46 protein-coding genes and 2 pseudogenes (1 of these 48 running past the window's edge) are annotated in these 57671 nt (G+C 45.5%); 25 read left to right on the plus strand and 23 right to left on the minus strand.

The window, feature by feature from the left end; translation table 11 throughout:
- Nucleotides 1-924 (minus strand): hypothetical protein (locus tag VB118_06180; GenBank protein ID MEA4832186.1); only part of this gene is annotated, 924 nt, incomplete at its 3' end.
- A 256-nt stretch (nt 925-1180) separates the two neighbouring features.
- Between VB118_06180 and VB118_06185 the strand changes: the two genes are divergently transcribed.
- From VB118_06185 to VB118_06200, 4 genes are all read left to right on the plus strand, one after another.
- Nucleotides 1181-1870 (plus strand): alpha/beta hydrolase, encoded by a 690-nt coding sequence (locus VB118_06185; protein MEA4832187.1) that lies wholly within the window; start codon nt 1181-1183, stop codon nt 1868-1870.
- A 61-nt stretch (nt 1871-1931) separates the two neighbouring features.
- Complete coding sequence (locus VB118_06190; GenBank protein MEA4832188.1) at nt 1932-4181, plus strand: heavy metal translocating P-type ATPase; 2250 nt, start codon at nt 1932-1934, stop codon at nt 4179-4181.
- Nucleotides 4182-4365: 184 nt separating this feature from the next.
- Nucleotides 4366-5679 (plus strand): hypothetical protein, encoded by a 1314-nt coding sequence (locus tag VB118_06195; GenBank protein ID MEA4832189.1) that lies wholly within the window; start codon nt 4366-4368, stop codon nt 5677-5679.
- 173 nt (nt 5680-5852) lie between these two features.
- A complete protein-coding gene (locus VB118_06200) occupies nt 5853-7127 on the plus strand; it encodes an adenylosuccinate synthase (GenBank protein MEA4832190.1) in 1275 nt (424 codons plus the stop codon).
- Nucleotides 7128-7325: 198 nt separating this feature from the next.
- Here VB118_06200 and VB118_06205 read toward each other — a convergent pair whose 3' ends face one another.
- Nucleotides 7326-7871: a DUF4364 family protein gene (locus VB118_06205; GenBank protein MEA4832191.1), complete on the minus strand. Its 546-nt coding sequence runs from the start codon at nt 7869-7871 to the stop codon at nt 7326-7328.
- 323 nt (nt 7872-8194) lie between these two features.
- Here VB118_06205 and VB118_06210 point away from each other — a divergent pair, with 323 nt between their 5' ends.
- The gene (locus VB118_06210) at nt 8195-8899 is read left to right on the plus strand and encodes a hypothetical protein (protein MEA4832192.1); all 705 of its coding nucleotides are present in this window, start codon (nt 8195-8197) and stop codon (nt 8897-8899) included.
- Between the two features lie 207 nt (nt 8900-9106).
- Here VB118_06210 and VB118_06215 read toward each other — a convergent pair whose 3' ends face one another.
- The 7 genes and pseudogenes from VB118_06215 to VB118_06245 all read right to left on the minus strand — a co-directional run bounded on the left by VB118_06215 (nt 9107) and on the right by VB118_06245 (nt 14954).
- A complete protein-coding gene (locus VB118_06215; protein MEA4832193.1) occupies nt 9107-9850 on the minus strand; it encodes a polymer-forming cytoskeletal protein in 744 nt (247 codons plus the stop codon).
- Between the two features lie 192 nt (nt 9851-10042).
- Nucleotides 10043-10312, minus strand: a pseudogene (locus VB118_06220) (DUF4004 family protein).
- A gap of 227 nt (nt 10313-10539) precedes the next feature.
- Nucleotides 10540-11943, minus strand: a complete 1404-nt coding sequence (locus VB118_06225) for an MBOAT family O-acyltransferase (protein MEA4832194.1) — start codon at nt 11941-11943, stop codon at nt 10540-10542.
- Nucleotides 11944-12009: 66 nt separating this feature from the next.
- The gene (locus VB118_06230; GenBank protein ID MEA4832195.1) at nt 12010-13143 is read right to left on the minus strand and encodes a DHHW family protein; all 1134 of its coding nucleotides are present in this window, start codon (nt 13141-13143) and stop codon (nt 12010-12012) included.
- Nucleotides 13136-13771, minus strand: coding sequence for a hypothetical protein (locus tag VB118_06235; protein MEA4832196.1), 636 nt, complete (start codon nt 13769-13771; stop codon nt 13136-13138). Before VB118_06235 ends, VB118_06230 begins: the two co-directional genes overlap by 8 nt.
- A gap of 18 nt (nt 13772-13789) precedes the next feature.
- A complete protein-coding gene (locus tag VB118_06240; protein MEA4832197.1) occupies nt 13790-14401 on the minus strand; it encodes a hypothetical protein in 612 nt (203 codons plus the stop codon).
- Nucleotides 14388-14954: a sigma-70 family RNA polymerase sigma factor gene (locus tag VB118_06245; GenBank protein ID MEA4832198.1), complete on the minus strand. Its 567-nt coding sequence runs from the start codon at nt 14952-14954 to the stop codon at nt 14388-14390. The genes VB118_06240 and VB118_06245 overlap by 14 nt, the downstream gene beginning before the upstream one ends.
- Before the next feature lie 379 nt (nt 14955-15333).
- Between VB118_06245 and VB118_06250 the strand changes: the two genes are divergently transcribed.
- From VB118_06250 to VB118_06260, 3 genes are read left to right on the plus strand one after another with little or no spacing between them, the layout of a single operon-like run.
- Nucleotides 15334-17640, plus strand: a complete 2307-nt coding sequence (locus tag VB118_06250) for an ABC transporter ATP-binding protein (protein MEA4832199.1) — start codon at nt 15334-15336, stop codon at nt 17638-17640.
- Between the two features lie 35 nt (nt 17641-17675).
- The gene (locus VB118_06255; GenBank protein MEA4832200.1) at nt 17676-18383 is read left to right on the plus strand and encodes a DUF1854 domain-containing protein; all 708 of its coding nucleotides are present in this window, start codon (nt 17676-17678) and stop codon (nt 18381-18383) included.
- A gap of 58 nt (nt 18384-18441) precedes the next feature.
- Nucleotides 18442-20673: an ABC transporter transmembrane domain-containing protein gene (locus tag VB118_06260; protein ID MEA4832201.1), complete on the plus strand. Its 2232-nt coding sequence runs from the start codon at nt 18442-18444 to the stop codon at nt 20671-20673.
- A 90-nt stretch (nt 20674-20763) separates the two neighbouring features.
- On the opposite strand, the gene VB118_06265 is transcribed toward VB118_06260, so the two are convergent.
- Nucleotides 20764-22206 (minus strand): hypothetical protein, encoded by a 1443-nt coding sequence (locus VB118_06265; protein ID MEA4832202.1) that lies wholly within the window; start codon nt 22204-22206, stop codon nt 20764-20766.
- Nucleotides 22199-22747 (minus strand): sigma-70 family RNA polymerase sigma factor, encoded by a 549-nt coding sequence (locus VB118_06270; GenBank protein ID MEA4832203.1) that lies wholly within the window; start codon nt 22745-22747, stop codon nt 22199-22201. The genes VB118_06265 and VB118_06270 overlap by 8 nt, the downstream gene beginning before the upstream one ends.
- A gap of 574 nt (nt 22748-23321) precedes the next feature.
- On the opposite strand from VB118_06270, the gene VB118_06275 reads away from it, so the two are divergent.
- The 3 genes from VB118_06275 to VB118_06285 all read left to right on the plus strand — a co-directional run bounded on the left by VB118_06275 (nt 23322) and on the right by VB118_06285 (nt 27828).
- Nucleotides 23322-24560 carry a hypothetical protein gene (locus VB118_06275; protein MEA4832204.1) on the plus strand — a complete coding sequence of 413 codons (1239 nt, stop codon included), beginning with the start codon at nt 23322-23324 and terminating at the stop codon, nt 24558-24560.
- 193 nt (nt 24561-24753) lie between these two features.
- The gene (locus VB118_06280; GenBank protein MEA4832205.1) at nt 24754-26175 is read left to right on the plus strand and encodes an S-layer homology domain-containing protein; all 1422 of its coding nucleotides are present in this window, start codon (nt 24754-24756) and stop codon (nt 26173-26175) included.
- A gap of 162 nt (nt 26176-26337) precedes the next feature.
- Nucleotides 26338-27828 (plus strand): helix-turn-helix transcriptional regulator, encoded by a 1491-nt coding sequence (locus VB118_06285; protein ID MEA4832206.1) that lies wholly within the window; start codon nt 26338-26340, stop codon nt 27826-27828.
- Nucleotides 27829-27910: 82 nt separating this feature from the next.
- Here VB118_06285 and VB118_06290 read toward each other — a convergent pair whose 3' ends face one another.
- The 11 genes from VB118_06290 to VB118_06340 all read right to left on the minus strand — a co-directional run bounded on the left by VB118_06290 (nt 27911) and on the right by VB118_06340 (nt 37120).
- Nucleotides 27911-28771 (minus strand): CehA/McbA family metallohydrolase, encoded by an 861-nt coding sequence (locus tag VB118_06290; protein MEA4832207.1) that lies wholly within the window; start codon nt 28769-28771, stop codon nt 27911-27913.
- Nucleotides 28772-28863: 92 nt separating this feature from the next.
- Entirely contained in the window at nt 28864-30183 is a 1320-nt protein-coding gene (gene mtaB / locus VB118_06295; protein ID MEA4832208.1) for a tRNA (N(6)-L-threonylcarbamoyladenosine(37)-C(2))-methylthiotransferase MtaB, read from the minus strand.
- Between the two features lie 137 nt (nt 30184-30320).
- Complete coding sequence (locus VB118_06300) at nt 30321-30914, minus strand: hypothetical protein (GenBank protein MEA4832209.1); 594 nt, start codon at nt 30912-30914, stop codon at nt 30321-30323.
- On the minus strand, nt 30898-32277 hold the full coding sequence (gene obgE / locus VB118_06305; protein MEA4832210.1) for a GTPase ObgE: 1380 nt from the start codon (nt 32275-32277) through the stop codon (nt 30898-30900). Before obgE ends, VB118_06300 begins: the two co-directional genes overlap by 17 nt.
- Before the next feature lie 55 nt (nt 32278-32332).
- The gene (rpmA, locus tag VB118_06310) at nt 32333-32611 is read right to left on the minus strand and encodes a 50S ribosomal protein L27 (protein MEA4832211.1); all 279 of its coding nucleotides are present in this window, start codon (nt 32609-32611) and stop codon (nt 32333-32335) included.
- 15 nt (nt 32612-32626) lie between these two features.
- On the minus strand, nt 32627-32953 hold the full coding sequence (locus tag VB118_06315; GenBank protein MEA4832212.1) for a ribosomal-processing cysteine protease Prp: 327 nt from the start codon (nt 32951-32953) through the stop codon (nt 32627-32629).
- A 12-nt stretch (nt 32954-32965) separates the two neighbouring features.
- Nucleotides 32966-33280 (minus strand): 50S ribosomal protein L21, encoded by a 315-nt coding sequence (rplU, locus tag VB118_06320; GenBank protein MEA4832213.1) that lies wholly within the window; start codon nt 33278-33280, stop codon nt 32966-32968.
- A 112-nt stretch (nt 33281-33392) separates the two neighbouring features.
- Entirely contained in the window at nt 33393-34607 is a 1215-nt protein-coding gene (locus VB118_06325; protein MEA4832214.1) for a hypothetical protein, read from the minus strand.
- A gap of 5 nt (nt 34608-34612) precedes the next feature.
- Nucleotides 34613-35338, minus strand: a complete 726-nt coding sequence (locus VB118_06330) for an amino acid ABC transporter ATP-binding protein (GenBank protein ID MEA4832215.1) — start codon at nt 35336-35338, stop codon at nt 34613-34615.
- Nucleotides 35325-36056: an amino acid ABC transporter permease gene (locus tag VB118_06335; GenBank protein MEA4832216.1), complete on the minus strand. Its 732-nt coding sequence runs from the start codon at nt 36054-36056 to the stop codon at nt 35325-35327. Before VB118_06335 ends, VB118_06330 begins: the two co-directional genes overlap by 14 nt.
- 296 nt (nt 36057-36352) lie before the next feature.
- Nucleotides 36353-37120 carry a basic amino acid ABC transporter substrate-binding protein gene (locus tag VB118_06340; GenBank protein ID MEA4832217.1) on the minus strand — a complete coding sequence of 256 codons (768 nt, stop codon included), beginning with the start codon at nt 37118-37120 and terminating at the stop codon, nt 36353-36355.
- Nucleotides 37121-37362: 242 nt separating this feature from the next.
- On the opposite strand from VB118_06340, the gene VB118_06345 reads away from it, so the two are divergent.
- The 4 genes from VB118_06345 to VB118_06360 all read left to right on the plus strand — a co-directional run bounded on the left by VB118_06345 (nt 37363) and on the right by VB118_06360 (nt 42952).
- Nucleotides 37363-38874 (plus strand): hypothetical protein, encoded by a 1512-nt coding sequence (locus tag VB118_06345; protein ID MEA4832218.1) that lies wholly within the window; start codon nt 37363-37365, stop codon nt 38872-38874.
- 206 nt (nt 38875-39080) lie between these two features.
- Nucleotides 39081-40580 carry a hypothetical protein gene (locus tag VB118_06350; protein MEA4832219.1) on the plus strand — a complete coding sequence of 500 codons (1500 nt, stop codon included), beginning with the start codon at nt 39081-39083 and terminating at the stop codon, nt 40578-40580.
- 171 nt (nt 40581-40751) lie between these two features.
- Nucleotides 40752-42023, plus strand: a complete 1272-nt coding sequence (locus VB118_06355) for an MFS transporter (protein ID MEA4832220.1) — start codon at nt 40752-40754, stop codon at nt 42021-42023.
- A gap of 98 nt (nt 42024-42121) precedes the next feature.
- Nucleotides 42122-42952: a glycerophosphodiester phosphodiesterase family protein gene (locus VB118_06360; protein MEA4832221.1), complete on the plus strand. Its 831-nt coding sequence runs from the start codon at nt 42122-42124 to the stop codon at nt 42950-42952.
- Nucleotides 42953-43127: 175 nt separating this feature from the next.
- On the opposite strand, the gene VB118_06365 is transcribed toward VB118_06360, so the two are convergent.
- A complete protein-coding gene (locus tag VB118_06365) occupies nt 43128-44438 on the minus strand; it encodes a TrpB-like pyridoxal phosphate-dependent enzyme (protein ID MEA4832222.1) in 1311 nt (436 codons plus the stop codon).
- Between the two features lie 724 nt (nt 44439-45162).
- On the opposite strand from VB118_06365, the gene VB118_06370 reads away from it, so the two are divergent.
- The 10 genes and pseudogenes from VB118_06370 to VB118_06415 form a co-directional block, all read left to right on the plus strand.
- A complete protein-coding gene (locus VB118_06370; GenBank protein MEA4832223.1) occupies nt 45163-45705 on the plus strand; it encodes a CarD family transcriptional regulator in 543 nt (180 codons plus the stop codon).
- Between the two features lie 507 nt (nt 45706-46212).
- Nucleotides 46213-47736, plus strand: a complete 1524-nt coding sequence (gene dnaA / locus VB118_06375) for a chromosomal replication initiator protein DnaA (protein MEA4832224.1) — start codon at nt 46213-46215, stop codon at nt 47734-47736.
- A 355-nt stretch (nt 47737-48091) separates the two neighbouring features.
- The gene (dnaN, locus tag VB118_06380; protein MEA4832225.1) at nt 48092-49201 is read left to right on the plus strand and encodes a DNA polymerase III subunit beta; all 1110 of its coding nucleotides are present in this window, start codon (nt 48092-48094) and stop codon (nt 49199-49201) included.
- Between the two features lie 41 nt (nt 49202-49242).
- Nucleotides 49243-50421, plus strand: a complete 1179-nt coding sequence (locus tag VB118_06385) for a DNA replication/repair protein RecF (protein ID MEA4832226.1) — start codon at nt 49243-49245, stop codon at nt 50419-50421.
- A gap of 85 nt (nt 50422-50506) precedes the next feature.
- The gene (gene gyrB / locus VB118_06390) at nt 50507-52510 is read left to right on the plus strand and encodes a DNA topoisomerase (ATP-hydrolyzing) subunit B (GenBank protein ID MEA4832227.1); all 2004 of its coding nucleotides are present in this window, start codon (nt 50507-50509) and stop codon (nt 52508-52510) included.
- Nucleotides 52511-52645: 135 nt separating this feature from the next.
- Nucleotides 52646-53578, plus strand: coding sequence for a hexose kinase (locus VB118_06395; GenBank protein ID MEA4832228.1), 933 nt, complete (start codon nt 52646-52648; stop codon nt 53576-53578).
- Between the two features lie 179 nt (nt 53579-53757).
- Nucleotides 53758-56253 (plus strand): annotated as a pseudogene (gene gyrA, locus VB118_06400) (DNA gyrase subunit A).
- 139 nt (nt 56254-56392) lie between these two features.
- Nucleotides 56393-57016, plus strand: coding sequence for a 4'-phosphopantetheinyl transferase superfamily protein (locus VB118_06405; protein MEA4832229.1), 624 nt, complete (start codon nt 56393-56395; stop codon nt 57014-57016).
- Between the two features lie 4 nt (nt 57017-57020).
- Entirely contained in the window at nt 57021-57425 is a 405-nt protein-coding gene (locus VB118_06410; GenBank protein MEA4832230.1) for an RNHCP domain-containing protein, read from the plus strand.
- Nucleotides 57404-57671, plus strand: partial view of a DNA translocase FtsK gene (locus tag VB118_06415; GenBank protein MEA4832231.1) — the 5' end (the start) only. 2339 nt of this gene lie beyond the right edge of the window; 268 of the gene's 2607 nt are visible here — the first part of the coding sequence; it begins with the start codon at nt 57404-57406; its stop codon lies off the right edge, out of view. Before VB118_06410 ends, VB118_06415 begins: the two co-directional genes overlap by 22 nt.

Here is a 57671-nt window from a genome sequence, read left to right on the forward strand (position 1 = left end):
ATAAAGCTTAACCGCACCATCCGTATAATCATAATCCTTGAGAGTCATAAGAGCAGGTTTTTCCGCAGTTATAATATCAAAAATTCTTATGATATCGGAATTATCAGGCATCCTGTAATAAGGAACGGTATCAGCGGAAGAATCAAAGCATGCAATGCCGGAATAAAGAGTCTTTTCTTTAAGAACTTTGGCGGAATACGCGCTTTTCACGGAAAGATATCCGTCGATCGCTCCGCCGGAGGAGATCGCCGAAAAATCCACGCTTTCCCCTTTGCTCAGATGCGAAAAGGATCTTTTAGATGAACTGTAATTTGCGTTGTCCTTGAGCGGTTTTTTCATTTTCACTCCGATATTTTCCGTATTATAAAAATCGGTATCCCGTACCACCCCGGAGTCAAATATTTCATAAATTGAAAAGGTGCGTTCATTATAATTTTCCACAAGAATATATTCAGGCCAAAAAAAGGTGAATTTAAGCCTTATAGCGGAATATTCTTCACAGCCGAAATACGATGCATATGATAATTGACGTGAATATTTACTGTAATCAATTTCAGACAGATAGTACAGGAAGTCCGTGAGGCACGAACATTCTTTAAAATAATCCGTCATTCTTGAAGCTGAGAATATTTCACCGAGATTAATTGTTTCGCCGGTTTCTGTTTTTTTATCTGCCGTTTCTGTTACTGTTTTCTTATCTGTTGTCACTGTCTTTGATAGATTCTCCGTTTCTTCGGAAACATATGGCTCCGAATTAACGCCTGTGCTTGCGGTTAATCCGGAAGAAAGCTCCTCTCTGGGCAGTACTCCACACGATATGGCGGAAAAGACAAATGCAAGAAGCACAGCGAAAAAGCAGATAAGGGCTGTTTTCCTCCGCTGTTTAAAGCCTATGGTTTTAAATTCGGTTTTTGGAGCTATCATTTTTTCTTCCTTTCCGAAAATGTGTATAATATATTGTGATGTACGCCGTCTGGTAACATTATACAGCAAACAAACGCGTAAAAGCATCATTTTTATGTCGGAATTAAATTTTTTATGTGCGATAAAGCGTTTAGCATCCAAAAAAGCACAAATAATATATTAACAACGGAAAAATCAATAACTTGTTATTGATTTACAGCGCTCCAAAGGATAAAATGGAGTTATAAAAATTTAATTTATAACAGGTACCTTGCTGATGGATATAAGATTGAATTACATTGAAAAAGGCATGGGAAATCCGCTCGTGCTGCTGCACGGCAACGGCGAAAACCACGAATACTTTGAAAGCCAGCTTGAATACTTTTCCCCGCGCTTCCGCGTAATAGCGCCGGACACCCGCGGTCACGGCGGCTCCGAACGCGGGAAGGCTTTTTTTACACTGGATCAATTTGCTATTGATTTAAAAGAACTTATGTATTCACTAGGAATTGATAAGGCGGATATCCTCGGCTTCAGCGACGGCGGCAACATTGCCCTATTGTTCGCTTTGAAGTATCCTGCACTGGTTCGTCGCCTTATACTCAACGGGGCGAATTTATTTCCGTCCGGCATGAAGACGCGCGAATATCTGTCCATTATTACGCAATATGCCGTATTATCTGTTTTATCACCGTTTTCCGCAAACGCTTTTCACAAAAAAGAGCTTTACGCGCTTATGGCAAAACAACCGCATATATCTCCGGATTCGCTCCGCAGTCTGAAAATGCCCGTTTTGGTGATCGTCGGGACAGACGATATGATAAAAGAAAGCCACACAAGGCTGATATGCTCGTCTCTGCCCGCAGGGAAGCTTCGAATAATCAAAGGCGATCATTTCATCGCGCAAAAGAAAAGCCCGGAATTCAACAAAGCCGTGGATGAATTCTTAAGCGAATACAAACTTTGAAATAAGCTCATTCTATATCCGGGCAGTACATTGCCGATTATACAGAAAGCATGGTACGTATATGAAAAATAAATTCAATATAGATGGCATGAGCTGCAGCGCCTGCTCCGCTGCCGTAGAAAAAGCCGTTCGTCGCATTGAAGGCGTTAAAGCCGCCGACGTCAACCTCTTATCCAAAAGCATGGTTTGTGTCTATTCGGATAAAGAGACAGAGGAAAAAATAATTTCCGCGGTCGAAAAGGCCGGATTTTCGGCTTCTGCCGCCGACACAGTCAAGCCTGCATCCTCAGAATCAGAAAAAAGCGGCGGATTTACCGATGTGAAAACAAGACTGCTGGTATCGGCTTGTTTTCTTGTGCCGCTCATGTATATTTCAATGGGACATATGCTTGGTCTTCCGCTTACAGAGCTGTTTCACAAGCCTGAAAATTACGTTGCCTTCGCGCTTTCTCAGCTTTTACTCACGCTGCCAATTATTTATGTCAACCGGATATTCTTTTTTCGGGGATTCAAAGCTCTGTTCAGACGGGCCGCCAATATGGACACCCTTGTCGCTGTTGGGTCCTCGGCGGCGCTGATATACGGCATTTATGCGCTTTATATGATAGGCCGCGCGGTCGGGCTCGGAGATGATAAAACGGCAATGGGATATATATCGAATTTATATTTTGAATCCGCCGCAATGATATTGACTCTCGTCACCGTCGGTAAATACCTTGAGGAACGCGCAAAACACAAAACTGGCGACGCGCTCAGAAAGCTCATTGATCTCTCGCCGAAAAAGGCTCATATCCTGCGTGACGGAAAAGAAACAGAAATAGCTTCCGGTGATATCGCAATAGGCGACATAGTTATTATCAGACCGGGAGAATCCGCCCCGGCCGACGGGGTCATTACAGAGGGCACCGCTTCATTCGATCAGTCGGCGCTCACCGGCGAAAGCATTCCCGTCGACAAGAAAGCCGGAGATACGGTCATTTCCGCATCAAAAATTCAGAACGGCTCCGTCAGGATCAGGGCCGAACGCGTCGGATCCGAAACCACTATTTCAAGGATAATTTCCGTGGTCGAAGAAGCGGGCGCCTCAAAAGCTCCCGCCGCGCGTCTGGCAGATAAAATCAGCGGGATTTTCGTCCCTGTAGTCATGACGATTTCCGTGATATCGGGGATCACCTGGATTCTTGCCGGATATGGCGTATCGTTTGCGCTTGAAGCGGCAATATCCGTGCTTGTCGTCTCCTGCCCATGCGCGCTCGGGCTTGCGACACCGGTCGCCGTCACCGTCGCGATGGGTAAATGCGCGTCCCGCGGTATACTCGTTAAATCGGCGGAGGCCCTCGAGCGTATCAAGCATATCGATACGGCAGTGCTCGACAAAACCGGTACTCTGACAAAGGGAAAGCCGTCTGTTACAGATATATACCCGGATTCTGATCCGGGATTTTTACGCAGCGCCGCCTCTCTTGAATCCGGCAGCGAGCATCCGCTCGCGAAAGCGGTCAGAGAGCATTATAAAGGAAAGCTCGGTCTCGTTGAGGATTTCGGCGCAGTATTCGGCAGAGGCGTGACTGCGGTCGTCGACGGCGTCCGCCGTTACGGTGGCAATGCCGATTATATGGCGGAAATTGGCGCAGATGTTGCGCCTCTTCTGCCAAAAGCCGAAGAATTCGCCTCTCAAGGCAAAACTCCGCTGTATTTTTCGCATGAGGAAAACGGCGTTCTTATACCCGACGGAATAATCGCCGTTGCCGACACCGTAAAGGAAACCAGCGAACGCGCAGTTAAAGAAATGAAATCCGCCGGGCTGAAGGTAATTATGCTGACCGGAGACAACGCTGTCACCGCTGAAGCGATAAAAAGCAAGCTTGGTATCGACGAAGCCGTCGCGGGCGTAATGCCGAAGGATAAAAGCGAGGTAATAAAAAAGCTGCGTTCCGAAGGCCGCAGGGTCGCCATGGTCGGAGACGGGATCAACGATGCTCCCGCACTCGCCTGCGCCGATGTCGGAATATCGGTAGGAAACGGATCGGACATCGCGATAGATTCCGCCGATATCGTTCTGATGCGCGGCGATCTCACCGAGGTCAATTTTATGATTTCATACAGCGCAAGAGTCGCGGTAAACATAAAGCAAAACTTGTTCTGGGCATTTTTCTACAACATGCTCGGAATCCCCCTGGCGGCAGGAGCGCTTTTCATTCCCTTCGGATTAATGCTCAATCCTATGATAAGCGCCGCCGCCATGAGCCTCAGCTCGCTGTTTGTCGTCACAAACGCGCTTCGCCTGACAAAGGACAGAAACAAAAGATAAAAAGCGCGCCTTCTCTGAAAGGCCTCTGTCAAAAAATTTCACATAAAATCTACAAAAGCTTATAAAACATATACAGAGCAATTTTTAATGTCTATAATAACAGAAAGCTTTTGCGGAGCTTTTCTCGAAAAGCGACCGTACCCCCTATATGTCATGAAACAAATTGAAAGGATGATATACATAAATGTTTAAGGCTGGATTTTCTGAGCTTGCTTTTACGCCGGAATTCGGGTTGGAAATACCCGGGTATTATACGCCTCGCTGTGCAAACGGCGTTCTGACGGAGCTCTGTGCAAAAGCAGCAGTATTTGAAAGCGGAGACGAGCTTTGCGGGCTTGTCGTGCTCGACATAATCGGCGGATCATATGAAATAACGAAAAAAATTCGCGAACGGGTGTCGAAATACATTCCTGTCGCGCCAGAAAAGCTGATCGTTTTCTCCACGCATACACATACCTCCGTTCCGGTCGACTTCGACCTTTACGAAAGCAGAAAAAACATCGAATGCGTCGACAGGTTTTGTATAAAAGCCGCCGATGCCGTTGTCGCGGCTTATAATTCCCGCCGGGAAGCCGTTTGCGGATACGGAGAGGACTGCGAAGCTTCAATATCGTTCAACCGCCGGTTTTATATGAAGGGCGGCGGGGTCAAAATGAATCCGGGATTTTTAAATCCGGACGCGATCAGTCCGGAGGGAACCGTTGATCCACAGGTCGGCGTGCTCCGCTTTGACTCACCGGAAGGAAAGCCCATCGCGCTGATAACGAATTTTGCCTGCCATCTTGATACGGTCGGAGGCTCATCCTATTGCGCCGATTATCCGGCGGAGCTTTCCGAAACCGTGAAGACGGTTCTCGGACGCGATGTAATAAGCATATTTATAAACGGCTGCTGCGGAAATCTTAATCATTTCGACTTCACGAAGGCTCCGTCATGCAAGCCGGATCACTATAAAAAAATGGGCAGGCTTTTGGGATATAAGGCGCTATCAGCGCGTGAAAAAGCCGTTGTTAAAGCCGATTCGATCGTAAAATGCGTGACTGAATTCATGGATATACCCATGCGCCAGCCTACGCCCGTCGATTTGGAATTTGCCCGTGTGCATGCGAATAATCCATCCTCCGCCGTAAACGACCGGGATATTGCCGAAGATATCCTTTCCCTTTATAAAGAGCCTGTTTTGACCAAGCCCGCCGAACAGCAGGTTATTTCAATCGGAGACACGGCGATATGCTCGCTTCCGGGAGAGGTTTTCACCGAAATAGGACTGGAGATAAAGAAGGAATCGCCGTTTGCGCACACTCTTGTCGGAGAGCTGGGAAGCGCGAATATCGGTTATGTCGCGGCAAAATTTGCGCATGATAATATGAAAAACCTGCCGTATGCCGTTCAGACTATGTCTTATGAAACACGTCTTTCAAAATATACCGGCGCTGTTCCCGAAACAGGAGAGCAATTCGTGAAGACCGCGAAAAAGCTTCTTGATAGATGCAAATAAGTGAAGGAGATATTAGAAAAAAGATATGGTTTTATAGGCTTCAAAAACGATAATACGCTTGATACATAATATATGCTTATCGATATTATAAACTTTATGTATTTTACTTATGTTGTAAATTCCTGTATAGTATGTTGTAGCAAGAAGCTGCAATTAATATTGGAGGAATGATTATGGTAAAAGCAATTGTCGGTGGTAATTGGGGAGATGAAGGCAAAGGCAAAATGACGGATCTGCTTGCCGGAGAGTCCGATATCGTAATAAGATTTCAAGGCGGCGCAAATGCAGGTCATACAATCATTAACGAATATGGCAAGTTTGTACTTCATATTTTACCTTCAGGTGTTTTTAGAAACAACATTGTTAATATTATCGCACCTGGTGTGGCATTAAATCTTGACAGCTTTTTCGGAGAGCTTGATATGCTTTCTAAAAGGGGCGTACCTTCTCCACAACTTATGGTATCGGAACGCACTCAAATTGTAATGCCATATCATATTATGTTCGATAAACTTGAAGAAAACAGGCTTGGTAAAAAGAGCTTTGGCTCCACCCAGTCAGGAATAGCTCCTTTTTATTCCGATAAATACCTAAAAATCGGTTTTCAGATTTCAGACCTTTATAGTGAAAATCTAAAAGAAAAAATTAACCAGGTTACAAGTGTTAAATCGGCGTATGCAAACGCTGTATACGGAGAAAGTGGTTTTCTGAATCCGGAAACAGTTTATAATTATCTTATCAATTATAAAAATAAAATTTCACCTTATGTTGCCGACACAACGCATTATCTGTTTGAGGCAAACAAGCAAAACAAGAAAATACTTCTTGAAGGTCAATTGGGCGCCCTTCGTGACCCGGACAACGGGATATATCCTTTTGTAACATCATCATCTCCATTGGCCGGATACGGAGCTGTGGGAGCAGGACTGCCGCCGTATTCAATCAGCAGTATTGTCACAGTTGTTAAAGCATATTCTTCCTGTGTAGGTGCCGGCGCCTTTGTCAGCGAAATATTTGGCGATGAAGCTAACGAATTGAGAAATCGTGGCGGAGATAACGGCGAATACGGAGCTACTACCGGAAGACCGCGCAGAATGGGTTGGTTTGATACTGTTGCAAGCCGTTACGGCTGTATGCTTCAAGGGACAACCGAAGTAGCTTTGTCATTACTGGATGTTTTAGGCTATCTTGATGAAATTCCGATTTGTGTAGGGTATGACATTGACGGCGATATAACTGAAAAATTCCCTGTAACTGACAAGTTAAATAAAGCAAAACCGATCTATAAATATTTAGAAGGCTGGAAATGTGATATCCGTTCCATAAAATCATATGATAAGCTTCCATTACAAGCAAAAAAATATGTCGAATTCATTGAAGAAAAACTCGGATATCCTATAACTATGATTTCTAATGGTCCAAAGCGCAATGACATTATTTTCAGATGAATCTTTCTGTATGCAAAGGGAGTGCAGTAAAAGTCCGCGGCTCATTGAATAATTCCGTAGGGTATTAGGAGAAACAATCTCTGCATTTTTCTAATCCCATAACATACCGTGAACAACCGTTTTTATCCTTTCTCAAACTTAAAAATTGAGGCTGCAACAAAATTACCTTTTGCTGCAGCCCCGTCGTATTTTATAGACTTAGAAATTTACCAGCTTTGTATCGCCCGTAAGGAGCGCGAGCACGCCGCGGTATATCGATTCTGCCTTTTCGTCGAAGCGATTGCTCATGTTTTCGGCTTCTCCCCTGTTATCGAGATACAGCTTAAGCTCGAAAAGACTGTACCGGTCGTCGTGAATCGCGCACGAAAGCTCATATCCGCCGGAATCGAGCGTCTTCACGGAGGATTCGACGCGGCTGCCCCGGCTGTTGAAGGCGAGAAGGCGCGCGGCGCTTACAAGGAGCTTTTTTTTGGCATCCTCAAGCACGTCGGATTCGACCTCCTCAAGCACGCTTTTTCCGAGTGGGGTTATCGAATACGCTTCGTTGTATTCCTCCCCCTGTGCGTCGACAAGACCGCCGTTTGCCAGTGCGCGCAGGCAATCGCAATAGACAAAATAATTTATCGTTCCGTCCCACAGTATGATTTCGGTAAGTGTTTCGCCCGAAAGCCGGCAATTGAGCCTGTCCAGCAAAAACAATATAAAAATTTTTACTTTTTTTTCATCGCAGATTTTATTTGCCATTTCGAATCACCGCCCGCTTTTTATTATGCTTTGATTATAGCATAACGCACCCGGTTTGACAACAGTGTTTTATTTGTTTACGGTTTTGCTATATGTTATTGCGAAAAGGATGAGCTTCTTGAGGAATCACTCATGCAAGAAAACGGGGTCATAGTTAGCAGTATATTTTTTATTCTCAATATATAATATATTTTATGTATAACTTGACAATACAATATTAATATGATATCATAATTATGACAACAAAGCAGTTATCAATTAAACATTCCGAAAGAGATTGGATATTTCATAATTAAATAAAATAAGAATAAGGAATTATGTTCATGAAATATAACAAGATCGGATTTATCGCAATTATTTTTTGTGTAATGTCGTTATGCGCCTGCGGAAACAAAGAAAAAATCACAAGTAACAATACAGGCGATTGCCAACCCCAAAATTCTTCTGAAGGCCTGAGAGATTACAATACACAAATTTCAACCGAAAGCCAAAGCGATTTTCAAACTCAGAGCTCTACCGAAAATCTCAATGATGGCGGAATTAAATATTTGGATGAAGAATTAGCCGTCATACATAATAATGTTGAATATAATATGAAGTTCAAGGTTCCTGTATATCTTATAAAAATGGCGTCGAACAGATTTTCCGCTCCCAAGGATTGCTTTTTTTACATACATGAAATTTATATCAATGAACCTGTATCCACTTTTGGAAAGGTAATAGATGTTGAGTCAAAGGAGTCAATGGAAGATGTTAAAAAACTTTTATGCACGGTACTTGGTTCAGACCCATATCCGGGTGTTATGTTTGCTAAACCCATTGATACAATTTACGGTAATAAAGCGTTTGAAATATTCACAGCCGCAGATGGCTTATATCGCGTTCTATGCTGCATTCCGATCCCGGACACCGACTGCTTGGCGTGCATAGTTATTTCCAGTACGGATTTACATATAATGGGAAGTGCTATAGAATTTAGTCAAATAGATAAAATAACTTCGTCAGTTATTATCGAGAGAACAAAATAAAATGCAATTTAGGTGAAAACATCAGTTATGAAAGCAATTTTCTATGATATGTGTTAAAGATATGTGAGGAATGACAAGCTGCATTTGTAATTTATAATTAATGTCTGCTAAAAACACTTCTCAAATGGAGCGTTGATTTAGCAGACATTTGTCATTTGATTTCCGAATAAGCTTTTTAACAAGATGAGAGTCGTCCGCATATATTATTTATATTTTCACGGCTTCTCCGACCTGAGAGCCTTCGGAAACGGTATATCCTTCGGAATATTCCACGCGCCCGATCCTACAGTTTTCACATATCGCGACGTTCTTTCCGCGTACGACAGAGGCAGAGGTGTCAGTCAGGGAAATCGAGTCTCCCTCTATTGAGCCTTTAACGTTCAGCGTCGGATAATTCTTATTCCATACGCCGAAAATCCCCCATTTTCCTTCGCCGCGTCTTTTTACCGTGATAGTTCCGCCGCCGATCGATTCGATTTCGCTTTTATTTATCCCTGTTCCGTCAAGCTCAATGGAAACCTGTTCAGCGTTTAAAAGTCCTCCTATATCAGCGCAGCCTCTCAATTCAACCTGTTCTCCCGATATATCTCCTCCGACCTTTATCCCGCCGGAAATTTCCACGCTTGAAGCGGATATGTTTTTATTTATGGTAATTCCACCGGAAGCGGCGATTTTTCCGGCTTTGAGATTTCCTTCGCAAACAAATGAGCCCGAAACATGCAGAGAATTTTCCGCAGTTACGGAGCCGTCTATTTTACATGAACCGGAAACCCTGACGTCGCCGCGACAGAATACGTCGCCCTCAACCTTGCAGGACCCTGACACTTTCATTTCAGAGCATCCGATGCTTCCGGATATTTTTGCCGAGCCGGATACCGATATGGCGTCATATTCGCCGCCGGAAATTTTTCCGCTTCCGGATATTTTGATATCGTTCATAATTATCGCCATGCCTTTCGTTTTAATTGATTATTTATTGCCGTTTGTCTTGCCGTAAAACAGCTCGCTGACGAGCCCGATGATCTCGGTTTCCCTGCTTCCGTCGGACAGCTTTATCGATTTGAGCTTGTTAATATCGTATTTATTTACACCATATGCGCTTTCGATTACAAGCATCGGCGTTTTCATGTCCGAGGGCATATCGAACACAGCCTTCATCTCATCAAGCGACGCGCTTTCTTTCATCCCGATTATCTTTTCTATCCGTTCACATATGAGTTCACGCGGGAAAAACGTCTCCTGTCCGGTAGAAACTGATTTTTTAATAAACCATTCTTCCGGTATAAGCCCCATGCGCTTCCACCTGTAAAGAGCCCCGTATGAAATTCCGAATTCGGACAGCAGATCCTTTTTTGATATCAGCGCGTCCCCGGAACCAGCACCGCCGGGGGATTTTTTGTTTTCGTTATTCAATTTGTCCCTCCGATATCCCGTAACAATGTTACGAACATATAATATCATAACATTGTTACGTTGTCAATAGCGCAAGGCAAAAAAAGCTTCCGCATATTTATAATGCGGAAGCTCGGTTCGCAGATATATTGGATTACGGCATTAAGGTTATATCCTGTTATTTTATATGAAGTATCTTGACAGAGGCTTTTCAAGGAAGCCGCGCATCCCGTTTGCCGTTATGTTCATCAGAATCTGAAATAAAGAAACGGATTATATGATCCGTCGATCAGATATGCAGTGCTTATAATAAGAAGCCCGATACAGGCGGCATATGCCGAATATTTATATGTCGCGTTAAAATATCTGTGCTTCTCGAATTTATTCATTAAATTTTTCAGCAGAGGCACGGACAAAACGACCGCAATGATCAAAACCGTAAGATAGCTGAGCGAATAATAAGAGCTTTCGGTGTTTGTGAATCCTGCGGCTCCTATTCCGACAAGCTCACCAAACCGTTTTGCGATATCGGCAAGCGAATTCGCGCTGAATATCTCAAAGCCCGTTACCGTAATCAAAATAAAATATATATGTGAAAAAAGCTCGGACTTTTCAAGATGTTTTATATACAAAAATTTTTCGGCAGTCAGAAGAACGCCGTAATACAGACCCCAAAGGATAAAATTATACGCCGCTCCGTGCCATAATCCGGTCGCGAACCATACGACCAACAGATTGAAAATGTGCCTCGTGGGATTTACGCGGTTTCCGCCCATCGGAATATATACGTAATCCTTAAACCATGTGCCGAGTGTAATGTGCCAGCGGCGCCAAAATTCAGTCGCGCTTCTTGAAACGAAGGGATAATTAAAATTCTCAGGAAAATTAAATCCGAACATTCTGCCCAGACCTATCGCCATATCCGAATATCCGGAAAAGTCAAAATAAATCTGAAGCGGAACGGCAATGGCGCAGACCCACGCGAACAATACCGTGTGGGTATTCGCTTTGTCATACATTTGAGAAAGTCCCGCAAGCGTATTTGCTATCAGAACTTTTTTACCCAACCCGACACAGAACCGCCGAATGCCTGACGCAAATCCGTCAAGCGTCGTTTTTCTGTCATGAAGCTCACACGCTATGGTTTCATATCGCACGATAGGCCCGGCGATAAGCTGAGGAAACAGAGTGACATATGTTGTAAATGAGATAAAGTTTTTTTCGGCTTTTATATCTCCGCGATACACGTCGATAGTATAGCTCATTGTCTGGAAGGTATAAAAGCTGATCCCTATCGGGAGCGCTATCTTCAAAAGAGGCAGCGCGGTCCCGAATACTCCGTTAAAGCTTGAAATAAACAAATCCGCGTATTTGAAATATCCGAGCAGCGAAAGGTTTACAATAAGAGACAGACATAAGAATATACGTGTTATCGCTTTCCTGTTTCTGAATCTCTCAATGAAAATCGAGCAGCAATAATCGGTAAGCGCGGAGAAGAGCATAATTATAACAAGCTTTTGTTCGCCTATGTAGTAAAAAGCAAGGCTGAAAACCAATAGAATTGAATTTCTGCATCTCCGGGGTGCGATATAATACACAAACAGAACCGCGGGAAGGAAAACGTATAAAAAGCCGATGCTTGAAAAAACCATATTTATGACGATGCCTTTCCATCAAAAGTAAGCTTTGGCGTACCCGGCGCAAAACTTGATTGCTGCTTAATCAGTCTGTAAATTGCTGCTGACATCGATCGCGGAAACGCTGTATGCCATGAGGACATCGCTTCCAGGCTCCAGAGATATCTTTTGGAGAGCGGAAGACATTTTAATATAGCGTATATCGAATATAACCACCCTTTTATAACAGGAAAGAAAAAGCGGGGCAAGGCTGCGTCCGAAAGAATCGCTTAACAGATACAGCGTTTTTCCGCCGGAGCTTTTTGTGTTGTCCAATACCGTAACCGTGCAGGCGCCTCCGAGAAAAACATCATATGCGTCATCGGCGTTTATATATTCATCGTAATACATCCTGCCCGAGAGCAGCTCGCCCGTGGTTTTATCGGCGCGCCGCACCCTGGCGGAATTGATGACATCGGAGGTCATATAAGTGATCGTGTCCGGAGACAGCGGCAGAGCGGACTGACCGTAATAAACGCCGAAGAACGGGGAAAGCGTTTTGCCTTCGGTCAGATTATCACATTTTCCGGCACCCATGGCGCCGAGAAGCCTGTCTGCCGTATTAACGATCCTGTTTTGCCTCCAGTGGGTGTCGGTTCTGTAATAGCTTTCGGCGGACAGGGTGTCAAAAATACCGATATAGGTTCCGCCGCATTCGCTTTTTATCCTGTTCCGCAATGCTTCATAATCGATTGCCGGGCATCCGGATTCGCCGGCAAGATAATACGCCTTGTCCGGTACTATTGTAGTATAAACATTGACCGCGCCCGTCTTGAAATATCTTTCATAAAGCTGATTGATTTTCTTTATAAAAACGGAAACTGATTTTTCAGTCAGAGGGTATGATATCGCCGCCGCATATCCGTTTTCAATAAAGATACCGTTGTTTTCCCTTTGCCCGAACAGGTAGAATTGGCTGACGGCTTTTACGCGCCGGAAGCCGTCGCGCAGAGGAAACTGATCAAGCAGATATTTTTCTTCGTTTTTGAAAAGGCTTCCGTCCGCAACAGAGGCGTATGATATTTTGGGCTTTGTTTTAAGCTCCCGACGTTCGCTTTTTGAAAGAACGTCGGGAGTTTTCATCATGACCGCAATACCGAAGCCGAATATCAGCGACAGGAATAAAGCCGTAAATATAAGCTCCGGCAATATTCCTTTTTTGACTTTGTCATCCATTCAATCCGCCGCCGCTCCAGTCGTTTGTGCGATCGATCCTCGTCGGAGCTATTGCAGATAGCGCTGAAAGAGCCTGATAAACCGCCTCACAGCTTGTGGACGATGATGCCGTGAACACGATATACTGCCCTGCATATCCTCCCACTATGGCCTCGGGCTTAAGGCAGCCGAAGCGGTTAGGCTTAGTATTTTTCACTATTTTTTCAGCAAGCGCGGCGGCATCGGTGCCATCCTTTGCCTTGACAACGACGATCGAATGGGTAAACCAGGAGCCCTCCGGCTTTGATTCAACCGCCTCTTCCACTCCCGCCGTAAATTCCTCCGTCGTAAGCCCGAGAATATCCGTGCAGTTATCGGAGTCGATTGCGTTATGACTGCACTCTATTGATTCAATCCCGTATTCCTTGTCTGTGTCAAGCTCGATTGCCTTTTTTATAATCTGATCCAGGATGTCTCCCGCTTTACCGTTGAATGCTGTCTTTGCTTCACAAGTCACGGTTGCTGTTTCGGAGGTTTTTTGCGTGCTTTTTCCGGTTTCCTCGGGAGCTTTTTTGTTTTGACAGCCGGACAATAATGCTGCCGTGATAAAAAAGGCGAGAACCAATGTAAATGCTATTGTGTTTTTCATTTTTATGTATCTCTTTCTCTATTTTATAATTTCTATTATTTCGCCGATTGTCGAGCATAAATCCGTCTCGTCTTCGGCGGCGATATAGCAATAAGAAAACCCGTTGTGTTTCCATATAGCATAATTATAATTATCCATAGAATAATAATATACCGATATGCCATCTGTGGTTTTTGATCCTGTCAGCTTTGCGCCGAATATCCCGCTGATGTCTCCGGTGCCGTGCGCGGCGCTAAGCTCTGAGCCGTCGCCGTATCTGACACAGCCCTTTTGAGCCTCTCCGTTAAAAGAATATATCAGATATTTATCCGGAGACTTTTCCGTCAATACGGGAAAATCGAATCCGAGGTATTTTTTCATTTCATCGGCTGACGATACTTCGGTAATCGGTGATACCGCCTTAACCGGTTTTTCATGATATAAAGCATTGCGCAAAACAGCGCCGCCAAAAATCATAAGGCACAGGCAGGCGGCCAGCGCGGATATGCCGCGCATATATCGGAGCCGCAGACTTCGCTTTTCAAGAAGAACCGCAACTTTTAGCTTTTCCGCCGAATCAATGGCTAAGGCGTTTTCAACGGCTTTGTCGTCAATGCTTCCGATGGCGTCGATCAGCTTATTCATTTTCAATATGATACCCCCTTTTTTCAAGATATTTTTTTAAGTCATTTCTTATCCGGAACAGCTTTATACCGACATTGCTTTCGCTGATTTCAAACCGTTTTGCAAGGTCCTTGACGCTTTCCGCAAAAAAATACCTCCGTATAAACAAAACCCTCGACTCGATCTTCAGAGAGCTTATATATGCGTTTATATAATCAGAAAGTATCCTGGAATCGGTTTCATCATCAAAAGAATACTTATCCGCGATGTCATTCTCCAATTCCGACAAAAGCACCTTGAAGCCGCTTCCTTTTTGCCTTGTCTGGCTTTGTCTGTATTTATCTATTGATATTTGACGCGCTATTTTACACAAAAACGGTCTGAAATGCTGAGGTCTGTATGGCGGTATGATATTCCACATTTTCATATATGTATCATTTACGCATTCCTCCGCGTCAGAATAATCGTTCAGAACATTGAACGCAATGGAAAGAATCAGTTTGCCGTATTTATCTGATAACTGTCCGAGTCCGTTTTCAGAATGAATATAAAGCAAATCAAGTATTTCGCTGTCTTCCACGCCGGCCTCCTTGGTTTTGAGTACTCATCTATAATAACGAAAAAAAATAGAATTCATTACAATGTTTTAAATTATAGCATTAATTTTTTTGCCGTTCAACTCTTCGCGGCATATAAGCCGTACTGTCCTTTGCCGTTAAAGAAAAAACTAATATGCGATAGAAGTAAATATAATAGCAATTTCAGGCGCGGCCGCGCTCCGGATAAAGCATATATTGAAAAAAATGCTATAATAAATTATCTGTTAAATTATAAACGATAAAAAAAACAAAAAAATTTGAAAAACCTCTTGCGCAAACCGCTCATTATGGTATAGTATATAAAAGTCTTATTTCCCGCGCGCGAATTTTCGCGGGCAGAAAGTATGGAGGCTTAATCATATGCTGCCGCTTGATAAATTTACCGCAGACGCGCAGAGAGCCCTTGTCGAATCGGGCATAGACGCGTCGAAAGTAACGGTTTGTCTGCGTCTCGACCTTGATTCCGAGGGTAATTTCGGTGAGGATTGGTTTTTTCTGTGCGATAAGAAGCTTTATCGCATGGGTATGGCTGTGTATTCGGATTTTCCGGGAAAACCGGGCAAAACAAAAGCGAATACCAAAAAATCATCACCTGAATTCACGCTCCGGGGCAAGGTCGATTTTATTTGTCCGCTCGAGGAGCTTTCCGAGTTCGGCGTAGACAGCTTTGTTTCTTCAAACCGTTTTACCATGAAACGGGGAGACTCGACAATAAACCTGGGCTTTTGCACAAACGCAAAAAAGCAAAAGCTGTTCTGCTTCATCGATATATGCGAACGTATTTCCGGAGGACAGGAAATTTTAGATGACGACAAGATGTTTGAGGCGTTCAATATTTACTGCCCGAAATGCGGCCGTCCGTATAATGACCGGGACAGAAAGCTTTGCCTCAACTGTCTCAACAAGGGTGCGATATATAAACGCCTTTTAAAATATTTTACTCCATATAAGAAGCAGTTTGTTATTATATTCCTGTGTCTTGCCGCCTCCTGTGCCATTTCACTGATAAACCCGTTCCTCGGCGGTTCGTTTTTGTACGGCCGGGTGCTGAATATCAACGAACCCGACAATTTCATCCGCGGGAACGTGTGGCTTGGCGTCGGAATCATCTTTTTTATCGCTGTACTGTCGCTTGTGATACAGATCATCCGTTCGCGTGCCAATGCCGAAATGTCCGGAAATGTCACGCTGAGCATGAAGCTTGATATATTTACGGCAATGCAAAGCCTGTCGCTGTCGTATTTCAACAACAACCAGACCGGACGCCTAATAACCAGAGTCGATTACGACGCCGCCACGGTAAGGGGCTTCTTCACGGACAGCCTGCCGGCTCTCGTCGTGAACGTTGTGACCTTTGTCACCGCCGCGATTGTTATGTTTTCGATAAACTGGAAGCTGTCTCTGATAGTGTTCATTCCGGTTCCTATAATCATTATAATAATAAAGACCATGTTCCCTAAGCTTTGGAGAGGATATACGCTGCGTTGGCGCCGCAAAAGCTCCATGAACGCGATGCTCGGCGACAGCCTTGACGGAATACGAGTCGTGAAGGCGTTCGCCAAGGAAGAAACCGAAACCAACCGCTTCACGAGATACAGCGACAGACTGATGAAGGCGACATTAAAGCTGAACGCCATTCAGCTCTGTATATTCCCGATCATAGGACTTCTGATAACGATGAGCAGCGAGACAATATGGGGCTTCGGCGGCATACTTGTCATGAAGCGCCTCATGGATTACGGAACGTTTATTACATATATCGGATATACCGCGATGATATTTTCGCCGCTCCAGTTTTTCACCGAGGTGTCGGATCAACTTACCAATACCGCAAACTCGGCCCAGCGTATGTTTGAAGTCCTTGATACGATACCGGAAATATCCGAAAAGCCGGGCGCAATAGATTTAAAGGATATGAAGGGCAAGATCGAATTCCGCGATGTATGCTTCTCATACAACGCAAACCGTCCGATACTCAAAAACGTATCCATGACGATTCATCCCGGAGAGGCCGTGGGGCTTGTCGGACATACGGGCGCGGGAAAATCGACGATCGCCAATCTGATCACCCGTCTTTACGACGTTATTTCCGGCGAGATCTATATTGACGACATAAACATAAAGGATCTCACGATATCCTGCATACGCAAAAATATGGCGATAGTGTCACAGGAGATATTTCTGTTCAACGGAACCATCGCCGACAATATCAGATATGCTCGTCCTGATGCTTCCTTTGAGGAGGTCATCGCCGCGTCAAAGGCGGCAAACGCGCACGATTTTATTATAAACCTTCCGAACGGTTACGAAACGCTCGTCGGCACCGGAAACAGATGGCTTTCCGGAGGCGAACGCCAAAGAGTCTCAATTGCCCGCGCGCTTCTTCTGAACCCAAAAATCCTCGTGCTCGACGAGGCGACGGCGGCCATGGACACCGAAACCGAGCGGCAGATACAGGATGCGCTTGCGCGTCTGATTGAAAGCAAAACCACCATAACAATAGCGCACCGTCTTTCAACCCTGAAGGACTGCGATACGCTTTACGCAATCGACGACGGCCGCATCGTCGAATCGGGCACTCACGCAGAACTTATAGCCAAACGCGGAGTATACTTCAAGCTTTATTCGCTGCAGGCGGAAGCTATGAAAAAAGTCATCGCGGAATGACCGTACGGCCGCCGCAATAAGAAAGGATGGTTCTTATGGCAGAGGAAAAGAAAACCGCCGGATGCAATCAAAACGGATCGGCTAAGACGGCGGATAAAAAAGAAGACGCAAAACCTGCGGAAAAAGATCCCGGGGAAGCAAAACCCGAAAACACAAAGCCTGAGGAAACGAAAGCCGCCGCGGATGACGACGAGGAAAACATTGAAGACCTGTTTATCCCGAGACGCGTATCAATACCGCTCACAAAAGAGAATGCGCGTTTTTTCCGCTCCCAAGGCGGATTGATAAGCCTTGATTTTACAAATCACAAGGGAGAAAAAGAGATCGTGGAGCGCGTCGTCGTATACCGCGCGTTTCCGATCACGAATCCGGACGAATTTCTTTCAGTGCGCGAGCCCGATTCAAAAAAAGAAGGCAGAGGGCTTGAAATCGGAATGATACGCCACCTTTCAGACATGAGTGAGGAATCGCGGGAGGTAATTACCGAGGAGCTTACGCGCAGATACTTTTCACCGACAATCACAAAGATCAGGAATGTCAAGGAAAAATTCGGGTATTCCTATTGGGATGCCGACACGACCTCCGGACCGGTGACCTTTATCATGTCGAATCCGTTTCAGAATATAAGGGTTCTCGAGGACGGACGCATTTTCATGCGCGATATGGACGGAAATAACTTTCAGATACCCGATTCCAAATCGCTCGACCCCGCAAGCTATAAAAAAATAGAAGTATATCTGTGATACGGACCGAAATGCAGTCAATTTTACTTGATTGCGTTCGGCATATGAGGGACAAGCAATGAAGCTGATGTATGACATGCCCGAAAAGGACGCGGCTGTATTCGCCAGAGAATCCGCCGGGCAGAAACTCCTTTACTGTGTGCCGTTTAATATATATGAAGAAAAATATATGACCGGATATCTCGCGATTACCCGGGCGTATATTTATAAAATACTGAACGGCAAGCTTATAAGTGTTTATCCGCTTTCCGGCGCATCCGGCTTTGCCACGGAGCAAATGTACGGAAGCTGTGGATTTTATGGCAGGATATCAGGCAGCACGACGCTTATATGCCGGTTTATCGGCGGACGCCATCTGCCGAGGTATCAGGTCATCGCGCGCGCATGTGAAATTCTCGCAGAAGCTCCGTCCGACAATGCGATCACAAATTCATCAGAGGAGCGTTTCTGTCCGAAATGCGGACGACCGTATGTGAACAATACGAAGATATGTCCGTTCTGTCTTAACAAAAAAGAAGTGTATATGAAGCTTTGGGCGCTTACAAAAGGGCTGAGATTCATGATATTCTCTCCGTTTATGTTCTCCTTCGTGACGCTTGCGATAAGCTTTATTTCGCCGTATCTTCAAAGGGTCGCGGTTGATAAGTACTTTCAGCCGCAGAATCCTAATTATATTATGGATGCGGACACGACTCGGGGCTTTATCGGGCTGGTCGCGCTGATAGTCTCAATCGCGTTTTTATCCCGTGCGATAAGCGTATTGCAATCTCGTCTTTTGGCTGTCGCGGCGGGCAAATTCTCCGTCGTCATGAAGACGCTGCTTTACGAAAAAATTTCAAAGCTTTCGCTCGGCTCGATAAATAAAAAATCAACAGGCGACCTAATGGGACGCGTCAGCAACGACACGGACGTAGTGGAAAGCTTTATAATCAATCAGTTTCCGAACATATTCATTCAAATCGTCTCACTTGCCGGCGCCGCCGCGCTGCTTTTGTTCATCAACTGGGTCATGGCTCTGTTCATAATAATTCCGATACCGTTTGTCATGTTCATTGTTACAAAATTCTGGAGTTTCATACAACGGCGTAACATGAAAGCATGGATGGCCGGCTCGCGCCAGAACCGTCTTTTACAGGATATTCTTAACGGAATCCGCGTCGTAAAGTCCTTCGGGCAGGAAAAAAAGGAAATCGAGCATTTTAAAGAAGCGAATGTGGTTTATACAAAGCTTTCAATAGAAAACCAAAAATATTGGGATACGCTTTTTCCGATTTTAAGCTTCATTGTGGGCATCGGACGTTATCTGATCCTTTTCTACGGCAGCTTTATGGTGCTTGGAAATCAAATGCTGTTCGGCGAGCTTCAGCAGTTCAATTCAATGGCGGCGTATGTGTATTCGCCTTTGATCTGGATCACTAATATTCCTCGCACAGTGTCCAACTTTCTTACCTCGGCGGGAAAGATATTTGAAATTCTTGAGGAAAACATAGAAATATCCGATATCGGGCTTCCTCTTGATATCAAAATCGAGGGCGATATATCCATCGATGACGTCACCTTCGGATACGAAAGCTACGACCCTGTGCTTGAGCATATTAACTTTGATATAAGGCGCGGAGAGATGATTGGCATCGTCGGTCATTCCGGCTGTGGAAAGACGACGCTTATCAATCTTATCATGCGTCTGTACGACGTCAACGAAGGCACGATAAAGATCGATTCGGTCAATATTAAGGATATTTCACAGCATGCGCTCCGCAGTCAGATAGGTGTGGTGCTTCAGGAGACGTTCCTTTTTACCGGAACAATCCGTGAAAACATCAAATACGCTTCGCCGTTCGCGACAGACGAGGAAGTTATCGAGGCGGCAAAGATTGCCAACGCGCATGATTTCATCGTCTGTCTGCCTGAGGGTTATAATACGATGGTCGGTGAAAAGGGATACAGCATGTCCGGCGGCGAACGCCAGCGTATAGCGATAGCCCGCGCAATACTCCACGATCCGAGAATACTCATTCTCGACGAAGCGACCGCGTCTCTCGACACGGAAACAGAAAAGCTCATTCAGGACGCTCTCGCGAAGCTCTCCAAAAACCGCACCACGCTTGCGATCGCTCACCGTCTCTCAACGCTGAGAAACGCGGACAGGCTGCTTGTACTCGATAAAGGCCATGTCGCGGAATTCGGAACTCACGAGGAGCTGATCGCCAAAAAAGGAATTTATTACAAGCTGGTAATGGCTCAGCGCCAGATGGCGAAAAGCCTTGCGAAAACGGGCAGGGCGGGATGAAAACAATGCTTCCTTTAAAAAAAGCAGATCACCGGAACAGGGTTTATCTTGTTCCGGTGAGTTATTTGGTGTTCTGTTAAAATATTTAACTCAATTGTTATCTGTTTTATCAAATATCCTTAACTTTGGGAGTCCGTCATCTCCGGTATACCAGATGTTTTCATAATCAAATCCGCTGAAATATTCGGCATTCGGTGTTTCATCCGGAGACACAATATAACAGTTCATGATATTAATTTTAAATTTATTGGTTGACAAAACCTCTTCGTATTCCTCTTTTGTTAAAGCTTCTGATATGGTTTTTGAAAGCCATTCTGATTCATTGGTCATAATATCGGTCAACAAATGATAATACCCCGTATTATCATCAAGCGAGCATGTTTTAAATGCATCTATAAACAAGGACGAGCCCTTGCCCTGTGATTCAGGCCAAATGAAAAAAGCACGGAATTTTGCACACATAAAATCTCCTGATTTTTCTTTGATCTTATTACATATTGATTCAAATACTCCGGCTTCAATAACGGCGGGGATTTTGTTGTTTGCTTCATCGTATAAACCCAAAAAGCTTACATTATCAATGTTTCCATGACATCCAGAGCCTTTGTAATACGATGTGAGAGCCGCATATGAAAAGCCGCAAAGCCCGCCGACCTTTGAATGTATAGTTTCTGATGTCCCTTTGAATTCAAAGCTGACGTCGCTGATGCACGAGTCTATTAAAAAAGCCTTGCCGGTAATTCCCCCGATGTAATAAGAATAACTAGACATTATATTTATAACGGAATTCTTTACTTCACAGCCGGCGATGATAAACGATATACCGGATATGATCCCGGCATAATATGTTTCTGACGAAATAGTAAGCTCGGCTCCATCAATTTTCAGGCGCTTTATAATCGGAAACACCAAAGTGTCTTTATTATATGTTTCCATGTCTTCGCCATTTTCATTGGGTTCAGTTGTTTTTTCCATCATGCTTGATGTTGATGCAGAAGCGAACAGCCCCGCATTTCGGCATGAGCTTCCGTCGATTTTTAAATTGAATATTGTATGACCGTTTCCATCAAAAATTCCTTTAAAACCTTCATCAATTTTTTCACTGTTGCCTATAGGCAAGAATCCGTTCTCGTATCTGCCGCCGGGCGCATATTCGGAATCCGGAATATTTATGTCGTTCATCATTATATAGCTGCCGGATAAATTTTGACGAACTGTCTCGAGGTCATCAAGAGTGTAAATCGCGGTATATCCCTCCGGTATTTCAGTGGTCACAGGCTGATAAAGGAAATTCAGATTAATATAGTTTCTGAATTCTGGTATAACCGCATATGCGGTCAGAGGGAGTAAAATAACAACCGCAAGAGCGGCGGCGATAATCCCGGTGTACCTGCCGAAATTTATTCTGCGTGACTTTTTATGTGCGGAAGCCGGGGAGCTTTCCGTTAAATGTTCCTTTATTGATGTTAATACTTCTTCTTTGTCAAGACCGGATTTTTTTGCCGCTGATTTTAAATCATTGTTACTAATCAATTATACACGCCTTCCTTTCTGATACGCACTCGTCTTTAAGCGGTGCGGAATTTGAATATTTTTTGGAAAGTATTTTTACTGTTCGATAAATACGGTTGCATACGTTTCCGTAAGACATTCCGAGTGTATTTGCAATATCGGCTATCGGAATTTCTGCGGAATAACGCATTATGAATATTCTGTAGGTTATAGCGTCAAGCTTTGAGATGGTTTCCCATATTTCGTCGAGTGTTATACGGTCAAGTGCTGATTCTTCTGCCGATGTGTCCGCGAGAAAGGCAGCAGCCTGTGGGTCAAGCGTCTCGTCATCAAGAGAAATGTTTCTTTTCGAACGGTTTAATTCACCGTATTTATGACCCATTTCATGCTTTGCGCATGTTTTAAGATATGCTGTTGCTTCATTATCCGGAATCATGCCATGCTTTATTATTCTGTCATAAAACGATAGATAACTTGACTGAATTACGTCATGTGCGCCATCCGGGTTTCTTATTCTGGAAATGACATATGCGCATATCTCACGATAAGATTGATCATACACTTTTTCGAAATATTCATTTATGGCTTTTTTATCCGTTTCAATCGCCTCCTTTTTATAAAACTAATTTTCTCCGCGGTTTATTTCGGGTGTATACTCCCTACACTTACTATAAGAGTGATTTGGCTCTTTTTTATCACAGAGAGAAAAATATTTTTGCTTGTAGGAGAGAGAATGGTATGTTATAATTATCAGAAAAGAATCAGTATTCTGTGGTAGGTTCTATCCTTTATTCAAAATAGTATAAAATATTATTCTACTCGGCTGAAATTACATGTTTATATATTACCATTTATGTTTATATATTTCAAATATTATGAATTATTAACTCGGCATTTAAATAATTACCGCAAAACAAGACTTGTTTAATGTCTGCTGAACAATCATAAAACACATACAACAGTAAAGAAATGATAAAAACAATGATTGTTAGAAAACAAGCGGTAATCAATGGATACCGAACTCTTAAATTAATGATTTTACGTTCGGAAACGGCATTATTCAATAAGCATTGTTTAAATGCCGTTTTAATAGCAATGTCGGATGATACATTCCGCTCAGATAAGAAAGGGAAATTATGTTTAAAATCACTTCTGCGGACGCTTCGTTTGAAATTAAAAAGCTGATTGCGCCGTTCGGATTCAAAGGTAAATACGTAGAAAACATATGGTTTGCGAACGTGACGCTCGGCTCCGGCGATATCGGCGCGTTTTCCCGCTCCGTGCAAAGTCCGCTCTGGTCTGACAGCGCGCTTTTCAAGTCCGTGCCTGTCGCGGCCTCAAATGCGATGATGTTCGCCATTACCTGCCGCGGGCTTAAGCTGATAGAAGGAGAGAGCTTTTCGCGTCCGGAAGAGGTTGAGGAATTCTTGCTGCCAAAGCTTCTTGGGTATGCGCGTGATATCTCCGGACTAAGCGACATCAGGACAACCTTCGTGTTAAACGCGCTTGTTGCCATAGATTATGCGGCTTGGGAGCTGTACGCAAAGTTGAATTCTCTTTCCGGATTTGATTCCATCATTCCGGATTACGCAAAAAGCGCTCTTTCATACCGGGCGGAAAAGATGCTGCGCATCCCGCTTGTGACATATGGTCTCAATTCTGAAGATATTTTGTCGCTTATATCCGACGGGAACTATTTTCTAAAGATAAAAATCGGCAACGATCCCGACAAGGACGGCGATCAAAGGAAAATGCTCGAATGGGACAAGGCCCGCCTTTCTCAGATACATTCGCTTGCGCGCGATATCGAGAATCCGTATTCCGAATCAAGAACCGTTCCTTATTACCTTGACGCCAATGGCAGATACGAAACAAAGGAGCTTTTCTCGGAATTTCTGGAGCATGCCGATAAAATTGGCGCGCTAAGTCGCATTATATTTATTGAAGAACCATTTGACGAGAGAAAGGAATATTTCGTCGGTGATCTTCCTGTCCGCATAGCCGCCGATGAAAGCGCCCATTCGCTCGAGGATGTAAAGCGGCTCGCGCAGCGCGGTTATGGTGCGGTCGCGTTAAAGCCGATCGCGAAAACTCAGAGTGAAAGCTTTAAGATTGCGGCGTTCTGTCATGAACATTCGATTCCGGCTTTCTGTGCCGATCTTACCGTGCCGCCTGATATGCTGGAAAACAATAAAAAATTCGCCGCGCGGCTGAAGGCTCTGCCGGGTATGCTCGCCGCCGCGGTCGAATCGAACGGGCATCAGAATTATCCCGACTGGGATAATATGCTTTCGACGCTTCCGCCGGAAGGAGCGGAATACCGCGTGATAAAAAACGGTGTTTATTCTCTTGATTCGGGATTTTTCAAGCTTTGAAAAGCATATATTCAAATTTGCGTTTCCGCCTGCAGACAATACTGAAAAATATGCGCTGTTTTGTGAATAAGCCTTGCATTTTGATCCTGTTTATGTTTTAATTACTATTGACACATTGAAATAATTGCCGCTTGTTACTGCAATAGACCGATATGTGCTTCTAATGCTAAAACAGCCGAAAGGATCCTCTTATATGAAAAAATTATTGTCTGTTATTGCCGTTCTCACGGCTGTATTCATACTATTGCCCGCAATGTCTGTGCTTCCTGTCTCAGTCGCGGCCGCAGATGAGGAAGAAAAGGAAATCATCTTTTCCGATGTCGCCGCAGCCGACTGGTTTTATGACTGCGTCAAAATAATGCGTGATAAAAATGTCATCGGCGGTTATCCCGACGGAACCTTTCTTCCCGAAAACAACGCAGGCCGCGCCGAAGCCCTGAAGCTGATTATGGGTGCCGCCGGATATGATGTCGCCACACAGCCGGAAGAAGGCAACTGGTATGAAATTTTTACAGCGGAAGCCCTGGATAAAGGTCTTATCGATGACGCCTTTGTATCCGATATGGAAGGATATATCACGCGCTTTGAATTTGCTCACCTCATTGTCGCCGCTCTCGGGCTGTCCGTCGACGAGCTTCCGGCATCCGTTTTCATCGATACCGACGACAGCTGCGCCGTCATCCTCAATACCATCGGTGTATTTTTGGGCGAGCCCGCCGGAGAAGGTGACAGCCAAAAAGCGTTTTACGGCGATAGATTTCTTAAACGTTGTGAAATGGCGGCGGTCGTATTGCGGACAATGCGCTATGTCGATAAAATAAACAGTTTACTTCCTACTCCAGACGGATCTGAGCCTCAGTATTCTGCGATCATCACCGAAGACGAATGCCTTGATCTCTTCCGCCGTCTGGCTGTCTCGAACGACGGTCAGGTCATTTACTGCACGGTCGGTGCCGACGCGGTCAACGGGCGCGACGCGACCATGTCCAATATTACGGATATGTTTGAGCTTTGCATGGCGGCATACGAAGAATGCCTGTCAAGCTATAATTATCTGCGGATTTCCACATTGACCAAATCTGGTGGTGTTACATATACCATCACCCTCACAAACAGTGAAGGATATCCTGCCGCCGAGCGCGTTTCAGAGGCGCTTGCGGCCGCGGAAAAGCTCTATATTGAAATCTGGGACACGATGCCAAACACCGCAACGCAAACCGATTTTGCCGCCGCCATTCTCGACCGCATCGTTCTCAGCTGCGAATATGACCTCACCTATTCACAAGCATCAGGCGACGCCTATTCCTGCCTTATCCTAAATAAAGCCATCTGCGGAGGCTATACATCAGCGTATAATATGCTGTTAAAACGCGCCGGCATAAAATGCATAGCCGTGCCCGGCGAAGCAACCAGCGACGGCACAACGGAAGGACATATTTGGTCATTCGCGCAGCTCGACGGCAGCTGGCTTTACATCGACTCCACATGGTGCGATCCCGTGCCGGATGTCGCCGGACGCACAAGCCGCACATACTTCGCTGTCGATTTCGACTCGCTTTCCGAGACGCACAGTACTCAATATACAAAGGACAGACTCATCCAGTGCGCGAGATAAAACTAAAATCAATTTTTAAAAGCACAGCTTCACGCGCAGACGTGTAACTGTGCTTTTTATAATTTTAATCAAATAATCATTAAAAAAGTCGAGAACATATCAATAACCTATGTTATAATATTGATACTTCATGAAGTAAATCTAATCGGGTGCGTAATATCTATGGATTATTATATTATCATATGGTCGGTTGTTGTATTTGTGGAAAACAGAATTCAATCGGGTTTTCTGTATACCGAATTGGAAAAAGCAACAGGATTCTCAATTTCCCATATTCGTTCTGTTTTCAGAAAACTCACAGGTAAATCGCTTTCACGTTATGTGTTGAGCCGAAGAATTTCTCATGCCGCCTTTGATATAATTCATAGCGAGAGTCTTATATTAAACATAGCTTTAAACTATGGTTTTAATAATCCGGATACATTCACTCGCGCTTTTTTTCGATTTACAGGTTTTACACCGCATGAGTTCAGAAAACAAAGGCGAACAGTCGGCAGTATAAAGCTCTGCTCAGGAGTTTACGGAGTATCAGAAAGGACACAAATAATGGATAGCATTAAAAACAAAGCAACCGGAAGTGTTGTTTTATATGGCGTCCCAAAGGTCGGATATGGCATTTACGGATGCACGCCTTTCCCTATTTGTTTAAAAGGTGCGGCAAATTATCTCGGTGAAGATATTGATTATGACTATGCTATGGCTTCCAGCGGCGCGGCATTCCGTCTTGTATGGGATGAAACCTGTTGGAATGGCGGCAATGTCGATGTTCTGAATACATTTAACGATCCTATCATGGTTATTAAACACGGAATCGAAGCTCTCGGACGTAAATTTACGCTCATAGGAAGAGAAAACCGCTTGACACACAGTGATCCCGCAAAATTCTCTTCCATTCAATCAAACGCGACAAAGGCAGATTTTATTGAATTCATTAAAGAACAAATAGACAAAGGCCATCCCTGTATCGGTCTGGGTTTTATCGGACCGCCTGAGGCCTGTTTAATTACCGGATATCGTGACGATGGACAGACTATTCTCGGGTGGAACTTCTTTCAGGACAGCCCTCAATTTGCTTCCCGTGTGAAAATTGATGATTCAGGATATTTTATAACAGATTCCTGGTGGGAGAACGAAGAAACAATAGCCGTGATGTCAATCGGCGATAAAGTTTCCCAACCGATGTCATTAAAGAATATTATACAGAATTCAATCGCCGCACTCTCGGGTCGCAAGCATGGTGATTATGCAAAAGGAATCATGGCATATGACGCGTGGAAAAGAGCAATAACCGATGAAAACCAGTTTCCAAAAGAACCTGTTATGCCGCTGCTTGCCGAACGGCTGATGTGTCAGGGCGACGCAATGGATTGTCTTGCCGACGGGAGGCATAATGCCGGGGTTTTCTTCGAAAAATTGTCAAATAATAATCCCGATCAGCCATTATTCAAGGAAATCGCGGAAAAATTCAAAGCTTTGACGCAAAACGTATACAGCATGTATGAAACTCTCGGGGGTTGGCAAAGAGACGAAAAGCAGATGATTGCGCTGGCAAAAGCAGAAAACCGCCGCAGGATTGCCGAATTTATTGATAAATGCAAGGTTCTCGACGAAGAAGCATTGTCTTTGCTTTTTCAATTAGAAAAATTGCTATAAAGAATCGATAAGGACCCTTTTGAAAAGGGTCCTTAATTTAAAGAGGGCGAACGAAGTTCGCCTCTACATATTTTATGGTATCTTATATTTTTTTCGGGCTTGTCCATGCGAAAAGCCCGCTTTTATCGCAGACCTCCGCGCGCACAAACGAATCCTGCGGCTTTATGACAAATTCCGCCGCCGTAGCTTCGCGCCGTCCGATCCGCGCGGTAGTATCCGCGTTCCAGAACGAGGCGCTGTAAAACTGTATGTATTCTGCGTCTGCGCTTACGCTGTATTTCCCGCCGAAAACCTTTTCCTCCGATATTACCGGACCCTGAGTCGCGTAAAAGCGCCCGGCTTTGACCGCGTCCAATATCGATTTTCCGGTCAGCTCCTCCGCATTTACATATATGAATCCGCGGAACAGCTCCTCATTGTAATAATGTGTGTCGTCGGAAGCGAAAAGCGGCAGCAGGCATCCTGCTTTTGCCGCGAGATCAAGTGTTGTCCCCGAATACGGACGCGCCGAAAACGGATATCCCGATACAGAGTTGTATATTTCCGCCCCCGCCAGCCCGTTCAGGGAAGCGATAAATTCCGGCGTGTTCAGCGACCATGCCGGATGAGCGAGTATAGCGGCTCCGCCGGCGGCGTTTATCGCGTCGATTATCTCCTGAACAGAGGAGTTTCTGTCCAATTGTGGCATATATTCCATGCCCGCTCCGACTATATGCGTCATTTGCGGATTGAAGGTGTGAAATTCGCAGCCGGATATAATTGTCAATCCGTCCGCTTCACAGCCGCTATAAAACTCCCAGTGATCAGTTATCGAAATAAAATCATATCCTTTTTCCCTGTATATGCGCGCCGCCTCCTCGGGGGCTTTTCTTCCGTCGCTGAGCGTCGTGTGCATATGAAGGTTCCCCTTGAACCATTTGCGTCCGTTTTTGTCTGTATACATTTTCTTCCCCTTTAATAATTAAACGGCAATTAAATAATCCTTGTCTTTAAAAGAAAAGCCCGTATATAAGAGTTTTTCTCATATAGCGGTCATTATTTAATTGCCGGGTTTATAACATAATCCGGATCAAAGATAAATTCGCGTATCTCTCCGACCGTGTCGCGGTTTTGGCGTGGCAAAGATACATATATATAATTCTCCGTATGACCGAATGACTTTCCTTCGGAGAGCTTTTCGATAAGCATTCGGGCATTTTCCCCGGTCTGAGAATTGACGAACCGTTTTCTGGTTTCAGAATGCAAAGCGGCAAGCTCGTCACAGCGAGCTTTCTTTATCTCTGCCGGTATCTGACCGTCCATTGCGGCGGCGGCGGTATTCCTGCGGGGTGAATACGGGAAAATATGCGCGTTAAGCAGCTGACCTTTCTCGCAGACTTCGTATGTATCGTGAAAATCCCCGTCGGTTTCGCCGGGAAATCCACATATGATATCGGCCGAAATCGCAGCGTTCGTATAAAATGACCGGATAAGCGCGAAAGCCTCGAGTATACGGGCCTTGTCATAGCCGCGCCGCATGCTCTCAAGCACGCGTGAGCTCCCGCTTTGAACCGAAAGGTGAAAATGCGGCATGATTTTATCGTTTAAAACGAGCGAGGATACGAATTCACGCGTTATTAGAGACGGATTCAGAGAGCCGAAGCGTATCCGCTCAACGCCGGATATTTTCGATATTTTTTCCGCGATGCGGCAGAGCGAATTTTTTTCTCCGGAATCCACGCCGTATGCGCCGACCTCTATGCCAGTAAGGACGATTTCCTTATATCCGTTGGCGGCAAGACGCCCCACTTCCGCGAGCGTATCCGCTTCCGGCCTGGACCGAACGCGTCCGCGTACAAAAGGAACATAGCAATAGCTGCAAAAGCTGTCGCAGCCGTCCTCAATTTTCACATACGCGCGGACATGCTCGCTTTCGGATATGCCTGTTTCTTCGTATCCGCGAACCGAGGATATCGGAGAAACCGCGTATCCCTCCGCCTTGCCTGATTCAAGCATTGACATAAGCCTGTCGGGAAGAGAGGCTTTTCCCGCGTTGCCGCAGAAAAAATCGATCCCTTTCATAGCTTCGAGCGTGGGGCGAAGCGCGCCCTGCACATAGCATCCGGCAGCGGCCGCTATGCAGCGCCTGCCTTTTTTCCGCTCATCTCCCGCAAGCGCGGCCGCGCGCCGTATTGCCTGGCGGCATTTCCTGTCGCTTTCCGCGGTCACGGTGCATGTGTTGACCAGATATATGTCACACCCCGGTTCCAATCCGACGATTTCAAATCCGGCGGCTTTGAACCTTTCCGCAAAATAATCAGATTCGTATTGATTTACTCTGCATCCGAGAGTCGTCAGTCCGACTTTTTTGGTCATATTTTGACTCTGCCTTTCCATTATTAAAACGGCATTTAAATAAGTCGTTTTATTAGAGAGAAAAGCCCATATACAAGAGTCTTTTCTCTCTTTTAGCGGTAATTATTTAATTGCCGAGTTAATAAAGTGATTATCTTTCAGACTTGTGTACCAAAACCCATCCTTTCGGAAAAGCGCTCCATCTCGTCGATAAATTCGGTCGCGGACGCGAAATAAGACGCGAATTCCTTTTCCTCGCACAACAGCCCGGTCGCAAATCTGACATTGCGTTTGAAAGAAAGAGAGACCCTTTCGTTTCCCGCCACGATAGGACACATGCGCTTTCCGCGCGGATCCATAACGAGCTTGATCATAAATCTCCCGTATCCCACCGGTATGACCCTGGGAAACAGCGGGAATATTCGGCACCAGAACGGACGTATATGCCGAAAATCGTGACATGCGATTTCTTCATCACATTTGCAGATCAGAGAATTGGTTACGCTTCCGTCCTCATTTTCATATTGCTTTACTTCAAAAAATTCTTTATATGGGAATTCCGGATCGGTATAGTACAGATGCTCGTAGGGCAAAAGCCAAACCTCTCCGTCGCCGCGGCAGCAGGCGCCGGAACAAAGAGCTCCGCAGTCGTATCTGCGCGGCGTCGCGGCGGACATCAGCTTCCTCGCTTTCAGAACGAGCGCAAGCAATTCATCGTTATTATTCATATTCTGCTTAATAAACAAATTCAAATTCAAAGCCGCAGACGGAGACAGTGTCGCCCTCTTTGACTCCTTTTTTCTCGAGCGCGTCGATGATTCCGTCATTCTTTATCACCTTTTCAAAATAGGAAAGGCTTTCGCGGTCGTATATGTCAAGCGACTGGACAATTCTTTCAAGCTTCTTTCCTTCTACGACATATACTCCGTTTTCATTAATAACAGTAAAGGAGCTGTCGAGCGAGACAGTTTCGGATTCCTCGGTCAGCTCAGGCTCATATTCCTTCATCGGAGGAGTGCTTTTCAAAAGCTCCGCTATTTTAGGTATGAAGCCGTCAAGCCCATCATGTGTATAGGCGGAAACAAAAATCAGATCATATCCGTTGTCGGCGCAGAATTCGGCGAGCTTGTTTTTGTTTGATAAATTTTCTTCGGTGATAAGATCGCATTTGTTCGCGCATATGAGCTGTTTACGGTTTATAAGCTGGGGATCGTATTTAATAAGCTCCTCATTGATCGCCTTTAAATCGGAAACGGGATCTCTTCCTTCGCTGCCCGCGGCGTCGACGACATGCACAAGAAGACGGCAGCGGTCGATATGGCGCAGGAATTCAAGACCGAGCCCAGCTCCTTCCGAAGCGCCCTCAATAAGCCCGGGGATATCCGCCATAACAAATGTGCCGCCGGGATATTCACATACTCCGAGTACAGGCGAAAGAGTGGTGAAATGATAATCGGCGATTTTCGGGTGCGCGGAGCTGGACAGCGAAAGCAGCGTCGACTTTCCGACATTGGGAAAGCCGATGAGACCGACATCCGCCAACATTTTCAACTCGAGAGTAAGCTGCCGTTCGCCGCCCTTTAGTCCGGGACGCGCAAACCGCGGAATCTGACGCGTCGGGGTGGCAAAATGCTTGTTGCCCCATCCGCCGCGTCCGCCCTTCGCGGCGACAAAGCGCCCGTTGGAGGAAATATCGAATAATATTTTTCCGGTGGCTTTATCTCGGATTATGGTTCCGGGCGGCACAGGGATCACGATATCTGCGCCATTTTTGCCATGAAATTTTTCCGTCATTCCGTTTTCGCCGTTTTCGGCAAGAAATTTATGACGATATTTGAATTTTATAAGTGTATTCTCGCCCTTTTCAACCTCGAAAATGACGCTTCCGCCGTTTCCGCCGTCGCCGCCGCTGGGTCCGCCCTTGGCGACATATTTTTCGCGGTGGAAAGCGACGCATCCGTTTCCGCCGTCGCCGGCCTTTATATATATATCACTTTTATCTATAAACATATTTTCTCCTGCGCCGGACTGATTGCCGCCGGCAAAGCAATAAAAAAACGGACGTTCCGAAAGGCGCGCAGCGCGATCGCTGGCGTCCCCGGAAACATCCGTCAAGCCGCATATACGGGCGGGAGACCCGCCGCAAAGCCCGGATCACCGGGGATTGCATTTATTTTGCGTAAACGCTGACTCTCTTTTTTCCGCCGACGGCATGTTCGAATTTTACAACGCCGTCAATGGTGGCAAAGAGTGTGTAGTCAGTGCCGCATCCGACATTTACGCCGGGATGAATATGGGTTCCTCTCTGTCTCACGATTATGTTTCCGGCGAGACAGGGCTGCCCGTCCGCTCTTTTGACGCCGAGTCTTTTCGATTCGGAATCTCTGCCGTTTTTGGTGGAGCCGACACCTTTTTTATGTGCAAAAAATTGCAAGCTTAACTTCAGCATGGTTTTATTCCTTTCTTATATATCGGATTTAACGCGGAGATTTTTCGGATGATCCTCCGATAAAGCACGGAGCTGATCGTAAAATCCGGTTAAAACGCCGTATACCGCCTCGTTCTCCGCTGGGGCGGCAAGCGCGAAAATCAGAAGCGGAATCGTTTCATCCTGCTTCGTTTCCGCGGCGGCGCCGAAGATCCCGGTAGATGTATTGATGACAAGCATCGCCATGGCGCTGACCGCCGCGCAGAGGATGTCCGCGCCCGCCTCGGCAAGGCCGGAGTGACCGCGCAGCTCAAAGCCGCGTATTTTCCCGTCGCCGTAATGCCGGAAGGTTGCCGTTATCATGACATATACCTTTTATTTTGCGGAAATGGTCGCTATCTGCACCTTTGTATAGGGCTGTCTGTGACCCTGCTTCTTCTTTTCGTTCTTTTTGGATTTGTACTTAATAATATAGATCTTCTTGTTTTTTCCGTTTTTAACCACATTGGCGGTAACGGTGGCTCCGGCGACGGTGGGTGCGCCGATAACTGTGCCGTTGTTGTCGGAATAAACCAAAATCTCGTCAAAGGTGACCGTTTCACCCTCGTTGACGTTCATCTTTTCCAGGAAAACGATGTCGCCCTCCTGAACCTTGTACTGCTTTCCGCAAGCTGTGAATACTGCAAACACGAAAAGCACCTCTCTTTCAACATAAGGCTCGCTGCCGTCGGGTAGTCTTCACAGACGTTTGCGACCCACAACACGCGGCAATTTACATTATAACATCGGATTTATCTTATTGTCAAGTGTTATTTATTATATTATTTCCGGTTTTACGGTAATCAGCAAATATTTTTTTCATGATTTCATCGTGTTCGTTTGCAACTTCTCCGGAAGCCACAAGATTAAGCGCATGTCTGAGCGCGCGGCCGATATCCGAGCCCGAAAGCCGTGATGAAAAATCCTCGCCTCTGACCGCGAGGGTATCAAGCGAAACGCATCTTCCGGATGCTCTGCACGAATTGTAAAGCGACATATCCGCTGTTTTCCCCGACACCGCGGCGGATAATTTTATCGCGTCGCCGACAATATCCGCTCCATGCGAAGCGAACGCGAGATACATTGAGGCTTCGTCTTCCGGGGTTTTGTCAGGATATGACAGTGTTTTAACCGCGCCGTCGATCAATCTCCGCTCAAATTTAAGCGAGCGCATGGCGATAAAAACTTCGTCCGGCGAAAGCCGGCACATCAATGCCGCCATGGCAAGCGAAAGAGGCGGCACGCCGTCTGAGTATAAAAATTTAAGGCAAGCCGCGGACGCGCCGGGGAGGATCACATTTATTATGTCAATATAATTTTCTATAACTGAGAGCGCAGATGGAAAAAGCAGCAGGGAGCAAAGCTCCGCCGTAATGCGTTCGGATGAAATCCGCCTTAAAAGCCCGGACATGACGCGAGCGGCGCGCGCCGTGTCTTTTTCTATATAAAAATCAAGCTTTGCCGCAAAGCGCAGAGCGCGCATTATTCTGAGCGCGTCCTCCGAAAATCTTTCTTCCGGATCTCCTATGCACTTTATTATACACGCCTTTATATCGGCAAGCCCGCCGAACATATCTGTCACTTCATAATCGGGCGGCGCGGCGCAAAGCGCGTTTATCGTAAAATCACGCCTTGAAAGATCGTCCGAAAGGCGGCGGGAAAAGATCACCTCGTCGGGATGACGACAGTCGGAATACTTCCCATCTGTCCGGTATGTCGTTATTTCAAAGCTTTTTCCGTCCGCGACGACTGAAACTGTTCCGTGAGACATCCCCACGGTGAAGGTTTTGAACGCCGAAAAGACCCGGCATACATCCTCCGGCGCGGCGGAGGTGGTTATATCGTAATCATGTGGGAAAGCGCCCATTGCGCAGTCTCTCACGCATCCGCCGACAAAAAAGGCTTCATATCCTCCGGAGCGGAGCAGCTCGATGATTCTGACAGCCGTGTCTGTGAAAAAGCGCGGATCAAGCTTCATAATTATTATAACACCTTGGACAAAAAGTCCTTAAGCCTGGGATTCTGCGGCGCGGAAAAGAATTCGGACGGATTGTTCCGTTCAAGCACGCGTCCCTCATCCATGAAAAGGACTCTCGTCGCGACCTCTCTGGCAAAGCCCATTTCATGAGTCACGACTATCATCGTCATGCCCTCCCTTGCGAGCTGCCTCATCAGGTCAAGCACCTCGCCGACCATTTCCGGGTCGAGTGCGCTGGTCGGTTCGTCAAAAAGCATGACATCCGGGTTCATGGCGAGCGAGCGGATTATGGCTATTCTCTGTTTCTGACCGCCTGACAGCTGACCAGGGTATGAATCTGCCTTTTCAAACAGTCCGACACGGTTCAAAAGCGAATCCGCCTTGGCGTCCGCCTCCTCCTGAGTCATTTTTTTAAGTTCGACCGGCGCAAACGTTATGTTTTTCCTTACGGTCATATGCGGGAATAGATTGAAATGCTGAAATACCATTCCCATACGCGTACGCACGGCGTTGATATCGACGCCCTTTTTGTTTATGAGCTTGTCTTCAAAATATATTTCGCCGGAGGTAGGCGTTTCCAGAAGGTTCAGACAGCGCAAAAATGTGCTTTTTCCGCTTCCGGAAGGGCCGACTATGACGACCTTTTCGCCTTTTTCTATCGTTTCGTCTATGCCCCGGAGCACATAGTTATTTCCGTCGAATGTCTTTTTCAATTCCTTAACGGTTATCACTTCTGCGCAGCCTCCTTTCGAATCGCTTTAAAAGCTTTGTCAAAATCATTACAAGCACAAGGTATATAAGCGCGACGACAAGTATCGGGTTCACCGCGTCGTAGGTTGTGTTTTTTATCGCGTTTCCCATTTTGGTCAGATCCTGAACCGCCACATATCCGGCGATCGAGGTTTCCTTTAGCAGGGCAATCATTTCGTTTCCGATGGCGGGTAATATATTTTTCATCGCCTGCGGAAGCACGATGCTCTTCATCGTCTGAGAGGTGCTCAGACCCAGCGAGCGTCCTGCTTCGGCCTGTCCTTTGTCAACGGACATGATCCCGCTGCGGATTATCTCCGCCGTGTACGCGCCGGAGTTTATGCCGAAAGTTATGATCGCGACCGGTATGCCGTCTCTTGCCGACACGAATATAATGAAAAACGAAATCATCAGCTGAACGGTGACAGGGGTGCCCCTGATCACCGTCAGATAAATATTGCATATCGCTTCCGGCAAACGCAGCCTTTTGTTTGAAACGGCGGCTACCTTTACAAGCGCGACGAGCGTGCCTATAACAAGACCGATCATGAGAGCGCCGACGGTTATTATCAGGGTTTTTCCAAGCCCGTCGAGTATCCACTCGTACCTCGAATCTACGATGAAGGTATTATAAAGCTTGTCGCCCCAGGCGGCGAAAAAATGCGCTATTGCGTTGAAAATTACTTTTATTGTCTCCATTTTCGGACAATCCTTTCCTGCGCGCCAAATCCCGGTAATGCGTCCGGAAAAAGAACATAAAACAAATAATGTCTACTGAATAATGCCGTTTTCGAACGACATGGTTTTAGCAGGTGAAAAACCAGCCAAAACCTACGGTATCCATTGATTGCCGTCTGTTTTGAACAATCATTATTTTTATAAATTTCTTACTGTCGTATGTGTTTTATGATTGTTCAGCAGATATAAAATAAAAAACGGCAGCCGGCGGCTTTTACGGTTTATACCGCAGCCGTCCGGTTGCCGTCAGGGTATTATCAGCCTTCGTAGTCTATATTGTATTGCGCGTAAATCTCAGCGAGCCTGCCCGATGCCTTGATCGAAGCAAGGGCGTCATTGATGGCCTTGAGGAGCGTGGAATTGCCCTTCTTTACGGCTATCGCATAGGTTTCTTCTGTAAGTGGTTCGGTGAGAACCTTTACCTTGCCGCTGTTTTCCTCAGCGAGAGCAAGTGCGGGAAGGTTGTCGATTACAACAGCATCTACTTTCCCGGCAATAAGAGCGATAACAGCCTCGGAGCCTGATTTATATGACTGTATGGTGTATCCATTCTCCTGGCAGTATTTTTCGCCCGTAGTGCCCTCCTGACAGGCGACGGTCTTTCCGGTAAGTCCGGAAACATCGGCTATAGCACTGTCGGAGGTGACTATTATGTTCTGAGATGCTTTGTAATAGTCATCTGAGAAATCGACATTTTTCTTTTTGTCTTCATCAGCGGTCATTCCCGCGATACCGACGTCATATTTGCCGCTGTCGATGCTGCCGACGATGGAATCAAAGTCGATATCGACGATCTCAAGCTCAACTCCTATGTATTTTGCGATCTCGTTGGCAAGGTCAACGTCAAATCCGACAAACTTTCCGCTTTCGAGTTGTTCGAAGGGAGGGAATGCCGCGTTTGTCGCCATAACAAGCTTTCCGCGATTTTTGATTGTGTCAAGTGTCGGAGTGTTTCCGCAGGAGGAAGCGAAAAGCGCAAAAAGCGTCAGGATGCTCATGATGAGCGCTATTTTTTTGATTTTCATTTTAAACCTCATGTAAAATAAGATTGATTTTATTCCGTTTATTCGGATACAAGAATAAATATACAGCAAATATGCAAATAAATCAATAGCTTTATTTGTTTTTTATTTATTATAGACATATTATGGCAATAAAAAACTCAACATTATATATTTAATGTCCTTTAATATTGACAAGTACTTGATATCATGTTAAAATATAATACACAAACTGTCCATTAAAAGCTTGATGTAAAGGAGAAATCATGAAAAATATTTCGCATCGAATCACACGTGTGATTTGCGCTCTGCTTGCTTTGATGCTCACCGCATTTGTTTTTGCTTCATGCTCCGACGGCAATACTCCCTCGGCTCAGACAAAAACAGAACCCACCGCCGCCACGGAAACCTCTGCTACAACCGGAGAGATCAGCCGGGAAAACACCCCGGACAAGCTTCCTGCCAACATCGACCTCGGAGGCGAAACAGTTACCATATACTCCAGAAACGGATATACAAAAAACTTCACGGCTGAGGATCTCACGGAAGAAATAATGAACGATGCCGTTTACAACCGTCAGCTAAAGGTTGAGGAACGACTCAAGGTAAAGATTCAGGTCGTGGAAAACGGCAGTGCCGAGGAAGTGGCAAGCAAGGTCAAAATTGCGGCGCAATCAAACAGCGACGAATGCGATATCGCCGCTCTGCGCAATTACGAATCCTACGGACTTATTACAAATAAAATCTTCTATAACTATTATGAAAATCAATATATCGACCTCACCGCGCCCTGGTGGAGCCAGGCGCTTATCAACGCCTCCACCGTCGGAAAAGACAGAATATACGTCCTGATGGGCGATATAGACTCCTCGTTTATATCATGCATACAAGCCGTTTTCTTTAATAAAGGAATTTATGAAAAGTATATAGGAAATCCCGACGAGCTCTATCAGACGGTCATCGACAGAAAATGGACCGTCGACAAGCTGATTGAGGTTTCTAAAATGGTTCACGACGATGTCAACGGCAACGGAACCAAGGACAAAGAAGACGTTTACGGATACGGCGCCTCTCCCTGCGCCAATCAGTCGGCATCGGTCAACGGCGTCAAGATCGCCTATTCCGCCTTTAACGCCGACGGTTATCCGGAAATGGTATTCAATAATTCCCATACGGTTGACGCCGTCAAAAAGCTTTACGACGCATTGTGGAATAACGAAGGCGCTTATGTCACCGCCGGCACACAGGCTGGTCTTGATGAGCTTACTGATAAATTTAAAAATGAAACCTTGATGTTATACAATATGAGCGTCAGCAGCCTCGGCACTTACCGTGAGATGAACACGGACTATACCGTGCTTCCGATGCCGATGCTCGACGAGGATCAGGGCGAATACTGCACTCAGGTCTCTGATGGTGCGGACGGCATTTCCGTTCTCGTCTCCTGCCCGGATTATGACCGCGCATGTATTACTCTCGAAGCGCTCGCGGCGGAAGGCTATCGCAGCGTGACCTATAAATACTATGAAACCGCGTTAAAGAAGGCATATGCCCGCGACGACAAGGTCGCTCAGATGCTCGACATACTTTCCAATACGGTTTATTTCGATTTCATGTTCCTCCACGGCTCGCTCTTTTCCAATATCGGAAACTTTGTCCCGACAAAGCTTCTTAGTAAGGATGCCGCCGGCTTTGGTTCCGAATATGACAAGATCAAAGACGTATATCAGAAAACGCTTGACGGTCTTCTCAAATTCTATCAGACAGGTGAAGAATAAGTAAGTATCCGAAGATTCGCTTAAGGACCCTTTTTCAAAAGGGTCCTTATAATACCTCTGAACTCATAAATCATTCCCGATTTTCAAAAATATATCGTCTGCACCTTAACAATTCTTAACTCGATTTCATCTTGATTTGTTCGGCATGTTTTATTAAAGCTTTTTCCTAAACATATATTAATTTTCTTAAGGAGACGAAAAGGATAATGAACATTTCACATTCGCGAGTCATCGCCGCCCTCCTCGCTTTAATGCTCACCGCCACTGTATTTGCATCATGCTCAGACGCAAAAGATCCCTCGGTTCAGACAAAAGCCGGAACCGGCTCCGTAACCCAGACCGACACGACAGAGGAAATGAGCCGTGAAAACACCCCGGACAAGCTTCCCGATGATATCGACTTCGGAGGCGAAACCGTAGTCATATACACGAGAGACACTTTTTCAAAGTATTTTACGGCAGAGGATATTACCGAGGAAATAATGAACGACGCCGTTTACAACCGGCAATTGAAGGTTGAGGAGCGTCTTAAGGTTAAAATCAACGCCGTCGAATGCGGCGGAGCGGCCGATGTCGCAAGCAAGGTAAAAACCATAGCGCAATCCAACAGCGACGAATGTGACATCGCCGCTCTGCGCAATTACGAATCCTACGGACTGATCACCGACAAGGTTTTTTATAATTATTATGAAAACGAATATATAGACTTTTCCGCTCCTTGGTGGAGCCAGGCGCTTATCAACGCCTCCACCATAGGCAAGGACAGGGTATACGTCCTGATGGGCGATATTGACGCGTCATTCATCGCGGCTATGCAATCCGTATTTTTCAACAAAGGAATATATGAAAAATATATCGGAAATCCAAATGAGCTATATCAAACTGTCATAGACAGAAAATGGACAGTCGACAAGCTTATTGAGCTTTCCAAGAGGGTTCACGACGACGTAAACGGCAACGGAATCCAGGACAAAGATGACATTTACGGATACGGCGCTTCTCCCTGCGCAAATCAGGCCGCTTCCGTCAGCGGCGTTAAGATCATTTTCTCCTCCTTCAACGCGGACGGATATCCCGAAATGGTTTTCAACAATTCCCATACAGTCGACGCCATCGCAAAGCTTTACAGCGCTATGTGGAATAATGAGGGCGCATATATCACCGCCGGCTCACAGGACGGCCTTAACGAGCTTACGGATAAATTCAAGAACGAAACACTCATGTTTTACAATCTCAGTGTGGGTTCCCTCGGAGCTTATCGTGAAATGAACACGGACTATACCGTGCTTCCAATGCCGATGCTCGACGAAGATCAAGGCGAATACTGCACTGAGGTCTCCACGGGAGCGGATGGCATTTCCGTTCTTATCTCCTGCCCGGATTATGACCGCGCCTGCATCACTCTTGAGGCGCTCGCGGCGGAAGGCTACCGCAGCATAACCTATAAATACTATGAAACCGCTTTAAAGAAGACTTACGCCCGCGACGATATGGTCGCTCATATGTTGGATATCCTTTCCGGTACGGTTTATTTCGATTTTATGTTCCTTCACGGCATGCAGTTTTCCAATATCGGGAACTTCATCCCGACACTCCTTCTGAAAAAGGACGCCGCCGGCTTTGCCTCCGAATATGACAAGATTAAAGACGTATATCAGAAAACGCTTGATAATCTTTTGAAATTTTATCAGACCGGAGAAGAATAAAAGCATCGTAGGATCATTAAGTTTTTGGGCCTTCTTTTAGAAAAGGTTCTTACAAATCGCAAATATCAATTGTTTTTATGAATCAGCTTTTTAGGGGTCCGGGGGGCTTGTTCGCGAAAAAGCCCCCCGGCGTTCCTTTAATAACAAACATTGAAAGGTTTGCCGAAATCAATGAAGCTCAACTATAAGCGCACGTTTTTTATCGGTTTTGCATTTATGTCAATCTGCGCCTTCTGGCAGATGTATGACAGCGTAATCCCTAAAATACTCGAAGGTACATTCCTGATGAAGGAAACGGCTGTCGGCGTTATCATGGCCGCCGACAATGTTCTCGCGCTGTTTATGCTTCCGCTTTTCGGCGCAATTTCAGATAAAGCAAATACTTCACTCGGGCGCCGCACACCGTTTATCATTATAGGTACTCTGTGCGCCGGCGTCGCGGCAATATTGATACCGGTTGCCGCCGAAGCTTCCAGCCTTATATTCTTCTTCGTCACATTGGCAATCGTCCTTATTGCAATGAGCATATACCGTTCCCCCGCGGTTGCGCTTATGCCTGATCTCACTCCGAAACCGCTCCGGAGCAAGGCAAACGCCGTGATAAACCTGATGGGCACATTCGGAGGAATTTTCACGCTAGTCATGATTTCCGTATTGAAGCCGAGTGTTTCCGGATCATATAAGCCGCTGTTCTTCGCTATTGTCGGATTTATGTTTATTTGTATTACCGTTCTTTTAATTACAATCCGCGAAAGAAAGCTCGCAAAGAAGATCGGGATTTACGATGTAGATGAAAATCGCTCCGACGCTTCAAAAACGGAATCTAAAATGGATCCGGCAGTCAAGCGTTCTCTTGTTTTTCTTTTGATCTCCATTGTCTTTTGGTTTTTCGCGTATAACGCCGTCTCCACCGCGTTTTCCAGGTATACAACCGCCGTATGGGGCGATACGACCGACGAATATTCCAAATATCTTATGAGCGCCACGATCACAGCGACATTAGCCTTCTTTCCCATTGGTCTGTTGTCCTCCCGCCTGGGGCGCAAAAAGGTCATTCTGGGCGGAATTGTGATTATGGCCGCGTCATTTTTTGCGGGATTTTTCTTCCATTCGGTTACTGTGTCTGCATATTTCGTTTTTGCCTTTGTCGGCATAGGCTGGGCGGCAATAAATGTAAACAGCTATCCGATGGTCGTTGAAATGAGCCGCGGATCAGACGTCGGGAAGTATACCGGAATATATTATTTCTTTTCAATGGCCGCTCAGATCGTAACTCCTATATTTTCAGGATTTTTAATTGAAAAGCTTTCAATAGGATACAGAATTCTTTTCCCGTATGCGGCTTTCTTTTCCGCCGCCGCGTTTGTGACAATGCTATTTGTACGCCACGGCGACAGTAAGCCTGACGCCGGAAGCGCCGCGGAAGCAGAAGAGGATGCATAAAGGCCCCTTTGCGGACGACCAAAGGTCGCCCCTACAATTTTGATGGGATTTATTAAAACCCATTTGTACATAATCATTAAAAATCGAAGGAAATCAACGTGGATACCATATTCATGCTCATAGGGCTTTTTATCTGCCTGTTTATTATTTACCTCTTTCTTATAATGCCGGCCTTTGACCGGCGCTGCGCGAAGGATTTTCGCCGAAAGCTCACGGGAAAGCGCCGTCTGATTGCCCACCGCGGGCTTCATTTCGCGGATAAGGTTCCGGAAAATTCACTCGCGGCGTTCTCTCGCGCGCGGGAAGCCGGATACGGGATCGAGCTTGACGTCAGGCTCACCTCTGACGGCGTACCTGTCGTTTTCCACGACGACGGCGCATCACGCATGTGCGGAGCTGATAAGCTCATAAAAGACATGACTTTTGAAGAAGTGAAAAATCTCCGCCTGCTCGGAACGGAAGAAAGGATTCCTACTTTTCAAGAAGCTCTTTCAGTTATCGGCGGAGCCGTTCCGCTGCTTGTCGAAATAAAATGCACTAAATTCGATAATAAGCTTTGCGAAAAAACCGCCGTCTTGCTTGACACATATCCCGGTGAATACATAATCGAATCGTTTCATCCGATGGCAGTTCACTGGTTTCAGCAAAATCGCCGTCAAATCGTCCGCGGACAGCTGGTGTACTCCTTTTCCAAAGAAGAAAAGAAGAAGAATTTTTCTTACCGGCTTCTCGAAAAGTTGCTTTTGAACCTTTTTTCACGCCCTGATTTTATTGCGTATCCCAAATCCGGTTACCGGTCGCTCGCTCTCTCACTGTGCGCCAAAGCGTTCGGATGCATGAAATTCGTCTGGACCGCGTCCTCTCTCGAGGAGGCGGAAAAGCTTCTTGGCTCCGCCGACGCCGTTATCTTTGAAAAAGGCTCGCTTTAAGGGATAAGGAAAACTTTAATATTTATCCTTAATCTCGCCGCGTTTTCTTTTACGGCACAAAGCAGGGGCAAAGCAATTTAGCTTTGCCCCTGTTTTTATCTATTTTGAATTGAGTTTCTTGCCAGGCTTCTTTTCTAAAGAAGCCGCGTATCCTTCGTATACCTCGTTCTCTTCTTTAGTCTCCCATTGTGTTGTCAAGATAGCTCTCATATGCCGCCATATCAAAATATCCGGTTCCCGTCAATCCGAAAAGAATCGTCTTTGCTTCCCCGGATTCGCGGCATTTTTCCGCTTCTTTTATCGCTGCATAAATGGCATGTGCTGATTCCGGCGCGGGAAGAATTGTTTCCGCCCTCGCAAACAACGTTGCGGCATAGAAAACATCCCGCTGCTTGACGGATATCGCTCTCATCAGCCCGTCATCGTAAAGCTGTGAAATGAGCGGACTCATTCCGTGATATCTGAGCCCTCCCGCATGATTCGGCGAAGGAATAAAATCACAGCCGAGCGTATACATCTTTGCTTTGGGCGTGATACGTCCGGTATCGCAAAAATCATACTCAAATTTACCCTTTGTCAGCGAAGGGCAGGAAAACGGCTCGACCGCGATAAATTCGGTTTTTGTGTTGTTTTGAATTTTGTCTCTCATAAACGGAGCGATCAAGCCGCCGAGATTGCTTCCGCCGCCCGCGCAGCCTATTACGATATCAGGATATTCACCGATAAGCTTCATCGCAGCCTCAGATTCGAGACCGATAATCGACTGATGAAGAAGGACCTGATTTAATACAGACCCGAGAACATAACGACAGTTTTCGGTCTTTACCGCGGTTTCCACCGCCTCGGAAATAGCGCATCCGAGGCTTCCTCCGCATTTTGGATCCACCGCGAGAATGCGGCGTCCGGCTTCTGTCGTGTTGCTCGGGCTGGGGATTACACTCGAACCGAACGTACGCATGACCGATTTTCTGTAGGGTTTCTGTTCAAAGGAGGTCTTGACCATATAAACGGTAAGCCCAAGCCCGAAATACGAGCATGCCTCTGACAGAGCGGTTCCCCATTGTCCGGCGCCCGTCTCGGTCGTAAGACACGTAAGCCCCTGTTTTTTAGCGTAATAAGCCTGTGCAATTGCGGTATTCAGCTTATGGCTGCCGGAGGTGTTTCCCCCCTCGTATTTACAGTAAATATGCGCGGGAGTGTCAAGCTTCTTTTCAAGGTTATAACAGCGGACGAGCGCAGACGGACGGTATATCTCGTACATTTCCATAATTTCGTCCGGAATGTCAAAAAAACGCGTGACATCGTCTGTTTCCTGCTTGGAAAGCTCTTCGCAGAATACGGGATAAAGATCCTCGGCCTTTAAGGCTCTGCCGGACTGCGGATCGATCAGCGGAGCGGGCTTATTTTTCATATCAGCCCGCAGATTATACCACTGCCGCGGAATTGCGCTTTCCGGTAATATGAATCTGTGAGGAATGTGTGACATAGTGTTAACTCCTTTTGCCAGTGGCAATTCAATATTACAGAAAAAGTCGGAATTGCGGCAAAACAAAAAAGCCCTGTCCCTAGAATACGGGACAGCGGCCTGTTATACCACCCGTGACATAGAATTTGCCGCGCTTAAGCAAATAAACGCGGACACATACGGCAAAATAAACTTATAGATATGCCGGAAAAATACGGCATACGGCAAAGAATCTGCTTATATGCGTTTCCGAAATAACGACCGGAATACCCGTCGGACATTACTTGCGTCTCTGAAGAATTGTAATCGACGCTTTCTCTCCGCTCTCATAAGTCCATTCTCCGATATCGCGAACTGCCGCACTCACACCATTATGCAACTCTCTGAAGCCGTTCAACCGAATACTACTCTTACTCAACGATTTTTTCTGTTTGGTATATTATAATCCGCTTATATCAAAATGTCAACAATATTTTTAATTTATTTAATATTTTTTTTTATGAAAACGGCACTTTTAATATTGTCAAACCTTCGGCAAAAGCATTTAATAATTGTAATTTATCAGGGATTCTGCTCTCTCAGCGAGCAAAAACAGCACTATTTTTGTTTATTATTGCCATTTGCAATAAAACAAAAAATAGTGTATAATATATATGTAATGATTTTTCAATTTAAGTTTAATGTCTTTTTAAGATGGGGATAATCATCACGGATGCAAATCGTCACGGAAAGGGTGGGTAAATTGATGAATATGACAGATAACATAAACTCGGATGAAGAATTCAGTATCGGTGAATATATTGTATATAAGGGCGTCGGTATGTGCATCGTAGAGGATATAAGAAATCAGGATTTCAATCTCTCGGGGAATCGCTTATACTATGTGATTCGTCCGGTCTATGACAAAAGCTCGACGGTATATGTTCCGGTTAATTCAGATGAAACTGGAGCCCGGATGAAACGGCCCATGTCCAGGGACGAATTGAATTTACTTATAAAAACAGCCTCTGAGAAAGATGAGGACTGGATCGAGGACGGCAAAAAGCGCGCCGCGCGGCTCGATCAGATCATTTCGTCAGGAGTAAAAATGGATATTTTACGAATGCTTAAAACCTTGGTCGATCATAAAAATTCAACCGAAACTCATAAAAAGCTTTACGCCTGCGACGAACGGTTTTTCGCCGCCGCAGGAAATATGGTGGCGGAGGAATTGGCATATGTTCTTGATATTCCGAAGGACAAGGCAATAAATTTTGTTTTGGGCGAAATGATGGGAATGGCGATATAACCGACGTCTCGCTGATCTTGATACCGGCTTTGCATTATACTGATCAATTATTAACTCGGTATTTAAACAAATACCGATAAAAGAGAAAAATCTTTGGTATATGGGCTTTTCTCTCTTATAAAACAGAGCTTATTTCAATGGCGTTTTAATGTTCATAATATAAGAAAAATCACCGTAACAGGCCTTTGCCGGACGCGTATTCGCGCCGCGCCCGTTTCGGTGATATTCTCTTATGTCTGCATCTATTCTAGCGGCAATACTATATCGCGTTAATTATATTTCTGCGCGTCCGGGCATCAGTATATATAATATATATATATATATTAATATACAGAGTAGAAAAGGCTTGAAAAATTCATATATTTTTGCTATAATTGAAATATTAAAATGCCAGTAAAATAATTGTTTTCGCCAATTCAAAAAGCCTTGGTTATAGGCGTTTAACTTGTGAATAAAGTATTTTTTTATCACAAAAAATGATATAAAGCAAAGGAAAAACACTGAAAAATGAATTCTCTTCAGGAACTGTTTTTACATATACTTCAGACTTTGCAAAAGGAAGAACAGCTTATCGATTCGTCATACAACATCTGGTTCAAGGATCTCGTGCTTTGCCGTCTGACTGAATCCACGGCATATGTGCTTGTCAAATCCGACTTTATGCTCGAGATTCTGACCTCCAGATACAAGGCGATGCTTGAAAAATACTTCAAGAAAACCATCGGATTTCCGATTGATGTCATATTCCTTTCGACAGAAAACGTCATGGGAGATATAAACGATGTCATTTCAAACCATATAAACAACGGCGGAATACCGGTCGGCGCGGAATCAAGCGCAGCGTTTCTTTCGCGCAGTAGAAAATCCGCCGCAGTTATTCCTTCCGGAGCTCCGACAGGTATGCCGGCAGGCACGCTCTCAGGCATACCGTTGGCAAAAAATGAAGAAAAGCCCTTCGTTCCGCCAGAAATTGAGCCGGAAAATAGGCCGGAGCCTCTGTCGGGCAACCTTACCTACAATGAGGAATACACCTTTGAAAATTTTATAGTCGGCAACACCAACAAATACGCGCACGCCGTCTGTCTCGCGGTCGCGAACAATCCCGCGAAGGATTATAACCCACTTTTCATATACGGTTCTTCCGGCGTGGGGAAAACTCACCTTCTGTTTGCCATAACCAATAAGATATTAAAATCAGGAAAGGCAAAAAACGTCCTGTATGTCAAAGGAGAGGAATTTACGAATCAGATGATCTCTTCTCTTGCCCAAAACAAGCCGATGTATTATTTCAGAGATAAATACCGCAATGTCGACGTGCTTCTTATGGACGATATACAGTTCATCGCCGGCAAGGTCGCTATTCAGGAAGAATTTTTCCATACCTTCAACGCTCTCCATGAACAAGGCAAACAGATAATTCTCACCTCGGACAGACCTCCTAAGGATATTCAGACACTTGAGGAACGACTTAAAACGAGATTTGAATGGGGACTTATCGTCGATATACAGCCGCCAGATCTCGAACTGAGAATTGCGATACTCAAAAGAAAATCCGAATCCATGGGAATAAACGTGCCGGATGAGGTGATTTTCTATCTCGCAGAGCAGATAAAATCAAACATTCGCCAGCTTGAGGGCGCGATTAAAAAGCTCAACGCATACAGCCTTTTAAACGACACGCCGATAGATATAAAATTCGCGAAGGACTGCATACAGGATATCGTCACCGGAACGGAGCCAATTTCAGTTACAATAGACAAGACGTTTTCAGTGGTATCTAAAAAATACGGTATTTCGGTGGATGATATCAAATCCAAAAAGCGTACCAAAGAGATATCCGAGGCCCGTCACGCGACCATTTACATTCTCCGTACGATAACAGATCTCTCCTCAAACGATATAGGACGTCTTTTCAACGGACAGCACCACACGACAATTCTGGCCGCCGTTGAAAAAATGAACAACGAGATATCTTCATCGCCTTCCGTCGAATACAGCATTTCAGAACTCATACGTATGATCAAATCATAAACAAATATATATTACATATACCAAATTTGTACACATTTCTGACATTGTCTTTTAAATACTAAAATTATTGACATGCTGTGGAAAACCCTGTGAAAAACATCATAATATCTCTATAAGAATTTTGTTGATAATTCCGGCGCATTTTTATAAAAGCTTTCCTTTATTGAGAAAATAAGATTTCTTCGAAGTTTTCAACAGCACTTAAGAGCAAAACGGACAGCTTTTTAAAGCTCTAAAGTTTTAAAACACGTTGCCTCGAAAGGCAAATCCGTGTTTTTCACAGTTTTAACATACACTACTGCTACTGCTGCTGAATATATAAAAATATAATATTGATATAATAAAGGAGACCGACATGTTCATCAGAGCGGAATCAAAAGCGCTTAACGAAGCTATCGCTCCCGCGTTGTGCGCCGTTTCGGCAAAGAATACGGTCGCCGTGCTTGAATGCCTGTACTTGAACGCGGAGGACGGAAAGCTTACAGTTATCGGATACGACAACAGTAAAGGAATGAAGACAAGCTGCGACGCGGATATAATAGAAAGCGGCTGCATACTTGTTAAGGGAATGAAGTTTGCCGGCATAATAAAAATGATGCCGCAGGGTGAGATCACGATAGCCACCGACGAAAGAAACAACGTATCAATTAGCTCCGGAAAGACCAAATTCGAAATAGCGGGAATGTCCGGAGATATCTTTCCGGCTCTTCCTGAGCTTGTCAGCGAAAAAGGAATAACTCTTTCTCAAGCCTTTTTAAAGAAAATGATTTCACAGACGATCTTTTCGTATGCTCAGACAGATATAAAGCCCGTATACATGGGTATTCTTTTCGAATTCAAGGACAGCGAGCTGAGAGTCTGCTCCTGCGACGGATACAGAATTTCATTTTGCAAGGCGCCGTTTTCATCCGGGGAATCGCTTACCGAAAGGTTTATTGTCCCCGGAAAGACGCTTACCGAGCTTCAGAAGCTGTTAAAGGACGACGATACTCCGGTAAATATCGAGCTCACGCGCAGGCATATTGTATTTTCGTTCAATGGGCTTTTCTTCTTCTCTCGTCTGATGGAAGGCGAATTCTTAGATTATGAGAATTCGTTCCAGAAGGTGTTTAAAACTTATATCACCGTTGATATATCCGAGCTTATTGACAGCATAGAAAGAGCCGGACTGATAATCGACGACAAAATGAAGACCGCTATAAAATTCATCATCTACGGTGACGTTCTTCAAATAAAAACCGCGACTGAAACCGGCAAAATAGACGAGGAGATAACCGCCGAGGTCGAAGGAGAGGATCTCACGATTGGCTTCAACCACAGGTATATAATAGAGGCTCTCAAGGGTGCGCAGATAAGCGGAGATGATAAAATTGTGATGTCTCTTAATACGCCGTTTTCCGGAATGGTGATAACACCGGTTGATCACGAGGATTATAAATACATGATACTGCCGGTAAGAATGTGATGTCGTCTGATATTAATCGATAATCGAAATATCAAAAAAATATGATAATTAAGAATATTCTGACAGAAAATTTCAGAAATCTTGAAACCGGGACAGTGGAATTCAGCCCGGGCGTCAATATCATTTACGGAGACAACGCTCAGGGAAAGACAAATCTCGCGGAAGCGATAAATTTTTTTGCAAGCGGGAAAAGCTTTCGAAGCGCAAAAGCTTCTGAAATAATCAAATACGGTGAAAACGGAGCCTCTCTTTCGGCGGAAATAAGCGAAGAAAAACATAATCGAAATGATTCCATCCGAGACAGCGTCATTAAGATAAAGCTTTCTAAAAAGAGCCCGAGGGAATTTTACAGGAACGGAATCAAGCTTGAAAAATACAGCGAATTTTTCGGAACATTTAGAGTCGTGCTTTTTACACCATCGCATCTTTCGATAATAAAGGACGGACCGATGGAGAGGCGCAGCTTTATTGACGGCGCGATCAGTCAGATAAAGCCGGCATACGCGTCGCTTTTAAACGATTATACGCGCAAGACAGATCAGAGAACGGCCTTGATAAGAACCATTGCGGGCGCGGCGTGCGCAGCGGACAGAAGACGCGCGGAGGATACTCTTGAAACCTGGAACGACGCGGTGGCAAAAAGCGGAGCAAAAATATTTCTTTCCAGACACGAATATATTTCCCGCCTTGCTCCGGAAGCCGAAAAAATGTATGACGAGATATCAGGCGGAGCCGAAAGGCTCGGAATATTGTATAAAAGTGATCTGTCTTTCTCGGAAAACGACGAAGGCAAATGCGAAAACGGAGTGCCGCCCGACGAAGCCGAAACAGTGAAGAAATATTTAAAGCTTCTGCAGGCCTCAAAGGAAAGCGATATAAGGCTTTGCGCCACTTCAAGGGGGGCGCACAGGGACGAGCTTGTGATGACGCTGAACTCAAAAAACACAAGGGTTTTCGCTTCTCAGGGACAGCAGAGAAGCTGTGTTTTGGCGCTGAAGCTCGCCGAGGGAGAGGTATCAAAGAGATTCTCCGGCGGAAATCCCGTTTATATACTCGACGATGTTCTGAGTGAGCTCGACGCGAAAAGACAGAAATTCGTAACCGAGAGACTCGATAAGGGACAGGTTATTATTACGGCTTGCGATTGCACTACGCTTAATTCCTTCGAAGGTCGCATATTCAACGTGACCGGCGGTAAAATCGAGCGGATAAGGAAATAAAAATAATCCTATGCATGCGATCATTATTCCGCTGAAATGTCTATGATATCAAATTAAAAAATAACAAAACAAGAGGTATAAATAATTGGCAAATGTAGAAAAGCTCGAATACGGCGAGCAGCAGATACAGGTACTTGAGGGATTGGAAGCGGTCAGAAAAAGACCGGGAATGTATATAGGTTCGACATCACAGCGCGGGCTTCATCATTTGCTTTACGAGATCGTGGACAATTCCATAGATGAGGCTCTCGCAGGCAAATGCAATAAAATAACTGTCACTCTTCACAGCGACGGAAGTGTGTCTGTTCAGGACAACGGCCGCGGAGTGCCGGCGGGAATACATCCCAAGATGCACATACCGACAATGGAGGTAGTGTTCACTATACTTCACGCAGGAGGAAAATTCGGCGGGGGAGGATATAAGATATCAGGGGGCCTTCACGGAGTCGGCGCGAGCGTTGTAAACGCCCTTTCCGAATGGATGGAGGTAGTCAACTGCTTTGATGGAAAGATATATACGGAGCGGTTTGAAAGAGGTTTTGTCGCGCGCGGTTTGAATTGCGAGGGTGAAACCGAAAAAAACGGTCTTTACGTCAGATTCATGCCGGACAAAATGATATTTACAGAAACCGAGTACGATTATACGACCGTTTTGAACAGACTGAGGGAACAGGCGTTTTTAAATGCCGGAATTACCATAGAGCTTTTGGACAACCGTGCGTTTAACGACGCCGAACCGGATAAAAACGAAAACGACGCAGAGGATACGGAGCCAAACGAAGACTGTGTTTATTACAAAAAAGAAAAAGAAAAGAAATTTACAAGCCTGTGTTATGAAGGCGGAATAAAAAGCTTTGTTGAGTATTTAAATGAAACGCGGCTTGTCACGGCTCTCAACAAAGACGTCATATATTTAAGTGCTTCAAAGGACGACATTCTGATTGAAATCGCAATGCAGTATAACGACGGATATTCTGAAATGCTGATGAGCTTCGCGAACAATATACACACCGCGGAGGGCGGCACGCACGAAACCGGATTTAAAACAGGAATAACAAAGGTTTTCAACGATTACGCACGCAAATACAGCATATTAAAAGGCGACGACAGGAATTTTACCGGAGAAGACGTCAGAGAAGGTCTTACGGCGATTGTCAGCGTAAAGCTTTCGGACGCGCAGTTTGAGGGACAGACAAAGACAAAGCTAGGCAACGCGAACGTCAAAACGCTTACCGACTCGCTCGTGACTGAAAAGCTCGGAGAATATTTTGAAGAAAACCCGTCTGTCGCGAAACAGCTGACAGAAAAATCAATTTCCGCGGCGCGCGCCAGAGAAGCGGCAAAAAAAGCGCGCGAGCTAACGCGGAGAAAGAGCGCGCTCGAATCAAGCACGCTGCCTGGAAAGCTCGCGGACTGTCAGGACAGAGCCGCCGAGAACACAGAGTTATTTTTAGTCGAGGGAGATTCCGCAGGCGGAACCGCGAAAGACGGCAGGGAAAGCAAATTTCAGGCCATTCTTCCGCTCAGAGGAAAAATATTGAACGTCGAAAAAGCAAGACTCGACAAAATATATTCATCCGTTCAGATCATTCCTATAATACAGGCGCTGGGAACAGGCATCGGCGACGAATTCGATATTTCTAAATTGAGATACGGCAAAATTGTGCTTATGGCGGATGCCGACGTTGACGGCGCGCATATCAAAACACTTCTGCTTACGTTCTTTTTCAGGCACATGAGAGCACTTATCGAGCAGGGACACGTTTTTTGCGCACAGCCGCCGCTTTATAAGGTCTTTAAAGGAAAACAGCAGTTATACGCTTTTTCCGATGATGAAAGAGACGAATGCATTAAAAAGCTCGGCGGCAGCGGAGTAAACGCCGAGAGATATAAAGGTCTTGGAGAAATGGACGCGACTCAGCTTTGGGAGACGACGATGGATCCCGCGACAAGATCGCTTTTACAGGTTAATATAGAAAACGCGATCTCCGCGGAAGCCGCGTTTTCGCTTCTCATGGGCGACAAGGTTGAGCCCAGAAGAGAATTCATTGAACAAAACGCAAAATATGTTTCGAATCTTGATATTTGATCAAAGCGTAATTTGCTGTTTTAACGAGAATAATGTTTAATTTCCCCAAATGAGCTTTTTAGGGGTAAGGGGAGACTTTTTTGCGAAAAAGTCTCCGGCGTTCCTTATAAAAAAGAAAGAGAAGCAAAGATAAATATGTATGCCATTGCGGTATGCTTAAATCCCGCGAGGGATATGGTCGTTAGCGTAAAAGGCGGTTTTGAACCCGGGAAAACGAACCGGGCGGACTCAGTCGTATACAGTGCCGGAGGAAAGGGCATAAACGTTGCAAGAGCGCTGAAAAACACAGGCGCGGAATGCGTTGTAGTAGGCTTTGCCGGAGGCGCGACAGGCGAATATATACGCGAAGCGCTTTACAAAGAAAAAATAGAATTTTTATTTGTGAAAACAGGTGCAGAGACAAGAACAAATATAAAAATTCTGAATGAAGATTGTCTTAATAACGAATATACCGAAATCAACTCGCCGGGCGGTCCGGTGACGGCAGAGGAGACCGAAGCGCTTGTTGAAAAGGTGTGGAAAACCGCGTCGCAGATGTGTGAAAACCGTGAGAAAAGCGAAGAAGGGTATCTCGTGCTTTCCGGGAGTTCTCCACAGGGTGTGGATAAGCTTGTTTATAACTCGATAATCGGGCGTGTAAGGGAGCTTGATTTAAAGGTTATATGCGACTGTGACGGAATTCTTTTAAAAAACGTAATGAAAGCTTCTCCGTATCTTATCAAGCCAAACGAAACTGAGCTTTCTTCACTTGTTGGCGAAAACTTTTCCACAATTGAAACGGCATGTGAAAAATGTGACGAGCTCAGTTCACAGACAGGAATAAACATATTGCTTTCGCTGGGAGCAAGGGGCGCGTATTACTCGTCGGGCGGGAAGGGCGTTTTTTCACCTGCGGCGGAAATTCCGAAATGCAATCCGAACGGAGCCGGAGACACGCTGCTTGCGGCATTTTTAAGCGGGCTTTCGAAAATTCCGGAAAAAAACGGAACAAACATATGGTATAGAGCTGTTTCCGAAGAGCTTGAAAACGCGCAAAGCTATGTCAGAAAAACGCTGCTTTCACGGTGAAAATAATACAGGCTATCGCAAGCGGTATTAAAACGGCAATTAAATAAGTCTTGTTTTATAACAGAGAAAAGCCCATATACCAGAGTCTTTTCTCTCTTTAAGCGGTAATTATTTAAATGCCGAGTTAATAATAATATAAATCGCATTAATATATCAGAATAAAGGAATAAGTAATGGAAATTAAAACAGAAGGACAGACGATATATAACGTAGAAATAGAAAAGGAAATTAAAAAGTCCTATATAGAGTATGCGATGAGCGTCATTGTCGGCCGCGCTCTTCCCGATGTCCGCGACGGACTGAAGCCGGTGCACAGACGAATACTGTATTCGATGTATGAAGACAAGCTCACAAACGACAAGCCTTTCCGCAAATCGGCGACAACGGTCGGAAACGTGCTCGGACATTATCATCCGCACGGTGACGCGGCGGTTTATGATACGATGGTGCGTATGGCACAGCCGTTTTCACTCAGATATCCTCTTGTCGAGGGTCACGGAAACTTTGGCAACGTTGACGGCGACGGCGCCGCGGCTTACAGGTACACAGAAGCGAGAATGAGCAAAATCGCATCGGAGATGCTGAGCGACCTCGACAAGGAGGTCGTCGATTTTGTCCCCAATTTTGACAACAAGGGAAAAGAGCCGGTGGTTTTGCCGTGCAGATTCCCGAACCTGCTTGTAAACGGTTCGATTGGCATAGCGGTCGGAATGGCGACGAACATACCGCCGCACAACCTCGGAGAGGTCATAGACGGGACGGTTCATCTGATCGACAATCCGAAAGCGCCTATCCAGGAGCTTATAGAATATATAAAGGGGCCGGATTTTCCAACAGGAGCGACGATATACGGCACGAGCGGCATATACGAGGCATATATGACCGGACGCGGAAAGGTGCTTGTCAGGGCAAACCATAAATTCGAGGAGCACGGCAACAAGACGAGCATTATTTTTGATCAGATACCATATCAGGTAAATAAGTCGGCTCTGGTCGCCTCGATTGCCGAGCTTGTCAAGGATAAAAAGATCGACGGAATAAGCGACCTCAGGGACGAATCCGGCAGAAACGGCATGAGGATCGTCATTGAGCTAAAGCGCGACGCCAATCCTCAGGTCGTGCTGAACCTTTTATACAAATATTCGCAGCTTCAGGATACATTTGCGATAAATATGCTTGCACTCGTGGATAATGAGCCGAAAACCCTGAATCTGAAGCAGATGCTTCAGTATTATATAAAGCATCAGGAGGATGTCGTAACAAGGCGCATAAAATATGACCTTGAAAAAGCCAAGGCACGCCTGCACATATTAGAGGCTCTTAAAACCGCGATTGACAATATCGACGAGGTTATCAGGATAATAAGGTCAAAACGCACGGTGCCGGAGGCAAAGGCCGCTTTGATCGACGCATTTGGCTTTACGGATGTCCAGGGACAGGCGATCGTAGATATGCCGCTCGGCAGACTTGCCGGACTGGAAATAGAGAAAATCATCGCCGAAATGAACGAAAAGATAGCTTTGATTGAAAAGCTGGAGGGTATCCTCGCGGATGAATCGGGAATTTTCGCTATTATCAAGGACGAGCTTTTGGAAATCAAAAGGATATACGGCGACGAACGCCGTACCGCAATTGAGACGGCGACGGACGATATAATATACGAGGATCTTATCGAGCGCACGAACTGCGTCGTTGCGATAACTGAGACAGGATATATCAAGAGAATGTCCGTCGACGTATATCAGGCTCAGAACCGCGGAGGAAAGGGCATCACCGCGATGACGACGAAGGACGAGGACGCCGTAAGGGATATCTTCGTTTCCGGCAGTCATAATTATCTTTTCATGTTTACGGATAAAGGAAAGCTGTTCATAAAGAAGACTTATGAAATCCCCGAGGCTTCGAGAACCGCGAAGGGCACGAACATCGTCAACATATTGAAGCTTGAGCAGGACGAGCATGTGACCGCGTTTATATCGGTCGGAAAACTGAACACCGACGAATATCTTGTCATGGTGACCAGGCAGGGAAAGATAAAGAGATGCCGGCTGAACCTGTTCAAACGCATAAAGAAAAACGGAATACGCGCGATAGACCTTCGTGACGGCGACGAGCTGTTGTTTGTCAGCAAAACCGACGGAAAAGCACAGATATTGATGGCGACAAGCGCCGGACGCGGAATAAGATTCAATGAAGAAGCCGCGCGCATAATGGGCAGACAGGCCGCCGGAGTAAGAGGCATAAGGCTGGGAGAAGGAGAAAGCGTCGTCGGAGCGTGCGTGTTTGTACGCACGGAAGACGGAGCTGTTTCCCGCGACCTGTTATCTATAACCGAAAAGGGCTTCGGCAAACGGACGGCACTGGAAAGCTTCCCGCTTCGCGCCCGCGGAGGAAAGGGAGTTATCTGCCACAAGCTCACCGAAAAGACCGGAAAGCTGGCCGGTATCGCCGCCGTTGAAGGCGACGACGAAATAATGCTGATTGCCGACAACGGTATGATGATACGCACAAAAGTTGCCCAGATAAGAGTAATGGGAAGAAGCACCGCCGGGGTTATCGTCATGAGGCTAACCGGAGAAGGCGAAACCGTTGTCGGGCTGCGCAAGATCAAGAACGACGACGAGATAGATAAAGAAAACATCGAAAAAGCATCTGTTTCAGATTCAGAAGACAGCGCGGACGAAATCGAACTGCTTGAAGACGACGGCAGCGAAGATGATAATGACATAATCGACGAGACCGATGATAATGACATAATCGACGAAACCGATGAAAATGATTTAATTGACGAAACCGATGAAAATGACGAAGTTGATGACGCTGACGAAACCGACGAAGATGATACGGAGAGCTGATCGCGGAGTGACATTTTATTTCGCGTGTGACAGCATAGGAAAATATACTCGCAGTGATACAAACGGGCTGCGCGGAGAAGCGATACGAAGATTCTTTGCCGAACGCGGCTTATCCGCGCCGGAATTCGAATTATCCTGTAAGGGAAAGCCTTATTTTCCGCGGGAAACAGGAGTTTGCTTTTCCGTCTCTCACAGCCGGGGTTTCTTTGCCGCGGCGTTTTCCGAAAGCTGCCGCGATATCGGAATAGATATCGAATGCTTTGTAAGCCGCGAAAAAAGCACGGATGAACAGCCTGCGATGCTTGACACACGTTTTGAAAGAATAGCCGAAAGGTTCTTTTCCGAAGGTGAGCGCAAAAAAATATATTCCTCAAACGAACCCGATCATGAATTTATACGCGTCTGGACTAGAAAAGAGGCGATTGTGAAATGCTCGGGTGAAGGGATATCAGGGCTGAGGGCAGCGTGTGCCGACTCGGCATCGTCCGCCTCCGGCTTTGAGCTTTACGATTTCTCGGATATCGCCGTTTCGGCAATGGCGGGCTTTCTCGGAGCGGCCTCGGTCGCGCTGAACAAATTATAAAATAATGAAAACCTTTACTAAAAACGACAACGGATTCATATGCGCGGGCTGCGGCGCGCAGGTAATGCCGCTCGGATATTCCTCGCGGGATCATTGCCCGAAATGTCTGATGTCATTGCATGTTGATATCAATCCCGGTGACAGAGCGAACGAATGCGGAGGAAAACTTATTCCGATATCCGTACAACCTGATTCAAAAAAGGGCTTTGTTATTATATATGTATGTGAAAAATGCGGCGGAAGCGCGAGATGCCGCGCGGCGAATGACGACGATACGGCTTTGCTTATCCGTCTCACGAACGTTCCCGCCCCTTCGGGTGAAGTTAAAAACAATATTAAAAATCATAGCGACAGCATTGAGGATAATGAGGACAAGGTAAATAAAAAATGGCCCAGAAAAAGAAAGTAACCAAAAAAACGACCGCAAAGCATAGTGAAAAGGAAAAAAAGCCTTCGCCCGCAAGAAAAAAAGGCGCGGAGCAGACCGCACACGGACAAAATGAAATGCTTTTCAAACTGGCTCCGTTTTTAATTTGTGTGGCGGCGGCTACGTTTGGCATGATACTTTTTCTCACGAAATCCACAGGCAGCGTCGGAGGCTTCATCGCAAGCGCTCTCCGGGGCGTTTTTTCCGTCGGGGCTTATCTGATCCCTG

Source organism: Oscillospiraceae bacterium (assembly GCA_034925865.1).
In the GTDB taxonomy this organism is placed as follows: Bacteria; Bacillota; Clostridia; order Oscillospirales; family SIG627; genus SIG704.

Bases quoted from the DNA above. Each gene is read 5' to 3' on its own strand.
- VB118_06260 (MEA4832201.1), top strand. From the start codon at position 18,442: ATGAAGCTGATGTATGACATGCCCGAAAAGGACGCGGCTGTATTCGCC.
- VB118_06370 (MEA4832223.1), top strand. From the start codon at position 45,163: ATGAATATGACAGATAACATAAACTCGGATGAAGAATTCAGTATCGGT.
- VB118_06405 (MEA4832229.1), top strand. From the start codon at position 56,393: ATGACGCTGACGAAACCGACGAAGATGATACGGAGAGCTGATCGCGGA.
- dnaA (MEA4832224.1), top strand. From the start codon at position 46,213: ATGAATTCTCTTCAGGAACTGTTTTTACATATACTTCAGACTTTGCAA.
- VB118_06315 (MEA4832212.1), bottom strand. From the start codon at position 32,953: ATGATAACGGCAACCTTCCGGCATTACGGCGACGGGAAAATACGCGGC.
- VB118_06290 (MEA4832207.1), bottom strand. From the start codon at position 28,771: ATGTATACAGACAAAAACGGACGCAAATGGTTCAAGGGGAACCTTCAT.
- VB118_06385 (MEA4832226.1), top strand. From the start codon at position 49,243: ATGATAATTAAGAATATTCTGACAGAAAATTTCAGAAATCTTGAAACC.
- VB118_06395 (MEA4832228.1), top strand. From the start codon at position 52,646: ATGTATGCCATTGCGGTATGCTTAAATCCCGCGAGGGATATGGTCGTT.
- VB118_06185 (MEA4832187.1), top strand. From the start codon at position 1,181: ATGGATATAAGATTGAATTACATTGAAAAAGGCATGGGAAATCCGCTC.
- dnaN (MEA4832225.1), top strand. From the start codon at position 48,092: ATGTTCATCAGAGCGGAATCAAAAGCGCTTAACGAAGCTATCGCTCCC.
- VB118_06410 (MEA4832230.1), top strand. From the start codon at position 57,021: ATGAAAACCTTTACTAAAAACGACAACGGATTCATATGCGCGGGCTGC.
- VB118_06235 (MEA4832196.1), bottom strand. From the start codon at position 13,771: ATGAAAAACACAATAGCATTTACATTGGTTCTCGCCTTTTTTATCACG.
- VB118_06255 (MEA4832200.1), top strand. From the start codon at position 17,676: ATGGCAGAGGAAAAGAAAACCGCCGGATGCAATCAAAACGGATCGGCT.
- mtaB (MEA4832208.1), bottom strand. From the start codon at position 30,183: ATGACCAAAAAAGTCGGACTGACGACTCTCGGATGCAGAGTAAATCAA.
- VB118_06230 (MEA4832195.1), bottom strand. From the start codon at position 13,143: ATGGATGACAAAGTCAAAAAAGGAATATTGCCGGAGCTTATATTTACG.
- VB118_06365 (MEA4832222.1), bottom strand. From the start codon at position 44,438: ATGTCACACATTCCTCACAGATTCATATTACCGGAAAGCGCAATTCCG.
- rpmA (MEA4832211.1), bottom strand. From the start codon at position 32,611: ATGCTGAAGTTAAGCTTGCAATTTTTTGCACATAAAAAAGGTGTCGGC.
- VB118_06325 (MEA4832214.1), bottom strand. From the start codon at position 34,607: ATGAAGCTTGATCCGCGCTTTTTCACAGACACGGCTGTCAGAATCATC.
- VB118_06225 (MEA4832194.1), bottom strand. From the start codon at position 11,943: ATGGTTTTTTCAAGCATCGGCTTTTTATACGTTTTCCTTCCCGCGGTT.
- VB118_06195 (MEA4832189.1), top strand. From the start codon at position 4,366: ATGTTTAAGGCTGGATTTTCTGAGCTTGCTTTTACGCCGGAATTCGGG.
- VB118_06335 (MEA4832216.1), bottom strand. From the start codon at position 36,056: ATGGAGACAATAAAAGTAATTTTCAACGCAATAGCGCATTTTTTCGCC.
- VB118_06355 (MEA4832220.1), top strand. From the start codon at position 40,752: ATGAAGCTCAACTATAAGCGCACGTTTTTTATCGGTTTTGCATTTATG.
- VB118_06200 (MEA4832190.1), top strand. From the start codon at position 5,853: ATGGTAAAAGCAATTGTCGGTGGTAATTGGGGAGATGAAGGCAAAGGC.
- VB118_06285 (MEA4832206.1), top strand. From the start codon at position 26,338: ATGGATTATTATATTATCATATGGTCGGTTGTTGTATTTGTGGAAAAC.
- VB118_06275 (MEA4832204.1), top strand. From the start codon at position 23,322: ATGTTTAAAATCACTTCTGCGGACGCTTCGTTTGAAATTAAAAAGCTG.
- VB118_06215 (MEA4832193.1), bottom strand. From the start codon at position 9,850: ATGGCGATAATTATGAACGATATCAAAATATCCGGAAGCGGAAAAATT.
- VB118_06340 (MEA4832217.1), bottom strand. From the start codon at position 37,120: ATGAAAATCAAAAAAATAGCGCTCATCATGAGCATCCTGACGCTTTTT.
- VB118_06205 (MEA4832191.1), bottom strand. From the start codon at position 7,871: ATGGCAAATAAAATCTGCGATGAAAAAAAAGTAAAAATTTTTATATTG.
- VB118_06350 (MEA4832219.1), top strand. From the start codon at position 39,081: ATGAACATTTCACATTCGCGAGTCATCGCCGCCCTCCTCGCTTTAATG.
- VB118_06280 (MEA4832205.1), top strand. From the start codon at position 24,754: ATGAAAAAATTATTGTCTGTTATTGCCGTTCTCACGGCTGTATTCATA.
- VB118_06250 (MEA4832199.1), top strand. From the start codon at position 15,334: ATGCTGCCGCTTGATAAATTTACCGCAGACGCGCAGAGAGCCCTTGTC.
- VB118_06345 (MEA4832218.1), top strand. From the start codon at position 37,363: ATGAAAAATATTTCGCATCGAATCACACGTGTGATTTGCGCTCTGCTT.
- VB118_06210 (MEA4832192.1), top strand. From the start codon at position 8,195: ATGAAATATAACAAGATCGGATTTATCGCAATTATTTTTTGTGTAATG.
- VB118_06190 (MEA4832188.1), top strand. From the start codon at position 1,932: ATGAAAAATAAATTCAATATAGATGGCATGAGCTGCAGCGCCTGCTCC.